We start from the raw sequence: 57,671 nt of genomic DNA, 5'->3' as shown, positions 1-57,671 counted from the left end.
GTGGCCACGTCGCTACCGGCCACCTGCTCGGGCATCAGGTCGATACCTACCGAGTTCAGCACGCGGCCGTAGGCCGACTGCGCCGCAGCGTACGAGGAGGCTTCCTGGAAGCGCGAGACCAGCGAGCGGGCCCGCGTGCGCAGCGTTTCCAGATCGCTGGTGAGCTGGTTGTTCGAACCGGCCCGCGCGACGCTGGCCAGGCGCTGGTCCACGCTCGCCGACTCCTGCGCCAGGTTGTGGTCGTACACGGCCAGCTTGTAGCGCTCCACCGAAACGCGCACCTGGGTGACCACCGCCATGCTCAGCGCCATGCGGCGGGCATCGTCCACTTCCATGCGCGCCTTGTTGGTGCGCTTGATCGCCGGGATACCGGCCAGGCGCACCAGGTTCATCGACATGCTGAGACCGCCCTGGGTCCAGTTTTCGTTGTACAGGTACTTGTTGGAGTCATACCCGATGCCGCCGAACAGGTTGAGGTTCGGGAACAGCGCGGTGATCTGCTTCTTCGCCTCGAGGGCATCGATGCGGGTCTTGTAGTCTTCCTCACGCAGTTCCGGGCGCTGTTCCAGCGCCATCTGCTCCAGCTGGTCGATGCTCGAGGGCAGCGGCGAGAGCGCGGCTTCGTTGGTATCGGCCAGGGTGAACTCGGTGTTCGGGGCCAGGTTCATCAGGGCGGCCAGTTCGCGCTTGGCGAACTCCATCTCCTGGCGCTTCTGGGTGACCAGGGCCATCGCATCGAGCAGCGCGCGCTGGTATTCCAGGCCTTCCACCGGCGGCAGGATGCCGGCGCGTTCGGCCTGGCGGGTCTTATCCAGGGCGGACTGGATGTTATCGGCCACGCTGGTGGCTTCACCCAGCAGGCGCTGCGCACCCAGTGCACGCCAGTACGCATCGCGCGTGTCCTGCACGATGTTCTGCAGCACCTTGCGGCGGCGCTCCTGGGTCACGTTCACGTCTTCCGCGGCCTGCTTCGCACGGAAGTAGCTCAGGCCAAAGTCCAGCACATCCCACGACAGCGTGGCATCGCCCAGCAGGTGCGCGCGCTCTTCGGAGGTGGAGGGGCGCAGCGAGACGATGCGGTCCTCGATACCGATGCTGGTGCCGCCGGAATCATTGCTGCGCCAGCGGTAGCCGGCATCGGCGGTGAGCTTGGGCAGCATGTCCAGCTTGCTCACATCGAGCAGGCCCTGCGACAGCGCCGTCTCCATCAGCTTCAGGCGGTAATCCAGGTTGTACTTCAGCGAGCGTGCCATGACGTCGGAAAGCGTCAGCGGGCCGTTCACCGGCTCCTGGCCCTTGTACATCGCCTGCGTGTCCTTCTGTACGCGCGTGGCGATCTCATCGTGGGTCAGCGGCTTGGGCTTCACGGCGCCGCAACCGGCGAGGAAGACCGCGAGGGCCACCGAGGCGGCCAGGGGAGCAAAACGCATCGTGGAACGCGACATGGCAGTGTTCATCGGCTGAAGGTGGGACATGGGTCGGAAAATCCTTTTGGCGCGCATTAGTGGCGTGGCTGTTCGGTGGGCACGGCGGCGATCGCGGGGTTATTCGCCTTCGCCATGGCCGCGAGTCGGGCCGTGAGCGAGGGCGCGCCGCCCGGGGTGCTCGCCGGCGGCGGCACGTGGATAGCCACGGGCACCTGCGGCGGTTCAATCGAGGCCTGCGGCGCCTTCTGCGCCACGTGCTTCGCGTGTTCCATTTCATGGGCGTGGTGTTTCTCGCGAGCGTGCTCGCGCTCCGCCTGCTTGCCCGGGGCGAACGGCGAGAAGTCATCCCACAGCGGGCTGTGGTCCGGCGCGAAGTCGTTCAGGCCCACGCGGCGCTCTGCATCGAGCTGCGCCAGCAGCTCCTGCGAGAACTCGACGCCATCGGGCAGCACGAACAGGCCCGGCTCCCAGTCCTGGCGAATATCACGCTGGGTGTGGTCGTAACCGATCGGCCAGATTTCATCGCCCTTCGCCTGGATCGGCGGCGTGGTGCCGTGGATCGTGATGGTGAGCGTGGCGGTGCTGGTATCGCCATCCGAATCGGTGATCGTGTAGACGAACACTTCGGTGAGCGTGCGCGAGGCATCCAGCGAGCTCACCTTCGGGTTGGCCACATCCAGCTTGTAGCTGTAGCTGCCATCCGCGTTGAGCACCAGGGTGCCGAACTCGCCCACGCTACCCGCGCCGATGCTGCCGGTATGGCCCGTGTTCTGCGACGAGACGGCCGTCACCGGACCGCCGCTGGCCGCGCCATCCGCACCGATGCGATCGGAGCCGACATACACATTGCCCGCGGCCGAGGTCTGCCCGCTGTCCTGCACGATGCTGGCCGTATCGTCATGCGCCACCGGCACATCGTTGGCGATATCGAGCACCAGCGTGCCGTTGGACACGGCGCCGCCGCGATCGGTGACGCTCAGCGCCACCGTATCCGTGCTATCCGCGCCGTTCTGGTGCAGGGCGTGATCCACGGTGTACGTGTAGGTGATGGTGCCGGCCGTCGGTACCGTGCCGTTGGTGGCCGTGGGCTGGAAGCCCGTGAGCACCAGCGTGCCGTCCGGCGTGTGGATCGTTACCGGGTTGCCGCTGGCGAGCTGGCCGAGCTGATCCGCCGTGATCGTGGTGCCACCGATGGTGACGCTGGCCAGGCCATCGTTCGCCGTGACGGTGAGCGTGCCGGTGGTGGTCTGGCTGCCATCGTGGTCGGCCAGGCCAGACTCGTGCACCGTGGCATGACCCGTCGCCGAACCGTTGCCATCCACCGCGCCGATCACCGGCGCGCCATCGGTGTGGCCGTGGATCGTGATGGTGAGCGTCGTGGTGCTGCGGTCGCCGTCGGCGTCGCTGATCGTGTACGTGTAGGTTTCGGTGAGCGTCTCACCGTCCTTCAGCGCATTGACCGTGGCGTTGGCGTTATCCACTGCGTAGCTGTAGCTGCCATCGGCGTTGAGGGTGAGCGTGCCGTACTGGCCCGCCACACCGCTGCCGACATGGCCGCTGACCGGGCCCGTGGCCGTACCGGCCTGCACGCCGGTCACCGGGGTGGCCGTGGCATCGGCGCCCACGCGGTCGGGCACATCGCCGTGCGTGCTGCCGCTGACGACATTGCCGGTGAGCGGCGCGCCGTCTTCGTTCACATCGCCGGTATCGGCATGCGCGGTGGGAGCGTCATTGATGATGTCCACGACCAACGTACCCGTGGAGGTACCGCCGCCGGCATCGAGCACGCTCAGCGCGATGGTGTCGACGCCGTTGGTGCCCGGGGCCTGGGTGTGCGGGCCATTGAGTACATAGGTGTACGACAGCGTGCCGCCGGTGGTGATGCCGTTGGTCACGTCGGGCGTGAAGCCGGTCAGCAGCAGCGTGCTGCCCTCGGCGGTGGTAATGCTCACCGGCGTGCCGGCGGACAGCGCCGCCAGATCCGCCGTGCTGAGCGTGGTGCCGCCCACGGTGATGCTGGTGAGGCCATCGGGTGCATCCACGCTGATCGTTTCCGAGACCGTGCGCGGCTGGCCTGCGGGGCCATCCGGGGTCAGGCCGGATTCCCACACGGTGGGATCGTTCGGCGCAATCGAGGGGTTGCCATCGGTGTGGCCATGGATCGTGATCGTCAGCGTGGTGGTGCTGGTATCGCCATCCGCATCGGTGATCGTGTACGTGTAGGTTTCGGTCAGCTGGTCGCCCGTCTTCAGGGCATTCACCGTCGCGTTGGCGTTATCCACCGCGTAGCTGTAGCTGCCATCGGCGTTAAGCGTGAGCGTGCCGTACTGGCCAGCCACGCCGGTACCCACATGGCCGGTGACCGCACCCGTGGCCGTACCCGCCTGCACGCCTGTCACCGGGCCGCCCGTGGCGGCGCCATCGGCACCAAGGCGGTCGGCGACGTCACCCGCGCCATGGCCCGTGCCGCCGATGACATTGCCGGTGACGGCGGCACCATCTTCATTCACGTCCGCCGTATCGGCGTGGGCCGTGGGCGTATCGTTCATGATGGTAACGAGCAGCGTGCCCGTCGCCTGGCCACCGCCGGCATCATCGACCACCAGGTCAATGCTGTCGGTGCTGTGGTCGCTGCCGGCCAGCTGGGGCTGCGTCGTATTGAGCGTGTAGATGTAGGTGAGCGTGCCCTTGGTCGGCACGCCGCCCACGGATTCGGTCACGTCGAAACCGGTGAGCAGCAGCGTGCTGCCGTCGGCCGTGGTGATCGGCTTCGGGTTCGTCGCGCTCAGTGCCGCCAGGTCGGCCGCCGTAAGCACCTGGCCACCCACGGTGATGCTGACCAGGCCATCGGGCGCGGTGATGTCGATCGTATCGGTGGCGCTCTTGCTTTCGCCCGAGGGGCCATCGGTGGTGAGGCCCGATTCGTACACCATGGTATCGCCGCCGGCGGCGTTCGTGCCGTTGCCATCGTGCGGGGCGATGGTGGCCGTGCCGTCGGTGTGGCCGTGGATCGTGATAGTCAGCGTCGTCGTGCTGGTGTCGCCATCCGCGTCCTTGATCGTGTAGTGATACGTCTCGGTCAGCGTCTCGCCATCCTTCAGCGCATTGACCTTGGCGTTGCCATCATCCAGTACGTAGGTGTAGCTGCCATCGCTGTTGAGCTTGAGCGTGCCGTACTGGCCATCGAGGCCGGTACCGACGGTGCCGGTGCCGGTGGTGCTGCCCGCCAGGTCGACCGTGACAGCCGAGACCGTCGCGCCATCGGCGCCCACGCGGTCGGCGACATCGCCGGTGGTCACCGGGCTGATCACGTTGCCAACCAGCGCGGTGCCGCTGTCTTCGGTCACGTCGCCCGTATCGGCGTGAGCCGTGGGCGCGTCGTCGACGATATCTACCGTGAACGTGGCCGCGGCGCTGTTCACGCCCTTGACGTCGGTCACGACGATCTGGAACGGATCGGACGTATCCGTACCCGCGTTGTTCGGAGCACGGCTGAGATCGTACCGGTAGGAGACATTCGCCACCGTCGCCACGCCGCCCACCGATGTGGTCGCCGTAAAGCCATTGATGGTGAGCTGGCCATACGGCGTGCCGAACGAGACCCATTCGCTGTGATTGCCGATATTCGCCAGGTCGGTAGACGTCAGCACATAGGTATGGCCATTCCAGCTGAAGGTGATGCTATCGATCCCGTCGCCCGCGCTCACGGTGATCGTGCCGCTGGTGGTGGCACCGCCCGTCATATCGACCAGGCCGGCCTCGTACACCGTTGCGTCGCCCGCGGCCGCACCATTGTTGTCCTTCGCCGTCACGGCCGGCGTGCCGTCGGTGTGGCCGTGGATCGTGACGGTGAGCGTGGTGGTGCTGGTATCGCCGTCCTTATCGGTGATGGTGTACGAGAAGGTGTCGGTGAGTGACTCACCATCCTTCAGCGCGTTGACCGTGGCGTTATCGTTGTTGACCGCGTACGTGTAGCTGCCGTCGGCCTTCAGCACCAGCGTGCCGTAGCTACCGGTGACGCCGGTACCCGCTACGTTGCCGCTGACCGGGCCCGTCGCCGTGCCGGTCGTGACGCCGGTCACGCTCACGTTCTTGTCCGCACCCTGGCGGTCGGCCACATCGCCGGCGCCCGGCGTGGTGCCGGTACCACCGATGACGTTACCCGTCGCGCCCGCGCCATCTTCATAGGCGTCCGCGGTATCGGCCTTCGCCGTCGGGGCGTCATCCATGATGGTGACGACAAGGTTGCCGGTGTTGGTGCTACCGCCCGCATCCTTCACCGAAAGGCCGATGGTATCCGTGCCATGGTCGCTGCCCGGCTGGTTGTATGCGGCGGAAAGCGTATAGGTGTAGGAGAGGGTCCCGGTGGTCGCGACACCGCCAACCCGCGTGCCGGCCACGAAATCCGTCAGGGTCAGCACGCCGTACGTCGTGGTGATCGTGATCGGCGTGCCCGAGCTGTGGAGCGCATCAAGCTGGGCCGCGGTAATCGTCTGGCCGCCGATGATGATGCTGTCCAGGCCATCCCTTGCGCTGATATCGATCGTATCCGAGGCGCTCTTGCTCTCGCCGTTTGGCCCATCCACGGTCAGGCCGGCTTCCCACACGGTGGAATCACCACCGAAGGTGTCCTTGCCGTTGGTGTCGTGCGGTGCGATGGACGGCTCGCCATCGGTGTGGCCGTTGATCGTGATCTTCAGCGTGGCCGTGCTGGTGTCGCCATCGGCATCGGTGATCGTGTACGTGAACGTATCGACCAGCGTCTTGCCGTCCTTCAGCGCATTCACCGCCGCGTTGGTGTTATCCACGTCGTAGGTGTAGCTGCCATCGCTGTTGAGCTTGAGCGTGCCGTACTGCCCGGCCAGCGGGCTGCCCACCGTGCCGGCCGTGTTGCCGGAGGTTTTGTTCGCGACCACGGCGGTCACCGGGTTGGCGTTGGCATCGGCGCCGATGCGGTCGCCCTGGCCGGTGCCACCCGTGCCGGTCACGACGTTGCCGGTGATCTGGGTGCCGTCTTCGTTGGCGCTGCCCGTATCGTTGTTCGCCGTCGGCGTGTCATCCACGATCTTCACCGTGATCGCGCCGGTATCGGTGAAGTTCTCGCTATCGGTCGTCGTGATCGTGATGACGTCGTTGCTGCTGGTGGCGCCCGGCTGGTTCACCCGGCCATCGAGTACGTAGTGGTACGTGAGCGTGGCGATACCGTTGGTAACGCTGTAGCCCGTGACCACCAGCGTGCCGTTGGGCGTATCCAGGGTGCGATCCGCCGGATCCAGCGTACCGATGGTCTGCAACTGGGCCAGCGTGAGCGTCAACGAGGTACCGCCGCTGCCACTGAGCGTGACGTGGTCAAGATCATTGACCAGCGCGAAGGTCTCGCTGCCGTTCACGCCCTGCGAGCCGCTGGTATCGGTCAGGCCTGATTCCTGCACCTGCGTGCTGCTGGAGATGGTGACGCTGATGACGCGCGTGGTGACCAGCGCGCTATCGGTGGACGCGGGGTCCGTATCGGCGTAGCCGTAATGATCGCCCGCGGCGCCCGTGTAATGGGTGTCGTTGTAGGCCTTGTCGGCATCCAGCGTGCCCTGGTCGGGGCGGCTGCCGTGGTTGCCGGCATCGTTCACGGTCAGCTGCACCTGGAACGTGCCGTTCCAGGCGGTGTTGTTGTCCGGGTTCACCGTGCTGGTGGGCAGCTTCACGCCGACGGTATTGAGCGCGGCCTCCACGTTCGTGATCGAACCGGTGAAGGTGATGCTGCGCCCATCGGCGCTCACGGTGTAGTCGGCGCCATTGTACGTGCCGTGGGCGTTGGCACCCGCGGCCACGCCATGCACCGTATTGACCAGGAACCCGGTCGGGAGCGTCACCGTGGCACTGATCGCGTCATCGCCCGCATCGGGATCCGAAAGCGTGATGTTCTTCAGCGTATACGTATTCGCCGTGCTCTCGGCCGCCGAATTGGCACCGGAGACGCCGATCACCGTGGGGTTGTTCACCGAGCTGGGGAACACTACGCGATCCGCCGAGGACACGTTCTGGCCCAGGCCGGTCGGCAGGGCCGCGTACGGATCGATGGCGTCGGTCGGCACCGCCGCCGTATCCGTGCCGTCGGCGTTGTTGTCCAGGCCACCGTTGGCGCCGCCCGTGAGGTTGCCGTTCGCATCGCGCAGGCGATCGTCGGCGATCACTTCCACGTGGTACGACTGGTCCGCGTTGGCCAGGTTGCCACCGATCGAGACCTGCAGGCCCGCCAGGTACGCGTTGATCTGGTCGCGCGTGCCGCGGATTACCAGCGCCGCATCGGTACCGTCGAACGCGCCATCCACGGTCGCGCCCGAGGTGCCGGCGTTGGACGAGCCCAGCACGATATCCGCGTACGCCGAGGCGGGCAGCGGCACGCCGTTGGCATCGGTGACGCGCACCGTCACCTGCATGAAGTCGGTTTCGCCAGTGGTGATGCCACCGTTGTCGGTGTAGTCCACATCGCTGACGACGAAGCCGCCCACCGGCGTGCTGCCGTTGAGGTACACCGTGCCGGTACCGGCGGTGACCGTCGGGGCATCGTTCACCGGATCGATCGTGATGGCGACCGAGATGGGCGCCGGGTTGTTCGACTGGCTGCCACTGCCGGTGTCGCTACCGATCTTCGAGCCGGTATCGTCAAAGGTCAGCGTGAGCGTCACGTCGCCCGCGGCCGCGCCGTTCTGGTCGTGGTTGGCGTCCTGGGCGCTCTTGTAGGTGAGCCCGGTGGTTCCGCTGTTGAGCAGCGCCTGGATATCGCTGGCCAGGCCGGTAAGCACCAGGTCGCCGGTGTTGTCACCGCTGATGGTCACGCCGTTCAGCGACGTCTGGGTGCCAGTACCACCGATGCCCAACGTGCCCTGGTCCACATGCAGCTTCACCGTCACCGGCGTATCGAACGCGGCCGATTCCGGATCACTGACGACGAAGCTGCCGCCGATATAGGTGGCCTGGTCTTCCTTCGTCGTGACCGCGGTCGGGCCGGTAAGCACGCCCGGCTCGTTCACGCTCGAGGCGCGCACGGTCACCGCGGCGGCGGAGATGTTGCCGTTCTTGACCGGCACCGTGGCGGTGTACCAGTCGTAGTCGGTGGTATCGACCGGGCTGGTCGCCGTACCCGTACCGGTACCCGCAGTGGTCGACTGGTTTTCCGTGCCGCCGTTGGCTCCACTGGTGAGGTTGCCGTTCGCATCGCGCAGGCGATCGTCGGCGATGACCTGCACCTGGTACTTCGCGTCACGGTCGGTGGAGAACGTGACGGTGAGGGCGGCCAGCGCGGCGTTGATCTGCGCGCGGGTACCGCTCAGTACCAGGTAATCGTGGTTGCCGTTCTTGTCCGCATCCACGCCGGCACCGGCGCCGTAGCCAATCATCACGTCGTTGTATTCGGCGGCCGAGAACGCGCTGCCATCGCTATGCAGCAGGCGCACGGTGACCTGGAGGTAATCGACCTCACCATCGCTGACCGTGGTCAGGTCGGGATCGGCCACGCTGAAGCCCGGCACCTGGTTGTTGGCAGCCTGCTGGCTATCCAGGTCGATCGTGCCGCTGGGCGCAGTGACGACCGGGGCATCGTTGGTCGGCGTCGTATAGATCCAGAACGCGTTGCCGGTCTGTTCCTTGTCACCATCGGAGATGGTGAAGCCAAACTTGTCGTCCGGCGTGTTATCCGTGCTCGTGTACGTGTGGCCGAGCGGCTCGGTGCCGTCGTTGAGGTAGTACACGTGGCCAGCGGCCACATCGGCCTGGGTGAACGACGAGCCCGCGCCAAGGATGTGGAACGTGACGCCGCCATCGGTGGAGAGCGCGATGCTGCCGTGCGCCGGGGCGCTGGTGATCGTGTACTGCACCTGCGTATCGGTGCTGTCCGGATCGTACGCCTGCAGCATGGCCGTGGTGATCTGTCCCCAGCCACCTTCCTTCACGGTCAGCGGTTCGTTGGCTGCAGCACCACCAATTTCGTTCGGCGAACCGTCCGCGGCCACCGGGTCGGCCTGAGTCGGATCCTTCGCGATCTGCGGTGCGTCGTTGACGTTGGTGATCTGGATACCAACGTTGCCGGTCGTCGCCGAGGCCTGGCCCCAGCGATCCACGGCCGATACGGTGAAATTCGTGTTGCGCACTTCCGAGCCGTCGCTAACGAAGCGCAGGCCGGTGGTCGCCGCATCGCCCGTGATGATCGATGCATCGAGCGTCTGGCCGACCTGGACATCCTTCCAGGTGGCGCCATGGTCGGTTGAATACTGCAGCTTGCCGCCCGTGGGCAGCGTGGTCACGATGAACCTCAGTGCATCGTTACCAATGGCATCGTTGTTGTATGCGTAGTTGGTGCTCGTGCCGTCCGGCAGGGTCTTCGAGTTCTCGAGGTAAGCCTGGCTGGTCGCATCATCCGGGTCGGTGATGGTGAGCTGGCCGGTGGTGATCATGGCGGTCTCGCCTTCACTGATCACCGTGTTCGAGGAACCGGATACCACCGGCGCGTCGTTCACCGGGTTGATATAGATATCGATCGACGGCGTCCATGTATCCGCCGTCGCCACGCCATTGGAGATCACGGTAAGGCCGGCCGAGACCGAGAAGTTCGCCACCAGGTGGAAGTTCTCGCCGCCATCGTGCTGGAAGCGCACATCACCGGCGTTGAGGTCGGCCTGGGTGAACGTACCGTACTGGGCAATGTCCACCCAGGTGCCGTTTACCAGCTTCTGCAAGGTACCGCCGCCTGTGGTGCCGTCATCGCGGGTGAAGCCAAGGAAGGTGTAGACCACCTGCGACGGTGGCACGCCATCGGAGGTGAAGCTCAGGCCCGGTGTTTTCGAGAAATCGGTCGGCTGGCCGTTGGTCGTGGTGCCGCTGAGTACGATGCTGCTGCCCTCGTCGACCGTGCCCTTGGAGGCGCCACTCGGGTTCAGGCCCGCGTAGCTCGAGTCGGAGGTGCTGATGACGTGGTTGGCCGGGTCGAAGTTACCGCCATTGCCGGCGGGCGTTTCAGCCAGGTGGATCGTGAAGGTGTAAGTTTTAAGGGTGTCCGTCTTCAGGCCACCGGTGTAATCACCACCCACCCGGGTGAACGTCGTGCCATCGGCGTTCCAGCGCAGTGCGGTGGTGTTGTCGATCACCTGGAAGGTGAAGCTGGTCGTCTCGCCCGCGGTCGCGCCGGAGGTCTGCACGTACTCGACCTTGCCCGCATTGATATCGGCCATGGTGAACACGGCGCCATCCTGCAGGCGCACGCCGTTCAGCAGCAGATACCCGTGCGTCAGCAGTGCCTGGTTCGTGACGAAGCTGATGTTGGCATCGGCCGAGTCGACGTCCGTAGCGCCGATCATCTGCGGCGTAAGCAGTACGGCATAGGCGCCGGTCTTGCCGTCGCCAGTCGCCGTGACGGTCGCATCGCGCGTGCTGGCGGCGATGAGTGCCGGGTCATCATCCACCGCCTGCACGTGCAACGTAACGGTGCCATTGGTCGATGCCGGCGTACCGGTGCCGCCACCCTGGTCGGTGACGCGCACGCCGAACGTATCCTGAGTTACGCCATCCACGCCGTCGTTGCTGTAGGTCAGCTTGTTGCGATCGGCGTAATCGAACTGCTGGCCCACCGTCACGGCGACGCCGTTGTAGTACAGCGTGCCGTGCGTGGGCAGCGAGGTAATCGTGATGGTGAGCGACGTATCCTGCGGATCGCCGCCGCTGCCGGCCACGATGTACTGGCCGACGTTGCCGGTATCCACGGCATTGGCCGGCTGGCCTTCGTACACGTTGCCATCGCCACCGATCGTCGGGGCCTGGTTCTCGGGCACGACATTCAGCGTGATATGCACGGTATCGGAGCTGGCCAGCGGGGTCGCGCCATCGTTCACGCGCGCGGTGAAACCATCCGCCGTGTCCTGGTCGGCGCCGGTGGCGGTGTGCACGTAGCGCACCTTGCCGTCGATCACATCCTGCTGGGTGAACACCGAGCCCACGCCCAAACGCGTGCCGCTAAGGGTCAGGTAGCCGTAGGTGGGAATCGCGGTGACGCTGTAGACGATCTGCGAGGGCGTCTGTGTACCCGCGGTTACTTCCGGATCGATCGCGACCAGGGTGTCCTTGGTGATGACGGTACCCGTACCGCCATCCACTTCGGCCACGTTCTGGGCGGCGTCGGCGACCGTCACCGGATCGTTCGACGGGGTGATGGTCACATCCAGCGATTTGCTGGCCGTGAGCGACGAAGCCGTGTCGGTCACGGTCACGTTGATGGTGGTCTTGGCGGCGGTGTTGCCCAGCTCCACATCGGCGGCCACGAACTGCAGCTGGTTCAGCCACGCGCTCGCATCGGCGGAGGTACCGGTGAAGGTGAACACGCCGTTGGTGAGCGTGCCCTTGCCGCTGGCATCCAGCAGCGAGCCCTTGCCCGCATCGGCAATAGATACCGATACCGAGACGGTGCCCGAATCGGTGATGGTCCAGCCAGTGAGCGTGGCGCGGTCCGCGCCGGTCGCGTTCAGCGGGCTGGGCTCAGACGCGGTGACGCTCTTGGCCGTGGTATCGACCGTAGGCGCTTCGAGCAGGCCGTCGTAGCTGAGCGCCAGGGTGCGCGCTTCGATGTGGCCGGTGCTGGCTTCCAGGGTCCAGTTGCCACCGCGGTCGGCCGCGCCGGTCTCGTCCGTGGACGAGGCGATATCGGCGTTGGTCAGCCTGGCCATCTCGGTGACCAGCGCGGTGTCCTTGCTGGACACGTCGCAGCCGTACAGCAGGATGTCGCCGTCCTTCGTCAGCGTGGAGCCCACGTCGCCCATCTGGCGGGCAAAGCTATCGATGTTGGCGGCCGTCACCGTATCGGTACCCAGCGAAATGGAATCGCTGGAACCGTGGCTGATGATGTGGATGGCGCTGATGTCGTGCTCGCCGCGCAGGGCGTTGGCCAGCTGCTCCATGCCCGAGGAGTTGTCGTCGATCACCACCACCTGGCTGCCCTTGGGCAGCTGGGCCACGAGCGATTGCCAGTTGGCAACGCTCTCGTCCACCACATACACCTCCTTCGGCTGCGCCTCGGCGGGTGCCGTGGCGGCCGGCGCAGGAGCGGCGGCGGGGGCCGGTGCCGGGGCGGCCTGCACGGCATGGCCGGGCTGGTCGGTGGCGGCACTGTGGAACTTGCCCGCATCGTGGGCCGCTTCCGCCGGATCGGCGTGGTGGGCGGCTTCCACGAGCGCCGCGCCGTCGTACATCTGGCGGGGCTCGAGCGCGTAACGGTGGGTACGCGGGCGGAAGGGGTTGTTCGACTTGGTCCCTGGCATGGTGCGCCTTGCTCTTTGCTGGCAATCACGGGCCGAACGACGCCATCCCGCGACTGGCTCAGTCGCAGGTGTGAAGGTTCGGTAGAAAAGCTGTGAACTAAGTCACAGAGTTTGGCGCGATCCTATGTATCAGCCATGTAACGGGGAAGGGGGTAACGCAGGAACTTATGTCACGCGTGGCGTGACCAACGTCCCCTCCAGCAAAGGCCGGGCTGCAAGACCGCGCCGCAGCGCGCTCTCAGTAGTTTTGCTTAAGGGGACTGCGCCGAAACGGCAGCTAGGAATTTTTCACCTTACGGGGCTGCCGCTTACGCGTGGGCACGTAACGGCCAGTTTCATGACCTGGCGCATGAATTCCCCCGCGGTGCCCGGCTTCAGCAGCACGCCGTCGAAGTTCACATTCGTGACGAACGTCGGGGCCGGCGCGGTGGCCGCGTACAGTAACACCGGCAGGTCGCGGTGTTGCTCCCTTACCGCGTGCAGCAGCCGCCAGCCATCGCCACCGGGGAAGTGCAGCTCGGTGACAACCAGCGCGGGCCGCTGCTGTTGCAGGGCCACGGCGGCAGCATGGCCATCGGCCGCGGCCACGCTATGGAAACCGTAGCCATCCAGCAGATCGCACAGGATGGCCCGGGTCGGGGCGTGTGGCTCCACCACCAGCACGACCCGGTCATCGCCGTCGATCTCGCCCGCGTCCTCGCCCGGGGGCAACTCAGGCTCCACATCGTTGGGGCTGGCTACGGGCAGCAACACGCCGAAGGTGAAGCGGCTACCGCCGCTGGGCACCGCTTCCACGTCCAGGTGCGAGCCCATGTGCTGCAGCAGCTGTTCAACGATCGCCAGGCCCAGGCCACTGCCATCGTGGCGCGCCGCGTTATCACCGCGCGCGAACGGCTGGCGCAGGGCTTCCAGCGCCTTCGGGTCCATGCCGATGCCGGTGTCCTCCACCACGAACGTAATACGCGCCCGCTCGGCACCGGCCTGCCCCACGCCGGCACGCAGCACCACGCTGCCGCCGTGGGTGAACTTGGCCGCGTTGCCAAGCAGGTTCATCAGCACCTGGCCCAGGCGACGGAAATCAGCCACCACCAGCGCCGGCAGGTGCTCGTCGAAGTGGGTGGTGAGGTGGTTACCGTGGCGCTCGGCCAGCAGGTCGGCGCGCTCGGCCACCTCATGCAGGAACGCATGCAGGTACCCCGGCGCAGGCTCCAGTTGCAGCCCGGTGAGCTCGCCGCGCGAGAACTCCAGCAACTCGTCGATCAAGGCCATCTGCTGGTGCACATGGCGCTCGATGATCCGCGGGTAATCGCGCGCGGCATCGCCGCCGCGCCACTTCCGCACGGCGGACATGATGGTGTTGAGCGGTGCGCGCAGGTCGTGGCCGACGTGGGCCAGCAGCATGCGGCGTGCGTGCAGCGCATCGCGCAGTTCGGTGGTGCGCACGTCCACCACCGCTTCAAGCCGGCGTGCATGCGCAATCAGCACGCGCATGCGCCAGCGCCACGCGCCCCACAGGGCCAGTAGCACCAGGCATGCGGCGCCCGCGTATGCCCACACGGTTTGCCACCACGGCGGCGCCACGGTGAACGTCAGCGTCAGCGGCGGTGAGGCCACGCGGCGGTTTACGTCAATCGCCTGCACTTCAAAGGTGTACTGGCCGGGCGGTAGCAACGCGTAGCGCACTTCATGCTGCGCCGTTTCCACCCAATCGCCATCCACGCCGGGCAGGCGGTAGCGGAAGCGCACGGGGTGGCCGGCGTTGTTGTTCGCCACGCCAAAATGCAGCACCAGCGCGGTGGCCTGCTGGAACGGCAACGTCGCTGCGGCCTCCACGCGCGTATCGCCGTACTGTGCATCCGCGATCACGGGCTGGATATTGCGCGGCGCCAGCAACTGGTCGGGATCGAGCACGTGGGTGAGGCCCACCGGCGCGCCAATCCACACCGTGCCGTCGGCATCGGCGAGGAAGGCACCGTGGTTGGTTTCATCCCACAGCAAGCCATCGCGCATGGTCAGGCGTGCCCAGGTGCCGTGGTCGAGCACATCCACGCCACTGCCACCGCCGGCCCACAGCCGGCCGCGCTGGTCCACGCGCAAAAAGTAGAACCGCGTGTCAGCGAGCAAGGCGTCGGCCACCGGCGCGGCGGCCAGCGTATCGGCATCGCTTACATCCGCGACCCAAAGGCCTGGCTGCAAGGCGCTGAGCCACAAGCGGCCATCCGGCGTCACCGCTACGTTCTCGTAGCCGCCGGCGGATTCACCGGGCTGCAGCGAGACGTGCGACCAGCGGTCCTCGCTCAGGCGGAACAGGCCGGCACTGCACGCCACCCACAGGCGGCCCTGGGTGTCTTCGGCTGCATCCGAACACATGGTCGAAGGGATGAGGTCCGGCGCGGCCCGCGTGGCCGTACTGCTCAGCGGATCGATCTGGTACAGGCCACCCAGCGTGTAGGCCCACAAGCGGCCCTGGTGATCCATCAGCGCGCCGCGGATGAGGTACGGCAGCGTGGTGACAATGCGCGTTTCGTGCTTTTGGGTGTCGTAGCGCGCGACGCGGCCATCGAACAGGAAGTACCAGATGGCGCCCTTGCCATCGGCGATCACGGCATGCGCTTGCGCGGGCGGTGGCAGCTCGATCGGTGCGCGGTGCGCGGCGTTGGCCTCGGGTGCGATCACTTCGGCGCCCGCTTCGGTCGCGACCCACAGCGCGTGCGCATCGCCACGCGCGATCGACCACACCAGGCTACCGCTCAGACCCTGTGCGGCGGTCCAGTCTTCCACGGCGTCGGCGCTGCTCCAGTAGTACACGCCGCGGCCGTAGGTGCCCATCCACACCATGCCGTCACGATCGGAGACCATCGACGAGATGCCCACGCCCGGCAGGCCGTTGTTCGTATCGAACAGCTGCCAGCGTGCACCATCCCAGCGGGCCAGGCCCACATCGGTGCGGGTCAGGATGCGCCCTGCCCGGTCCTCCACGATATCGATGCTGGAGGCCGCGACCTTCATGTGGCCATCGGGAATATCGTGTGCCACGAAGGCCGACGCGTTGGCCGGGAGGCGCAGCACGTGGGCAATGCCACGCGCCCATACCGAGCCATCGCGCGAGGCGAGCAAACCGAGCCACTTGTCGGCGGGCACGCCCTTGTCCTCGCCAAAGCGCGTGAGCACGCCATTGCGCAGGCGGCACAAGGCCGGCCCGCAGCCGAACCACGTGGTGCCGCTGTTGTGGATCACCGCGGCGATATCGCCGGGCGCCAGTACCTGGACATTGGCCAGCGGCTCGCTTACGTGCCACTCGCCTTTCGCGTCCTGCGTAAGCCGCAGCATGCGGTGTCCGCTCACCGCGAGCATGCCGCCTTCGCTATCGGCGGCCAGCGAACGGCCGCGATCCACCAGCAGGCGCTTGCCGTCGGGCGATACCCATTCAAAGCTGCCATCGGCCTTGCGGCGTTGCAGGCCCGCGCGCGAAGCCACCCACAGGTGGCCGGCCGGGTCTTCAGTCATGGCGACCACTTCGGAGGTCTGGAAACCACGCGACGGCCCAATCGCTTCGAAGCCCAGGCCATCGAAGCGGTAAAGGCCCTTCTCCGTGCCCACCCACAGGAAACCATCGTGGCCTTCGTACAGGCGCACCACGGAGAGGCTGGTCAGGCCGGTGCCCTGGTCGTAGATGGTGAGCGGGAGCTGCACCGTCGAGGCATGTACCTGCGCCGGTGGCAACAGCGCGGTAGCCGCGAAGGCCACACACGCCATGATGCTGCGCAAGGCGTTACGCACGCGCTGTCGTCGCATCGCGCGTCGCGTCCTCGGAAGCCGCCTTACGGTACTCACCGGGCGTCACGCCAAGGCGTTCCCTGAACGCCGTGGCAAAGTTCGCCGCGCTGCTGAAGCCAATCTCCAGGGCGATATCCTGCATTCCCAGCGTCGTGGTGGTCAGCAGCTCGCGGCTCTTGCGCAGGCGTTCTTCACGGATCCAGCCGAACACCGTGGTGCCCACGCGTTGGCGGAAGATGGCGGAGAGGCGCTTGTCGTAGGTGCCGACCGCTTCGGCGATCACATCCAGGCTTAGCGAATCAGCCAGGCGCTGGCCGATGTAACGCATGGCCGCGCGCAGGACCACTTCATCGCGGCCCATGGGCATGTCGTGCGGTGCGTCTTCCAGCGTGCCACGCCGGGTAAGGCGCAGGTGGATGCGCACACGCGCCAGCAGTTCGGCGGGGCTGCACGATTTGAGGATGTAATCGACCGCGCCCTGGCTTAAGCCAGCGAGGCGTTCTTCTTCGCTGGCGGCCGAAGTGAGGAACAGCACGGGCATATCGCGGCCGGGTTGCAGTTCCTGCAGCAAACGGCACAGAGTAAAACCATCCATGCCCGGCATACGCACATCGAGCAGGACAAGATCGGGCGACAGCACCTGGGCGCGCTGGTAGCCATGCGCGGCCGACGTGGCCAGGCTCACGCGGAAGGGCTCGGCCCTGAGCGCTTGCAGCAGGTCGCGGATGCCCTCGGGGGCATCATCAATCACCAGAATGTGTGGTTCCTGCGCCGCCACGTCCTTCCCCCTGTGAAGGCTACCGCCACTTCCGGTGGCGGACCAGGCGCGGAGTATACGGCCGTGTTGGGTATCATTTCCGCCAGGGCAAACGGCTTTGACGTTCTCGCAAAGCCGTCATCACACGGGGGGCACTACCATTTCTGCTAATCTTAAACGACGCAGCAGCGACGAGAAGCCCGTGCAAGGCATGGATTCGATTGACAATCTTGGCGACCTGTACCTGTTGGTGCAGGCCATCGAGGCCGGCGGATTCTCTGCTGCCGCCACCAAGCTTGGCACCACCCGCTCGCTCATCAGCCGGCGCATCCTGGCGCTGGAAGAGCGCCTTGGCGCCCGCCTGCTCCACCGCAATGCCCGCCAGTTTGGCGTGACTGCCACGGGCGAGCGTGTGTACCAGTACGCCGCAGCCATGTGCGAAGCCGCCCAGGCCGCCGAGCAGGCCGCACTCATTCCCGGCGAAGCGCAGCGGATGATCCGCATCGAAGCGCATGGGCTGTTGTCGCCGATGGTGGCGAGCCTGATGTCGGACTTCTCGGCTCTTAATCCACGGGCGCGCTTCTCGATGACCGTGGGTGCTGGCGATATGAACCGCCTGCTGCGCCAGCAGACCGACGTGATACTTAGCCTGCGCGAAACCTTGCCGGACAGCACCGATGTCGTAGCGCGCTCGCTAGGTGAGTTGCGCCGGGTGACGGTGGCGTCGCCCGATCTGTTGAAGCGCGTGGGTGTGCCCAAGCATCCGGGCGAACTCGATGATGATGATTGCCTGGCACTCGGTGCGGAAGCTTCCGGCTTCTGGCATTTCCGCGGCATGACTCCGCGGCGCCGCAACGTGCGCGTCGCATTCGCCGATGTGGCCGCACTGCTCGCCGCCGTCGAAGGCGGGCTAGGCGTCGCACAGCTTCCGCACTACCTGGTGGCCGACCATTTCCCTACCGGCAAACTCACCACGCTACTGGAAGCCTTCGAACCCGAACCCTTGCCGCTGCACGCGCTCACCGTCACCGGGCGCGTGGCCTCCGATGCGACGGTAAGCTTCGTACGCTTCATCCAAAGCCGCCTGTCCACACTCTCGTAGCGCCCCCTGTAGGAGCGCGCTTGCGCGCGATATCTTTTCGCTAAGTGCCGCAGGATCTGTGGCTCGTACACCGACCCCTCGCGCGCAAGCGCGCTCCTACGGAAAGCGCGGCATTCCGAGGACCTACCGCCGCCTTACGAGGCCAAGTCCCCCTGTTCAGCGAATTCCCAGCGCAGCAGCGAGTGGGCGCGAGAGATGCGCTCGGCGCCTTTGCGGATCATGGCGGCGACGGATTCAACGGCGAGCGCCGTGTCCTTCAGGTCGATCGCTTCGGCTTCGTGCAGATAATCGGCAAGGGTCTGGACTGAGCCGCGGGAGCAGTGAAGCCACTCAAGGGCCTGGTTGAACTGCTCGGTCGAGCTCATCGGCGGGGGCGGCAGTCACGCGTTGACGCCTGGCGCGCATGAATACATGCTGGCATCTAGCCCAGAGTTGAATCTAAAGCGATGGGCTGCCAAGCAGATGCATATGGAACGGATGATGCTTAAACAACAACTCCAGATCGCTGCCTTCTTGGCAGCAGCCTTACTGTCCAGCTCCGAGGCTAACGCCGACGGCGGACGACACGCATTTGCCAAGACCTGTGGCGGATCGACGATGGTGATTCATTGCAGCCCAAGCCGAGCAGAGTGCGACCGAAATGAGCTGGTAATTCGGCAAGGAAGGAACCCGCCACGGTCGTTACCGCTCCCGCACGGTCTTGAGAATTACGATCCCGTGGGCCTTGCCTGTGCAAGCACGCCAGATAGACACATGTACTTCGTAGTCGAGTACGGGGATGCCACGCATACCTGCGCCACATGCGAGTGGCACCACATCTATGACGCCGACGGCAAGATCCTGACGCGAAGCGATCCGGCGTTCGTTAACGATCCGTCCCTTCCTGGCGGGCAAAGTAGCCATCCAGATGCGAACGATTTCATAAGAGTTTCGAAACAGCTCAAGTTAACCGACACACCCATGGCGTACGGAAACTGAGAGCATCACAGGAGATGTAAATGACGGACCAAGATGATCTGTATGGCCAGCTGATTCAGCCTAAGGGGCCCGCTTACCGCGATAGCCAAGTGGATCAGCGTTATTCCCAGTCGCGATTCGAATCCGGCTTCAATCCAGACGCTGCGGCCGGACCCACGTCCGCCTACGGCGTGGGTCAGTTCGTGAAGAATACGGGGCATGCTTACGGAATTCCTGACGAGCAACGAGGCGACCTCACCCGGCAGGCCGAAGCGCTGGTCGCTTACTATCAAGATAATTCCTCTCGGGCCACCCGGCGCGGCGAAGGCGAAGAATACATTTACGCTTACCACCATGACGGTGCCCACGCGAGCCCCGAAGCACTCGCGCTTTCACGTGATCACATCATGCCTTTTGTCCCGGCCTTCGAACGCTTTGTAGAACGACACGAACAAGAACACGGGCGGCTCCCTCCAGATCCAGGCTTTCATGACCGCACCCATACGACACAAACTCAGCAGCAAGGGGCATCGAACGTCATTCGTCAGGGATCTCGCGGTCAGGATGTTGCCGATCTCCAAGCGCAGCTCTCGCAATTGGGATATCAAGACTCTCACCGGCAAGATCTCGTCACCGATGGACATTTCGGTCCGGGGACGCGGGCCGCAGTGGAGGCGTTCCAGCGAGACCATAGCCTCACTGCTGACGGTGTCGTTGGGGCCCGTACGCGTGACGCGGTTTCCGAAGCTCTTACACAGGCGGCAACGCCATCCCTGGACCAGCCGGCACACGCAGATCACGCACTGTATCTGCAGGTCCGCAACCACGTATATCGCTTAGACCAGGCGATGGGCCGCAATCCGGATGCGCATAGCGACAATCTCGCAGCGGGGCTGACGGTTGCGGCCAGGCAAGACGGATTGCTCAGAATCGACCAGATCGCCTTATCAGAAGACGGCTCTCGCTTGTGGGGTGCGCAGCGCCCGCCCGGTGTCCGTGATCATTTCTACGATCAGTTCACAAGCGTATCCACACAGGCAGCTATGACGCCCGTGGCTGAAACCAGCGCCCAGTGGCCTCAAGCGATGGAACGATTCGAGCAACGCCAGGTGCATCAACAAGCGCAACAGCAGGTCCAGGCCCAGGAACCAATTCAGCTTACCCAGTCGCCATCGCTTACGCGTTAGACATTCTAAGGCGTCGCCCTGCTTCGTCCGGGCGACGCCAAGTATGTCTGGCAGGTTGGGCGGGACCACGAAGTGGCTTAACGCCCCACCATCTTCATCAGATGCTCCGGATAACGATCACCCGTAATCGCGATATCCGCCGCAGCCACTTCAATGCGATCCAGGTCCGATGCGGTGAGTTCAATAGCCGCCGCGGCGACGTTCTCTTCCATGCGGTGCATCTTCGTCGTACCAGGAATCGGCACGATCCACGGCTTGCGCGATAGCAGCCAGGCCAGGGCGACCTGAGCGGGCGTGGCCTGCTTGTCGTTGGCGATGACCTTCAGCAGGCTCACCAGGGCTTCGTTGGCCTGCATGGCATCGGCGGTGAAGCGCGGGAGGATCTTGCGGAAGTCGCTGTCGTTGAGTTCGGTTTCCTTGCTCATGGCGCCGGTAAGGAAGCCCTTGCCCAGCGGACTATAGGCGACCAGGCCGATGCCCAGCTCTTCGCAGGCTTCGAGGATGCCGTTGGTCTCGGGGCCGCGCGTCCACAGCGAGTACTCGTTCTGCAGGGCGGTGACCGGCTGCACCTTGTGGGCGCGGCGGACGGTTTCAGCCGAAGGCTCCGACAAACCGAAGTGGCGAACCTTGCCCTCGGCGATCAGCTCCTTCACCGCGCCGGCCACCTCTTCGATCGGCACGTTCGGGTCGACGCGGTGCTGGTAGAGCAGATCGATGGTCTCGATGCCCAGGCGCTTGAGCGAGGCCTCGGCCACTTTCTTGATGTGTTCCGGGCGGCTGTTCAGGCCGTTCTGCTTGCCCGTGTCCGGATCGATATCGAAACCGAACTTGGTGGCGATCACCACCTCGTTGCGAATGGGCGCGAGGGCCTTGCCGACCACCACTTCATTGGTGAACGGGCCATAGACCTCGGCGGTATCGAAGAAGGTGACGCCGCGCTCGTAGGTGGCGCGGATGAGGGCGATGGCCTCGGCTTCCGGCGTTACCGTGCCGTAGCCGAAGTTCAGGCCCATGCAGCCAAAGCCGATGGCGGAGACTTCCAGGCCGCTGGTACCAAGGGTGCGCTTTTGCATGGTGTGTATCTCGGGTGGGATGGGGTCGACGATCAATCTAAGGCCAGACCCGCTAGTGAACTAGACGGGTAATTCCGCATGGGCTTATGAATAATCGATATGAATGGCTCGCCCCGGTGCTAGCATCCCTGGCACCCCTCTCCAGCCGCGGTACCGCCCCGATGCGCAAGGATATTCAGGACATCATGGCCTTCATTGCGGTGGCCCGGGAGCGCAGCTTCACCCGGGCGGCAGCCAAAATGGGCACGTCGCAGTCCGCGCTCAGCCACACCATCCGTGGGCTCGAGGCCCGGCTGGGCGTACGCCTGCTGACCCGCACCACGCGAAGTGTCGCCCCCACCGAGGCCGGCGAACGGCTCTTGCAGACAGTGGCCCCACGCCTCGACGAGATCGAGGCGGAAATGGACGCCTTGGGCGAATTGCGCGAGAAGCCCGCCGGCAGCCTGCGCATCACCACGGCAGAGCACGCCGCCAACACCATTATCTGGCCGGCCCTCGAACGCTTCCTCCCCCAATACCCGGATATCGCCGTGGAAGTGGCGGTGAATTACGGCCTGGTCGATATCGTGGCCGAGCGTTTCGATATCGGCATCCGCCTGGGCGAGCAGGTGGCCCGCGACATGATCGCCGTACCCATTGGCCCGGAAGTCCGAATGGCGGTGGTCGGCTCGCCGGTTTACTTCACCCGCCGGAAGAAACCGAAGACCCTGCAGGACCTCACCGACCACAACTGCATCAACCTGCGCCTGCCCACCCACGGCGGCCTGATGGTGTGGGATTTCGAGAAGGACGGGCGCGAGGTAAAAGTGCGGGTGGAAGGCCAGGTCACCGCCACGAGCGGCAGCCAGGTGCTGGATGCCGCCATGCGCGGGCTTGGCCTTGGCTGGGTGCCCGAAGATATGGTGCTGGGCCACGTCGCCGACGGCACGTTGATACGCGTGCTCGAAAAGTGGTGTAAACCGTTCCCCGGGTATCACCTGTATTACCCGAACCGCCGGCAAGGGGCCCCTGCCCTCACGGCGCTGGTGGAAGCATTGCGTTATCGCGGCTAAACCCGGAGGAGCGTCGACATGACTATCACCCTTACGTGCTTTGAAAAGTCGCCTGATGGCGGTAGGGGCCTGGCCCGCGATACGCGCGTGCGCTGGGCGCTCGAAGAGGTTGAGCAGCCTTATGAGGTGCGCGGTGTTTCGTTTCCGGCCATGAAGCAGGCGGAGCACCTGGCACGGCAACCGTTCGGGCAGATTCCGGTGTTTGAAGAAGGTGAGTTCACCCTGTTCGAATCGGGCGCGATCATCCTTCATCTCGCTGAGCGCTATGGCGGCCTGCTTCCGCCGGATGCGCACGCACGGTCACGCGCGATCATGTGGATGTTCGCGGCGCTTAACTCCGTGGAGAACCCGATCCTCGATTTGCAGACAGCGAAGTTTGCCGAGGGCGACAAGCCCTGGGCCGCGGAGCGCATGCCGCTCGTCGTCGATCGGATCAAACAACGGCTGGCCCTGCTACAGGATCACCTCGGCGATTCGGAATGGCTGGATGGCGAATTCAGCGCGGGCGACCTGGTGATGATTTCGGTTTTGCAGCGGGTCAAACCGTCTGGGATTCTCAACGAGTTTCCGAAGCTTGCCGCCTACGTCGCGCGTGGTGAAGCGCGGCCCGCGTACAAGCGGGCCTATGAGGCGCAATACGCTTACAACAACCCGGAGGCGACGGCTTAGGGCCGCCCTTCTGGGGCGTTTCACATGGCTACGTCGATATCGCCTGGCTTCCAGGTTCCATCGAAGGCCGCGGCTTGCGGCCCATAGATGCGGAAATAGGTAAACCATCCGCGGCCCGGAAGGGTCTGGATCCAGGGCTTGCCAGCATGTGCGCTGCTTTCCGGACCGAAGAACAGCTCGACGCTATCGCCACTCAGGTTGGCCAACTCGAACAACGAACGCAGTGCCGCCTTGTTCTGCGCGGTCTGGATTTGTGACCGGGTTTCCAGGTCATACACCGTCACGGACCAGAAGAGCTTGCCGGGCACGGGCAGAGGAACCGTGAGCCGGTAGTTCTTTCCACCATCTAGCAATGCGCCATTCGCGTCGCGTAATCCAAGCCAGTAGAGGGAGCCTGCATTCGCATCGCGGCGGAACATAGCCGGCGATGCGCCGATCGCCTGGTAGAACCATTTCTCGCGCGCTTCCAGGTCAAGGTATTCACCCGCATTGAAGTCGCCATCCTCGAAGCGCAGGCTGGCCCACTCCCATTGGCGATCGGGCCACACCTGCCGATCCGGCCGGCGGTCGAAGAACGACTGTATGCGCATCTGCGCGTTGGCTTCGGTGGCGGCCTTCTGCAGGATGCCGGCCATACGCTTGTCGGGAGCGAACGGCTTTCCCTTCTGAATCCCCAGCGCGGACAGGTTGCCGTATTCGGCGCGGTAGCCCTCGTAAGGCGGTTCCTTCTGGATCGTATCGTCGAGTACCCGCCAGAACATCTCGTTGGTTTCGAATGAAGCCGGCGTGGTGTCCTGCTGTTTGCCGGTGGCGTCGATCCAGCGCGGCTCCTTCCATGGGGTATCGGGCTTCAGCGGATACACCTTGATGGTCGTGAGCCTTGCCTTGGCGCCAGCCACATCGCCATTCACAGGTAATGAGCGGACACCGACAATCTGCCGGTTGCTGCTCGCCTGGTGTACGTAATACCCATCGCGGGGTAATTCGCCGCGGTACCCCGGCGGCACCAGGAGGTGCTTCCCGCCCTTCCCGGCATCCGGCCCCGGTACCCCCATATCGGCAACCCAGCGCTGGTTGATGTCCATCGCACAGACGATTAATGGTCCCGGCGGCAGATCGATCACCAGTGGGCCAATGGCCAGGTCCAGCAGGATGGGCCCGTAGGGCGTATCGGAGTTGGCGGTATACACCAGCTGTTCCGGGCCGCAATCGAGCGTGGCGAATACCTCGTTGGGTACCACGCCGATCTGCTCGTTGCCCTTGATGATGGCGGCGCCTGAGACGGTGGAATAAAAGAACTTATACGCCTGGATGGCGCGGTTAAGATCGGCGGCGTCATACGCCTGGGTGACATCCGCATCCCGCCTGGCGTTATCCGACATGGCACAGCCCTCCGAGTGGTCGGGCCAGTGGAGCACCGATCACCCAGGCGGGCGTCCGAATTTCCATGGGCCGCGGCACCGTAGAATTACCGTGCCACCACGCCACCGCCGCTCTGAATGGGGGAAACCACGCATGCCATGGCTGATCACCAAATACCTCATTACCGCCGCCGTGGTCGTCGCCGTCTCGGAGTTCGCCAAGCGCAGTGACCGCCTTGGGGCGCTTATCGCTTCGCTACCTTTGGTCACGCTGTTAGCCCTGACCTGGCTCTACATCGAGAAGCAGCCCGCAGAGAAAATCGCCAACCACGCCTGGTACACGTTCTGGTACGTGGTCCCGACGCTCCCCATGTTCCTGGCATTCCCGTGGCTATTCGGGCGATTTGGCTTCTGGCCGGCGCTGGCACTCAGCGCTGTGATTACCGTGGTGTGCTTCGCGTTGTTTGCGTGGGCTGTGAAGCCGTGGGGTATTCGGCTGATCTGAAGCTCGCGCTTCGTCCCGGTCACCCCAAGACCCGCGCCGCCCTGCCGCGCCCACGGGTAGACTCGCCCGACATGAACGCAACCGCCCGCCCTACGACGGCAGGCGCCCGGGCCCAGGGCACGGCGCTTTCCGCCAGGATCCTACCCGCCCTGTGGGCGGCGTTCTGGCTGCTGATGATTTGCGCCTCGCTGCAGGACGCCATGCGCAACCCGCGGATCCGCTGGTGGGAGCCGGTGCTTTGGGAGGGGAGCTCGGCCCTGGTCGCGACGGGCTGGATGCTCCTGGCCGTAAAAGTCAGGGCGCGCTATGCGATCTACCTTGATCGCCCCCTGGCCTGGTTCGGGCATTACCTGCGCTGGCTGCCGCTGGCCGCGGTGACCTTCGTGACGGCCGTGTACGCGATACGGCATGGCGTGTATGCCCTGGCCGGCCGCCCGTATGAGCACGCTGGCTGGGCTTTTATCTTCGTGTACGAAACCGTGAAGCTGATCCTGTTCACCGGGCTTTGGCTCGGCATCCTGTTTGGCGTCGATACGCACGGCCAGTGGCAGCAGCAACGCAACCGCCTGTTACAGACGCAACGCGCGCTGGCTGAAGCACAACTCGCGCACCTCCAGGGCCAGTTGCGGCCACACTTCCTGTTTAACGCGCTGAATACGGTATCCGCGTTGATGCACACGGACGTGGAACGTGCCGACCGGCTGGTGGCACGGCTTGGCGATCTGTTACGAATCAGCCTGCGTAGCGGTGGGAGCGAAATGACCCCGCTCGCCGAAGAACTCCGCACACTGGCGTTATATACCGATGTGATGCGTGAGCGGTTCCGCGATCGGGTCACGCTGGAATGGCACGCCAATCCTGAACTTGATGCTGCCCCGGTTCCCGCGCTGCTGTTACAGCCGCTGGTCGAGAACGTCTTCAAGCACGCCGTGGAACGCACGCTCACGCCCGTGCATGTTGTGATCAGCACGCAGCGCGAAGGCGATGTCCTGGTGCTCACCGTGCGCAATACCGGCTCATCGCTTCCACCATCGTTCGATGAAGGCGTGGGCCTGCGCAACGGCCGCGAGCGGCTCGGCATTATTTACGGCGGGGCGGCATCCATGGTCATCCGCAACGAGGCCGACGGCGTAACCGCCATCGTCACCCTGCCACGGGATCGCGCCGCATGATCCGTGCCGTGATCGCCGATGATGAGGCCCCAGCCCGCGAGAAGCTGGCGAAGTGGCTAGCAGAACAGCCCGACGTCGAACTGCTCGGCGCAGCGGAAGATGGACTCTCGGCCGCTCGCGACATCGAACAACACCAGCCTGACGTGGCCTTTCTCGATGTACAGATGCCGACGCTCTCGGGGCTGGAGGTCGCCGCGCAGCTCGATCCTGCCAGCGCACCGCTGATCGTGTTCGTCACCGCCTTTGACGAGCATGCGGTAAAGGCGTTCGACCTCAATGCCATCGACTACCTGTTAAAACCCTACGATCGGGACCGTTTCGCGCGGAGCCTGCAGCGCGTTCGTGAGCGGCTTCAGTCGCATGAGTCAGGTGCTCCGGCTGTCGCCGTAGGCCGGGAGAGTGTCGCCAACTGCGAGCGCCTGCTCGTCCCCGATAGGGAACGCTTGCAGCTCATCGATGCCGCCGCCATCGAATGGATCCAGGCCGACGACAACTACATCCACGTGCACACGGCCTCGAAAAGCTACCTGCTACGCCGGACATTGCAGGACCTGCTCGCCCAGTTGGGCAACCAGCGCTTCGTGCGTGTCCATAAATCCGCCGCGGTAAGCCTCGCCGCCATCGGCTCCCTTTCGCCCCTGTTCAAGGGCGACTACGAGATCCAGCTGCGCAACGGCCGCACCCTGCGGCTTAGCCGACGCTATCGCGACGAGCTGTTCGCCCGGATGGGCCGCTAGCGTCCGCTTTACCCCAGCCACCGCCCGCTTACCCCGAAACCGATGCACACCATCGCGGCAGCACCCAGGCTGATGTCTCCAATGACCTGGGAGGCCTTCGGCCATGCTTTCGAACGATGCGGTGCAGGAACGCTACGACTTCCTGGATTGGCTACGCGTTATCGCCATCTTCGTGCTGTTCTTCTTCCACACAGGGATGATCTTCGTGGGCTGGGGCTGGCACATCGTCAATGACCAGACGATCCCGGCGCTGGAATGGTCCATGGATATCGCCCACCGCTTGCGCATGCCGCTGTTATTCGTGATCGCCGGCGCGGGTATGTGGTTCGCGTTGCAGCGACGCACGCCCGGCAGGTTCCTCCAGGAGCGCACGCAAAAGCTGGTGCTGCCGCTGATCATCGGCATGTTCCTGATCGTGCCGCCGCAGATCTACTTCGAACGCGTGCTGCATGGTGACTGGCTGGGGAGCTTCCTCGGCTTCTACATGGCACGGGTGCTCCAGTTCCACGCCTACCCGTCGGGCGATTTCAGCTGGCACCACCTGTGGTTCATCGCCTATCTCTACGTGTACGTGCTGCTTCTGCTTCCGGCGATGCTCTGGTGGAAGCGGGCCTGCACGCGCGTGGCGCCAGGTGTGTGGATCTTCCTGCTGGGCATGCCGCTCGGTATCAACGAGACGTTACTGAAGGCGGCCTTCCCCGAAGCGCATAACCTGGTCAGCGACTGGTACATCTTCAATCACTACCTGCTGCTCACCATCTATGGGTATGTGCTGGCCTCCATGCCCGGCGCATGGAAGTGGCTCGGCGACATGCGCCGCTGGTCGCTCGGTCTGGGCGTCGCCACGATCGTCTTCCTTATCTGGGGCCTCACTCACGGCGTGATCCCCCACGATTCCGCGGCCGACCACGTAGGCGCGAACCTCTTCACCTGGCTGTGGATGATGGTGTTCCTGGGTTACGGCTACCGCTACCTCGCCTTCGTAAACCCGCTACTGCGCTGGGCCCGTGATGCGAGCTACCCGATCTACATCCTGCACCAGACGGTGATCGTGGCGATCGGCTACGTCGTGATCCACCTCGCGTGGAGCCCGTGGGTGAAGTACGCGGTGATCGTGGCGCTGAGCATGGGCACCTGTGTGCTTCTTTATCAGGTAGTGGTGCGCCGCTCGAACCTGCTCCGGCTCGCCTTTGGCATGAAGACGTCGCCGAACACGCGTGCGCCGCACGCGACCATGGGCCTGCGCCCAGCGCGCGACGATGTGAATTAGCTCCCGCTTCGCGGGCACATCAAGCCACCCGCGGCAGCTGCCAGTGAAACTGCACCGCCGCCATGCGCACCACAAAGCACACTAGGCAGCCCAATGCCGTTGCTACGGCGGGCGGCCAGTTCAACCGCCGGCATACCACGACCACCGCGGCGCCCAGCAGCGCCGCGGTGGCGTAGATATCCGCCATCAGGATCAACGGCGTCCGGGTGAGCAGCAGGTCGCGAATCACGCCACCACCGCAGCCGGTGACCGCGCCCATGAGGATCGCGTTGAGCGGGGTAATCGCGTAATCGATTGCCTTCTCCGCGCCCGTCGCGGCGAAGATGGCGAGACCGGCGGCATCCAGGGTGATCAGCAGCATGGGCGGTGCCGCGGCCACCGGCGCGTGGAACGCGAAGGTAAGTAGCCCCGCGGCGAAGGCGAGCAGCGGGTAGCGCCAGTCGCGGATGGCATTCGGCGGCGTGGCACCGATCAGCACGTCGCGGACCACGCCGCCACCCAGCGCCACGATGAAGGACAGCACCAGCACGCCGAGCAGATCAAGGCCCGCCTGAATCGCCGCACTGGCGCCTTCGATCGCAAAGACCACCGTTCCGGCGAGGTCCCCGGCGAGGACGACGTGTTTGCGAACCATGGCTACCCCTTGTGCTCCCATGGCGTAAGTCTAAGCCACCCTAGACCAAAGCCGACTTTGACCTGACGCAAATCCATGGCACCCTCTCGCCCGCGCGGGTATCGCTCCATGACGGCCGCCCGGCCCGGCGATAGCCCTGGGGGACAATCGATGGATGAGGCAGTGAAGCCCGGCGGGGAGCCGGCGGCACGTGGGTCTGTGCTGGCCCGTGAAAACACCATTGCCGGGCCGCGGTTCAACCGCTGGCTGGTGCCCCCGGCGGCGCTGGCCATCCACCTGTGCATCGGCATGGCCTACGGGTTCTCGGTGTTCTGGTTGCCCATGACCAAGCTGGTGACCGAGGCCAACCCGGCGTTGTGTGCCCAGCTCGGCTTCTTTGACCAGCTGTTCTCCTCCGGCTGTAACTGGACGGTGCCGGCGGTGAACCACATCTTCGAAACCTTCATCGCCATGCTGGGTATCTCGGCGGCGATCTGGGGTGCCTGGCTGGAACATGCCGGCCCGCGCAAGGCCGGCTTCATCGCCGCGCTGTGCTGGGGTGGCGGCCTGGTGGTCGGCGGTATCGGCGTGGCCATCCACCAGCTATGGCTGGTGTACCTTGGCGCCGGCGTGCTCGGTGGCATAGGCCAGGGCCTGGGTTACATCACCCCGGTCTCGACGCTCATCAAGTGGTTCCCCGATCGGCGTGGCCTTGCGACAGGCTTTGCGATCATGGGTTATGGCGGTGGTGCGCTGATTGGTGCACCGATTGCCGTGGCGCTCATGCAGAAGTTCTCGCACGATGGCGTGCCGGGTGTATCCACCACCCTCATCGTGATGGGCGTGATTTACCTGGTGGCGATGACCGCGGGTGCGTTCGGCTTCCGCGTGCCGCCTTCGGGTTGGCGCCCGCTGGGCTGGACCCCGCCGGCTGAGGCCACGAACAAACTGATTACCCACCGCCATGTGCACCTCAATCGCGCCTGGAAGACCCCGCAGTTCTGGCTGATCTGGGTGGTGCTGTGCATGAACGTCACGGCCGGCATCGGCGTGCTGTCCATGGCCAGCCCCATGTTCCAGGATGTGTTCGGCGGGAAGCTGCTGGGTTTGGATGCGTCCGTTGAGTTGAGCGCGGAGCAGAAGGCGGCCATTGCCGCTTCTGCCGCGGGGCTCGTCGGCCTCATCAGCCTGTTCAACAGCCTGGGCCGCATCTTCTGGGCCTCCATGTCGGATTTCATGGGGCGCAAGACCACGTACTTCGTGTTCTTCGCACTCGGCATCGTGCTGTATTGCGCGTTGCCCTCGTTGGGCCATGCCGGCCTGGCGGCCATGTTCGTCCTGGCGGTGTGCGTCATCCTCTCCATGTATGGCGGTGGCTTCGCCACGGTGCCGGCGTACCTGTCGGATCTGTTCGGCACGCAGATGGTCGGCGCCATCCATGGCCGCCTGCTCACCGCATGGTCGGTGGCGGGTGTCGCCGGCCCGTTCCTTATCGCCGCCGTGCGCCAGGCCCAGCTCGATGCCGGCGTCGCCAAGAACCTCGTCTACGACCGCACGCTCTACATCCTGGCCATCCTCCTGCTGGTCGGCATGATCTGCAACCTGCTGGTGAAGCCGGTGAAGGAAAGCGACCTGATGACCGAAGCCGAACTCGCGCACGAAAAATCGTTGCAGCGCGAAACGGCCGCTGTTTCGGCACGGGCGCAGGACGCCGCACGCGGTTCGTTCGGCGTGGTGGGTGTCGTGGCGTGGGCGCTGGTGGGGATTCCGTTCCTGATTGGTGTTTGGATTGCTGTCGGTAAGGCGGCGGCGTTGTTCTAGCGGGCCGCTTTTTGTAGGAGCGCGCTTGCGCGCGATCCACGGCGCTTCGAGCACCCATCGCGTGCAAGCACGCTCCTACAGGTCCCTAAGCCATACTCCGCTGCTGCCAAATGCGCCTTCCATCGAACAGTCGCGTCGCCAGGCACATCAGTACGCTCGATACGCCGAACAGATAAATTCCCGGCTCGAGCTGCATGGCCAGTTCTGCGCCCAGGGAACTGGCGATCGCAGCGCAACTTATCATCAACACTTCAAGGTACGTCCAGCGCGCAGCACCCTCAAGCACGCGGAGTATCCCCATCCGCTGCGGGCGCAAGCCATCCACATCGAAGTCATCCGCCCACAGCAGCCAACCCAGGCCCAGGCACCGAAACACGGGAAGCACGAGCGTTGCGGCGAACAGCATGCCTGCGACATCCCACGCACCGCGGTGCCAGAGCGCCTTTATCCCTTCGTACAACGTGACATCTGAGGTGAGATGGCCTGGCCTCGCATAGCCAGCAAACGGCAGGAACAAGCATGTCCCGAAGCTGATCACCCCGACCACGAACAGCAGCCAGCTCGCCTCGATATCGCCGCCCCACCACGCTTGTAAGCGCCCACCACAGTGGGGGCACACGGCGGTGTCGCTACCATCCATGCCCACCACGGTGGAACCGCAGCCGCGGCACATCACGGCATCCAGGTCGTGGCCCGTCGGGATACCAGCAAGGGTACGCCACTCAGGCAGCGCCAGCTCGTCGTGGCCGCCGGCCGGGGATAACCGCGCACCGTGAATCACCAACGCGCCGCAACGGTGGCAATGCGCCGCCTCCTCAGCACCCAGTGCGGGCCGCCGATACACCGCGTCGCAACGCGGGCACACGATGATGCGGGAGGAGAGGTACATGGCAGGTCACCGGCCCAGGCTGCCCACGAAGCTCGCAGCGCCCTTATCGATGCCCGTTTTCGAGGCGGTCAGCGGCCCGAACGATGCCTTGAAGTTCATGGCATTCGGGTACTGCTTGTCGACGTAGGCCTTCAGCAGCTTGCCGCTGGACGCATCGAACACTTCTACGGCGTAGCTCACCGAGCCCATGAACATGCCTTCGCCGCCGGTCATCGATTTCACGGCATTGATCGGTCCGCCGCCCATATCCATCTTGGTGAAGGTGCTCAGGAAGCGCGTCGTACGCTGCGCGCCGGTCAGGGTCACGCGGATGCGCAAGGTATCGGTACGCGGCAGCGAAACCAGCTCGTAGCGTTCCTTCAGGCGGCTCACGAACTGGCCATCCATGTACAGCGCGAGCTCACCTTTTTCCGCTTCCGTCACCTTGCCGAACTGCGCATCGGCGCCGCGGTAGACCACCACCGGATCCATCATGAACGACTGGTAGGCGTTCCAGTCCACATCGCTCGCATACGTGTACAGGGCGTGGGGGCCCTTCGCTTCCGCGTTTGGCCGCAGGTAGCCCGAGGATTCAATATCGTGATACGCGACCGGCTTGGTGCTGTGGGCACAGCCGGTGAGCAAGGCGGTGGATAACGCGAAGCAGGCAACAAAGGGAACGTGGGGACGCATGGTCTTTCCTGGTCGTCGAGGGGAATGGCGGAAGGCCGGTTCGACGACATCGTAGGAAAGAGTTTTTAGGAATTTTTTAGCGCCACCGGGAACGTGACCGCCACACGAAGGCCACCGTGCCGCCCTGCCCGGCTGGCTTCCGCCGTAGCGCCGTGCAGCGCCGCAATACCGGCGACGAGCGACAGACCGATACCGCTGCCTTGGGTAACGGTCCCAGGCGCGCGGTAAAAGCGATCAAAAATCGCCTTAAAGTCGGCATCGGGTACGCCGGGGCCATCATCGGTGACGATGAGCTCGGCCTGCTGGTCATTCGCCGCGGAAGCGCCACGGCAGGTGACCGTGACCTGCCCGCCCACGTTGCCGTGCCGTATGGCGTTATCGACGAGGTTACGGATGAGGATCCCCACCTCGTCCACATCGCAGCGGATGAGGCAGGCATCGCCCTCAAGGTTCAGGCGGATGTTCCGCTCGGCCGCCTGCACGCGGAACTCGCTGAGCACATGGCGTGAGAGCTCCAGCAGATCCGCCGGCACCATGCCGCTCGAATGAAGCCCGGCATCCAGCCGCGCAAGGTCAAGCAACTGCTCGGCCAGGCGGTGGGTGCGGTGCGAGACATCGAGCAGGCGCTCCAGCGCGTGGTCTTTCTCCTGCAGCGTGCCTGCCGCCAGCGCCACCTCGGCCTGCACGTGCAAGGCGGCCAATGGCGTGCGCAGTTCATGCGCCGCATCGGCGATGAACTGCCGCTCGGCACGCATGGCGGTGTCGACCCGGCCAAGCAAGGCGTTGAACGCCGTGATGAGCGGGCGCAGCTCGGTAGGCACCTGGTGCACCGGCAGTGGCGTTGAGTCGTAAGGATCACGCTGCGCCAGCCCTGCGGAGATCGCGCGTAACGGACGTAATGCCGCCATCAGCGTGAGCCAGGTCAGCAGGCCGACGAGGCCGAGTTCCACGGTGTTGAGCACCATCGCCGTAAGGGTGCTTGCGGGCTCGGAGGACGCCATGCCTCCAGGCTGCGTTGCCACCGGTGCTGGCGGAATAGCTTCGGCTGGAAGGACACCCACCAGCTTCTCGCCGAGCGTATGCAATCCCGTACGCCATGCGTTGCTCTGCCCCTCAGTGAGGTAAGAGACAAACATCATGATCGAGATCGCCCACGCGAAGACGATCACCAGCCCCAATGCTGCGAGCATCCGCCACTGCAGGGATTTCATGGTGCCTCCCCCGTCGTGTAACCCTGGCCGTGCACGGTGCGGATCACGCCTTCGCCCAGCTTCTTGCGCAGCTGGTGGATAAACACTGAAACGGTGTTGCTACCCACGGCCGCGGTATCGCCATACACCGCCCGCTCCAGCTCCTCGCGGCTCACCACCCTCCCCGCGCGTTTGAACAGCGAAAGCAGCAACTGGTACTCGTGCGCACTCAGGGCAACGGGCTTGCCGGCCTGGCTCACCACGCGCCTGAGCGGATCCAGGGTGATATCGCCCTGGGTCAACTGGCCGACCACCTGCCCCTCGGCCCGGCGGATCACTGCCCGCAGGCGCGCCAGTAACTCGCCCAGCTGGAACGGCTTCACCAGGTAATCATCGGCACCCGCATCCAGGCCCTGGATCCGGTCGCTCAACTGGCCGCGGGCCGTGAGGACGATCACCGGCGTGGCATCGAACCGATCGCGCAGGAACCGCAGCACATCCAACCCCGAGCCCTTGGGCAAGCCGATATCGAGCAAAACCGCCGTATACGCGTGATCCACCAGGGCAGTACGGGCCGCCGGCGCATCCCCCGCATGGTCCACGGACCACTGCTGCTGGCGGATGCCATCACAAATGGCCCGGGCGAGCATGGCGTCGTCTTCGACTAGAAGCAGGTTCACAGGAGGGCTCTTGGCGGGCGAGTCCTCTAGCTTGCGGTAGGGGGATTAGGTTTTCATTAACGGCTTGCCGGGCGCACTACCAATTCCACCGCACCCCCACCTTCCCATCCCACGCCCTAAACCCCCGGCTACCAAAACCCTTCTGGTAGCCGAGGTTCGCGTAGAACGAGGTATTGGCATCAAGCTGCCAGGTGCCGCCGCCGTTGAGTTGCCACCAGCTGCCCTTGATATCGCCATCGAAGGGGACATCGCCGTTCTCAGAAGAAAACGAGGTGGTGGGGTTGCCCTTGAACTCCTTCCACACATTCAGGCGTAGCCAGCCGGTGAGCAGCCGGTGCGTGCCATCGCGGGTGGGTTCGAGTGTCCATGTGTTGGCCCAGCGGAAGCCGAGGCGGCCGACCAGGGATTCTGCATCGCTGAAGCGTACGCTCGCCGCAGCATCCGATGCGCGGCCGTTGTCCACGCGTTGATACACCACCTGTACCTGCGGCTCGAACACTTGCGAGTCATCGTGGAAGGGGTAACCGCCTTCCAGTGATGCCGCCCAACCGAAAGCCCTGTTGTGCAATGCCAGCCGCTCGTTCGAGGTGGCGCTCCATTGCGACCAGGTGCCCTGCGCCACCGCATCCAGGTACGCGCCTTCGGCCCAGTAGTGCGTCCAGTACAGCCCCAGCTGTTGTCCGCGCACGACATCGTCGCCAGCGTTGCTGCCGTCGTAATCGGTGACGTCGCTGCGAATGCGGCCCGTGCCGAGGTACACGCCTGCGTGGTCGCGCTGGGCGTTCTCGTGCTCTTCCGCGTAGATATCCGTGCCGGCCTGGATGGCCATGGTGTTGTAGTCGTACTTGGGGCTGCCGTCGTAGATGCCATCGCGCGCACCTCGTACATTGCCGTCCTCGCCCAGCACCCGCACCCAAAAGGCATTGAGGTAACTGTTGCCGCGCAGGTCGCTGCGCTCACGCAGTTGCTCCTGCTCGCCAACGCGCTCATGCAGGTTGCCGAGCGTGGTCCAGCCAAAGCGCAACGCCATCGCCGGCAGCGCGGTGTACAGCGATACCTCGGGCCGGTAGACCGGCGCGACCGGAACCGGCGTGCCGTTGCCCTCCGGCTCGATCGGGCCCGGCACCTCCGGTGAGGGCGGCAAGGGCGTCGGTGCCGGCGGGTCGCCGCCATCGGGCGGTGGGGTCGGCCCCGGCGGCGGCGCGGGCGGCGGTGGATCCGGAGGCGTTGGCGGCCCCGGTGGTCCCGGCGGCGTGGGCGGCGTGGGCTCACAACCGGGCGCGTTCGCATCGCGGCAGGGCACCGTGTTGCGCAGGAACCAGTCGTTCTCCGTGCCCGCAGACGCGCCACCGCGATGCAGGGTGTATTCGTAAGGACCGGCCACCACCGATGACGCGAGCGCGAATGCTTCGGGCGCGGTCGTGCCACCGTTCGCGACCTGCACCACCAGAATGCCGTTGCCGGTCGTCTCGGCACCCGGTCCATCGGTATTCGTCACCCGGATCCGGGTCGCGCCGGTGGCGGCGCCGCCGTCGACGATCAGGCGATCCGTCGGTGAGCTGTCGTCGCCAAGGTAGGTGTTCAAACCCAGCGTGCCGCTGCCCGCCCACGCCCGTGTGTAAAGGGTCTTGTGCACACCGGCATCCGGTGCGGTGAATTGCACCAGGCCATCGTTCGTCACCGTATCGGACACCACGGAACTGGCGGGAATCGTCCACGCACTGCTGCCATCGATGGTCACGTTGGTGGCATAGAACGCCTTGCCGATCCACGTGGATTGATTGGCCAGCGCGACGTTGGCCTGGCTGGCTGCATCGGCCTCGACCAGCCCCTGCGCCTGTGAGCCCGTGAGGCGCAGGTTGATCACCGTGGGCACGCCGTAATTCGCGTTGTTGCCTTCGGCGGCAAGCAGCCACGTACCGCCTTGTGCCACTGCCCCGCCGGACAAATTCACATCGAGTGGGCCGGCTCCACCGATCGCGACGCCGTCGGCAGTGAGCTGGCCACCGTCGATCGTCAACGCATTCGTCCACTGGCCACGCGTCCAGTTCGTGGACCACACGCCATACGCACCGCCCGTCGCCGCAATCGTCGAGCCGCTGAACGACATACTGGTGGGAAAGGTGGCGGGCTGGGTGGGCGGAACGCCCGCGTAGCCGTACAGATACAGCGCGGCGGTGCCGCCATCGGCACGCACGGTAGAGCCGGATACGTTGTACTGGCTGCTGGTATAGCCTTCCAGGCCAATGGACCCTGCGCCGCGTGCATTTATCGTGGCGCCAGTCAGCTTCATCGTGCTTAACAGCGCCGTATTCGAACCCACGTAGGCGCCGTAGCTGCCCTCCGCGTTCGCGTTCACGGTAAGGCCCGTGGCATCGATGCTCCCCGCCTGGTTCAACAAGCCCGCGCGCCACGACGGTACGGTGACACTGCCGAAGATGCCGTTAACCAGCGAGCCGGAAGTGAGCCGCCACGACTGGCCGTTTCGGCCCGCGGGTGCGTTGATGTCGATCACGCTGTTGCCGGTCAGGACCGCCGTCGTGCCTTGCTGGGTCCATACACCGAGCGCCGCCGCCGGGCCGGTCACCGTCAACGCATCGAGCCGCGCCGTCCCACCATTCATCACCACCGCGCCGGTGCCACCGACGCCCGACGCCGCCAGGAAGTTGAAACTGAGTCCCGATACGGACGCCGCCATGCTCGACCCATCCACGCTCATGCCGACACTGGATGCCGCGTTGAACGTGAAGCGGATCGGCTGTGCAGCGGTAAGCGCGCCACCGTTGAACAGGTAAATGCCGAGCGATCCCAGCCCGCTCATCGTGATCGGCAGGCTGCCGTTGACGCTGATCGCCGAACCCGCACCGGACGCGCCAAGCCCCACCTGTGTGGTCGCACCGGTAGTGAAGAGCGTGTTCGCACCACGGATATCGATCGTGCCGCCTGCATCGGCAATCATGCCGTTACCCGCGGCGCTCGCGCCGGAGTAGAACGGGTCGCTGAAGTTCGAACTCGAGACGGTGACGCTGCCGCGCGAGACCACGGCGTAACCGCCTGCCAGCGAAGAGACGTTGCCTGCCGCCAGGGCGATGACGCTTCCGGCGGTATTCGCCCATAGCGCGGCACCCCGGTTGGTGATGATGTTGACCCCGCTGTTCACCGTGATCGTGCCGCCATCGGCGAACAGGGCGTTGCCGTTATCGGTGTAGAGGCGGATAGCCCCAGGGCTCGGTCCCTGGCCCATCGCGATCACCAGCTGGCCGCCGGTCACGGCGGTCGAATTGGCCGTGGATGTGCCACCGCTGCGCAGGTCGACCGTGGTGTTGCCTACCATGGTCGTCGTGCCCGACGTCACGCTGATGGGGCCAGCCACCGTCCCCGGCCCCACCTGTTGGGCGAGAGCGCAGGGTGCACCGCCCGTCGCCCCCACCAGCAAGGTGGCCGCGGCAACGCGGAACCGGGAGCGGATCGGGGCGAGCGCTGGGCGCATGACGCGACACTCCACGGAGGCTCCATGGACTATCGCCTTCCCACCCCACCACAGACAGTGTGGTTCCACGCAGCATGCGTTGCGTAGAGTTTCGTAGGGAAATGCGGCAAATCAGAACGCGATGTTCAACGACACCCGTGCGCCCTGATCCTTGCTTCCCCCACCAAACTGGCCCAGATAGCTCATGTCCAGGCTGCCGCTGCGGCTTATCGGCATGTGCAGCCCGAGTTCGGCGATCCCCGTGCGGCGAGCGATGGGCACGCCTGCGATATCGAAGGCATCCCCGCCACCGCTCACAAAGCGCTGCGTCACCACCGGCGTGCGATCACCCCACGCCTGCTGGTAGCCAAGGCGGGTGATGGCGCTGATACCGGCCTGGCTATCCAGCTGCCACAGCGCACGAACACCAAGGGTCGCGGTGTTCAGGCTCGTGCTCTGGCGGGAAGCGGCCAGTGCTTCATCACCACCGGTCTCCTGGTAGTGATCGTTATCCAGGTGCGCGCGGGCAACGTTCACGTACGGCTCGAGCGTGTTGGCGCCGAGGCCGATGCGATATCCCGCTTCCACGAAGCCCTGCACCAGCGTGGCGTGGTAACGCGCACTGAGCGCGTCGCGCTGGTCATCAAGCGTGACACCGCGGTGCGTATCGATCGCAAGGCGCGAACCGATCACACCCGCATGGAGAACAAAGGCATCAAGCTCGGTGCCCGCGTAGATCCCCAGATGGGTGGACGTGGTATGCGCATTACCCGCCGCACCTGCCGCACGGGTCGAAGCCTGGCCGCGGCCCAGCACCACGCCCAGCGATGTATTGCCTGGCAGCTGCGCATCGCTACCCACCAGCAAGCCGCTGCCATTGGATTGCACGCGCGCCGCATTGCCATCCCCACCGATATCGCCCCAGTGGCCCCACGTGCTGGCCCACACCGTGCCGTGCGTGGTCGCTGCCTCGGGGCCGGTGCCTTCACCGTTGAGGTGCTGGTTCACGGCATCGCGTACGTAGCGGCTGTCCTGCAAGGCGGCGCTTTGCACGCTGGCGTGGATCTCGCCGGACACGGCGTTGAACAGCTGGCGTGCACCGACCGTGTCCTGCTGCAACGCGTACTGATACAGCGCGCCCGCGCCCTGGCTTTCCAGCGCCGCGCCCGCATTGCGTTCGTTGAAGGTCTGGCCGACATCGGGGAAGGCCACCGCGTTACGCGCCAGCGTGAGATACACATCCGTGGCGTCGTAGCTCAGCTCCGGCGCAAGGAACGCCAGGGTATTGCTCGCCCCGGCGAACTGCCCGCTCACCCCACCCTGCGCACTGAGGATGGTGTACTTCCGCCCTACCGCCCAATCGCCGTCGGCCGATAGCACCGCCACCGCACCGCCGCCAAGCGTCGCCTTGCCGGCGACGGCAAGGCTATCGCTCTGGCCGCTTTCGTTGGCGTTGACGATGTAGCGCGAACCTTCCGCAAGCGTCAGGTCGCCACCAAAACCGAGGGTAGCGATGCTGGCATCGCCGCCCGGTGACAGGCTCGCACCGTTCGCGATGGTGGCGCTACCCACGGTGCCCGTGCCCACCAGGGCCGTGCCGCTGGCAAGGTTCACGCTGCCGCCCAGGCGGCCATCCACCTGCAGCGTACCGGTCGTAACGTCGGTGCTGCCGGTGAACGCGCTGCTGTCGCCCGTGAGGGTCAGCGTGCCTTCGATCTGCTGGGTCAGCGTGCCCGCACCACTCAGCGCGCCCGCGTAGGCAAGGCTATCGGACCGGTTGAAGACAAGGTTCGCGCCGCTGGCGATGTTCGTGTTGCCGAGGAGCGTGCCCGTCGTGCCACCGGTGCCTACCTGCAGCGTACCGGCCTGGATATCCGTACCACCGGTGTAGGTTTCATTCGCGGCGAACACCAGGGTGCCTGCACCGGTCTTCACCACATCACCCGGGCTGGTACCGTCGGCGATCACACCCGTGAGCGTCGTGGTGTTACCCGCTGCCACGTTAAACGTGGGGTCGCCGCTTAGCGTGATCGCGTTGGCGAAGGTGGTGGCGGCCGCACCAAAGTCCAGGCCCGTGCCGGCACCCATGGCCAGCGCGCCGGTACCGATGGCGCTGTTGTTCGCCAGGCCAAGCGTGCCTGCAAGCAGGGTGGTGCCACCGCTATAGGTGTTTTCACCGTTGAGCAGGTAGGTGCCCGTTGACGCGATAGCGAGACCGCCCGTGCCGCCAATGATGCCGTCATACGCACCCGATGCCGCGCTGATGGTCAGCGTCTGCGCGCCGAGCGCGACCGTACCGTCACCGCTGAGGTTGCTCACGCTCGCGCCGGCGTTCGTGCCGGCGATATCGAACGTGCCCGCACGGTTCACAACAGACGACGCGCCGATGCTGCCGTTACCGGTGAGCGCCAGCGTCGCGCCCTGGGCAATCGTGGTCGCGCCGGTGTAATCGCTGATGCCGGAGAGCTGCTCCGTTCCCGCGGCCACCGTGAGCCCGCCGCTGCCGTGGAGGCTGCCACTGAAGGCGCCCTGGGCGGCAGTAAGGGTCAGCGTGTTCGCACCCAGTTGCACGGCGCCGCTGCCCGATAGCGTATGAATGAAGGGGCTTGCCGCCGTGCTGATGTCGAGGGTGCCGTTCGCCTGGATATCACGGGCGTTCGCCAGGCCACCGTTGCCTTGCAGGATCAGGTAGCCATCGGCGTTGATGGTGACCGCACCGGTGTACGCGTTGGCCACCGTAAGAATGAGGGCTTGGGCAGCCACCTGGCCTGATCCCTCGACGATAAGCGTACCGCCGCCAAGGATCGAACCGGAGATGGTGAAAGCGCCCACGTTCTCCATATTGATGGTGGTCGTGCCCTCGTTGATCAACGCGACGTCGCCCAACGTTCCTCCGCTAAAACCTGGATTGGAGTTGGCCCACACCATCAGGCTGGCATCACTACGCACGTCAATGGCGCCGTTGACCACGGAAGTGGGAAGCAAGCTCAGGAAGTTGCTTCCACCGGTCAGCAGCAGCGCATCGCCATTCGTGCCGTCGCCACCGTCCCCGGAGCTGTTGCCCGTGTCGATGCCGCCCAGCCCACCCACGCCACCGCTGAGGGTGCCGCGGAGAAAGATGTTGAGACCGGCCCCTTCAATGCCGTTGCCGCCACCGCCGCCGCCACCGCCCACGGCATAGGTCCCTGCGCCGCCGTTACCGCCGCGGCCGCCGGTGACGGTCCCGTTGATGGTCAGGCTTGCGTCGGTCGCGAGGATGCCGTCGCCGCCACCCCCTCCGCCCGCATTGATCGACCCATCCGTCCCCCCACCGTTGCCACCGTTGCCGCCGGTCACGTTGCCGTTGAAGGTGACGCTATTGGAATAAGGGCTCGAATCGGGTACGTACACGGCCGCACCGCCTCCGCCGCCTCCGCCGCTGTACTGCCCACCGGTGGCACCGCTCGCGCCATCGCCGCCATTACCGCCGGTGGTATCCCACAGCGTCGTATCGATACCCGTCTGGCCAGACACAAGGCTTAAACCCACACTACCGCCGGCGCCGCCCGCCATCACGCTGCCGCCACCCCCAAAGATCAATCCATCGGCGCCCGCGCCACCTGCACCGCCCACGCCGACCTGGGCCGCGCCAGTCGCCGAGTTGCCGCCCGCGCCACCGCCACCACCGGCGCCACCGCTGCCGGGCGCAGTACCCCCGGTGGACTGGGCCAGCGCGCCGGCGGACATCAGCGGCCCGAGCAACATGGCGGTGGCCAGTGCCATGGCAAGGCGGTGCGGCCGCGTGGCGGGGCCGCGACGCGGAAACGAGGTGCAAATACGGCTCATAGCTGGATTCCCTGTAGAGCCGCCAGCCTACGGTCTATACTCCGGCCCGGGGATCCCCGAATTCAGGGGTACGAGGATCGTCTGGGGCACGGAAGTGAACGTATCCAATCGTATGGGCCTGCATCCCGCCTTGGTTGTGGATGATGATGCGGCCACACAGCAGCGCCTGGCCCAGCTACTCGCCAGCCACGCCGGCACCGATTCCACCATCGCCTTCGCGAGCAGCGTGGACGAGGCGTTGCAGCAGCTCAGCCAGAGCTACCCCGCCCTTGCCCTGGTCGATATCGGCCTGCCCGGTGCCAGCGGCATCGAGCTCGTGGCGTGGCTGCATGAGCAGCGGCCGCAAACCCTTACGGTAGTCGTCTCCGCCTACGGCGATGCCGCGACCGTGGTGAAAGCCTTGCAGGCCGGTGCCGTGGGTTACCTGCTGAAGGAGCGCGATGACGAGGAGCTGGACCTGGCCTTGCGCAGCATCCAGCACGGCGGCGCGCCGATCGATCCCTCGGTAGCCCGGCATATCCTCGCCTTGGTGGTGAACAAGGCCGCCGACACGCCTGATGCAACGCCCAACGCCGACGCCGCGCTCACCCCACGCGAAACCGAGATCCTGCAGCTGGTCGAACGCGGCATGGGCAACCGCGATATCGCCGAGCACACCGGCCTGTCGCGGCACACGATCGAGGGCTACACCAAGGCCATCTATCGCAAGCTGGCGGTGCGCTCGCGCACGGCGGCGATCTTTGAGGCGCGATCGCGCGGGTTGTTGTGCTGACCGTGCGCGCCAGCCGCTGGCTAGGCATGCTTGCCGCGCTGCTGCTCGGTACGTGCATGGCCACCGCCGCCGTTGCACAGGAAAGCCGCCGCGACGTGCTGACCCTGGTCAACGCCGACGCCGTGCAGGCCAGCACCACCTCCACCGCCCCGCCGGCGGAGGGCTGGCAACCGGTCAGCCTCATGGATTACTGGGACCAGCGTTGGCCGCAACACGATGGCGTGGTCTGGTACCGCCTGCGCTGGCACCAGGACAACGACGCCACACCCATCGGCCTGCTGGTGAGCTACGCGTGCATGGCGCAGGCGGTGTATGTCAACGGCAGCCTTGTCTACGCGGATGGAAACCTCACCGAGCCGCTATCGCGCAGCTGGATCCGCCCGCATTACTTCCTGGTCGATAAACCGCTGCTACGCCAGGGCGATAACGAGATCTGGATTCGCGTCTCAGGTATTGCCGCGTACCAGCCCGGGCTGGGTGAGGTAAGCGTCGGGCCGCCACGCGCCGTGCAGGCGCTGTACCGCGAAGCGCTGTTCTGGCGTTACGGGCTGCACCTCTTCAGCCAGGCGATCGATGCGGTGTTCTGCGGCCTGTTCCTCATCCTGTGGCTGCTACGCCGCAAGGACACCGCGTTCGGCTGGTACGCCCTCACCTCCCTGATCTCGCTGTTCTACAACGCCAACTTCATCGCCGACAGCACCTGGCCTTTCGCCAGTACCGATGCGTGGCAGTCGTTCATCCTTGCGGCCTACGTCGCCAATGCGAGCGTGTACTGCGTGTTCCTCCTGCGGTTCTGCGAACGGCGCTGGCGGCGTACCGAGTACGCACTGCTTGCCGTGGCGTTGTTGCAGATCGTGTGGGCCATCGCCTCGCCGCACACGGCCGGCGTGTATCGCGGCGCCGGCTTCGTGGTCGGCAGCATCATCAACCTGGCGGCGACGATGTGGTTCATCGGTTTCGCCATCCGCGGGCACCGCCGCGACCACCGGGTGCTCGCTGCCTGCCTGGTGATTCCGTGCGCCGCCGGCGTGCACGATTTCCTCGCGCTGTTTGGCATTACGCACAGCGATAACTACCTGCTCGCGCTCACCGCACCGCTCTCGCTGATCGGCATGGGTTTCGCGCTGGCCTTCCGCTTCGCGGCCGCCATGCGCCGCGTGGAAGGCTTCAACGCCGAGCTCCGCTACGAAGTGGAAGAAGCCACGGCGAAACTGCGCGCCACCCTGTCCCGTGAGCACCAGCTCAGCCTTTCGCACACGCGCACCAACGAGCGGCTCAACCTGGTTCGCGATATCCACGATGGCTTTGGCGGCAGCCTGCTGAACACCATCACCGTGCTGGAGCAGTCGCCACACTCGGAAGAACAACAGCACGCCGTGGCCGCGCTGAAGGAGCTACGCGACGATCTGCGCCTGGTGATCGATACCTCCGCGCATGACACCGAAACGGACCTGATGGGCCTGCTTGCGCCATTGCGGCACCGCTGGAGCAACCGGCTGGAGATCGCCGGCATGGATAGCCGGTGGACGCTGCACGGGATCGAGGGCACGCGCCCCCCGCCCAGCCATGCACTGGATCTGCTTCGCTTCCTGCAGGAGGCACTCACCAATGTCATCAAGCACAGCGCGGCATCGCACGTGGAAATCCGCGTGGAGTGCGGCGCGGGAGGGCGGTTGCTTGTCGGCGTTCGCGACGATGGCCGCGGGTTTGAGTACAACGACCCGATGCTCCGCCGTGGTGCCGGCCTGAACAGCTTGCGCAGCCGCGCCATACGCCTCGGCGGCGACCTGAGGGTGGAGAGCCGGCTTGGGCGCGGTGCATGGATGGGGTTGGTAGCCACCGTGACGGGGTGGGAACACCGCCCGACGAACGAGCATGCTCCTTCGCAGGACGCGACCGCAGGGACCACCATCACGCCCGCGTGACAGCGGTCACCGAAGGGCTGGCATTACTTGCCGCCAGTCACGTCCAAAAAAGTGCCGGTAACAAACGAAGCCTCAGCACCCGACAGCCATAGGATCGCCCGTGCGACTTCGTCAGGCTCGCCCCCGCGGCCCATCGGTATGGAATCCTTCACCCGGTCCACCCTGCCCGGCTCGCCGCCGCTGGCGTGCATCTCGGTGTAGATATGCCCTGGGCGCACGCAGTTCACGCGGATGCCCTCGCGGGCGAGCTCTTTAGCAAGGCCCGTGGTGAAGGTTTCCAGTGCGCCTTTGGATGCGGCGTAATCCACGTATTCGTTCGGGCTGCCCAGGCGCGCGGCCGCCGATGACACGTTGACGATCGAGCCGCCATGGCCATCGTGGCGATGCGACATCCGCTTGATCGCCTGCTGTGCGCAAAGCATCGGGCCGATGGCGTTCACGGCAAACACGCGCTGCATGCGATCGAACGCGAGATCCTCCAGACGGGATTGCAGGGAAAGAATCCCCGCATTGTTCACCAACGCATCGAGCCGGCCGAACGTCGCGTCGATCGCATCGAACAACGCGGCGACCTGCGCGGGATCCGAGACATCGGTACGCACCGCCAGGCCTCGCCTTCCCGCCGCCTCGACATCCGCCACCACCGATGCGGCAGCCGCCTCGTCGGAAACGTAGCTCAAGGCCACGTCATAACCCTGGGCAGCCGCCAGGCGCGCGGTGGCAGCACCGATGCCACGGCTACCACCGGTAATGAGGATGAGGGGGGCCTGGTTGGGGGGCGTCATGCGTCAGTGGCCTTCAGTGGTGTGAGATCGGCACGATTTTCTCACGAAGCACCTTGTACTCGGCATCCACGACATCCTGGTTCGGATCGTGCCCGGCATGTTCCAGCAACACGAAGCCCTTGGCCGGTGCCCGGATGCTATCGAAGTACTTCTTTGCCAGTTCCGGCGGCGCCAGCATGTCGTGCGCGCCTTCAATCAGGTACACGGGCATGGCGAAGTCGGTACCCAGCTTGGGCAGGTCCACCTGGGAGAGCATGCCATCACCATGCATGCCGACGAAGTTGAGGAAGGAGTAATCCTCCCCTGCTTCGTAATCGGCTTCAGCCTTGGGTGTGGTGTATTCGGGAGCCTTGCCCCAGTTCGCGGGCGGCGGGGTGGTTACCTTCGCTTCATACTTGCGGATGATCCGGCGCACCTTGCCGAAGCTGCGTGGGTCGGTCCACGGCGGGGGACCCACCTGCTTAAGCACGGCCAGGGACGCCTCGTCGTTCTCCCGCGTGGCGATCGCCATCAGGCCCTTGTAACTGGCGGAAAGCGCCTCGACCGAGTTCACCACCTGCGAGGTGCCGACGTAGGCGTAGTAGAGATCCGGCTGCGCCATGGCCATGTGCACGGCCAGGATCGAACCCCACGAGCTGCCCCACAGGATAACCTTGCGTTTACCGAAGCGCCTGGCGAGATAAGCGGCCAGTTCGTTGCCATCCTGGGTCATGCGTTCAATAGTCAGCTTCTCGCCTTCCGCCGGCGGGCTGCGGCCGTAGGTCATGCCGGCACCGCGCTGGTCCCACTGCACCACGATGAAGTCGCGCTCGCCAGCGCTGTAGACGCTATCGGAGATCGCGCTAAGCGGGTTACCGGGGCCCCCGCTGATGAAGAACAACACAGGACTGGCGCAGCTATCGCCCTTGGCGGTAACCCATTGTTCGATGCCGCCGATCGTGACGAAGCCGGACTCATCGACCTTGCCAGGCTTGCCCTTGCACGCGGGCGACAAGGTCACGTTAGCCGACGAAGCCGATGCCTTGGTTTCATCGGCGCGTGCCGCCGGGTTCCATACTGCCGCAGCCAGCACAAACGCCAGCATCGAAAGACGAATCATGAGTTCCCCTGTGGTGGCGTGCTGCCGGGGAAAACATAGCAGTTCGATGGAACCGCGCACAGCCGTGACGTGTGGCACCCGTCATCAGCCATACGCTCGCGAAGCAGACGGATGAGCGACCGTCCACATCGGTTTCGGTAGTCCTATACCTTCGGTTGGGAAAGGGACGTTCCAGCGCTTGAAACAAGCGATACGTCCATTTTTCCAATGTGTTTGCTACAAGAAGGCCCCTTGCTGCGCTCGCAACAATCTCATCGCACCGACCCTCCCCGACGATGAGATGACCCATGACGAACAACGTGCTTTCGCAGTCCGCTTACAGCGCCGTGATTAATCTGCCGGCCGACAAGATCGATATCGCCGAGTGGCTGTTCAGCCTGCCCAGCGATGAATACAAGCGTTGCTGCCCGCCCGACCACATCGCCGCCGGCGCCACCTGGACCGATGATGGCCGCCGCATGTCGATCAACGTGGAACAGATCGGTAAGGGCCTCGTGATCCAGCAGTACGTGGCCGAAGTCGCCGAGCCGAACCACTGCAAGATGGTCTCGCTTTCCGAGGTGTTTGCGCCGCAAGGCCGCAGCCGCGTGCAGGTGATCTGGGATCTCTCGGTCGAGCCAATCGATGACAAGAGCTGCAAGTACACCAATGCGGTGGTGTCTTCCGCGCCGGAAGAATACCTGGCATGGCTGAAGGAACACGGCATGACCATTGAAGAAGCCGCCGCGGCACGCCAGGCTGCATCCAGCGATCACAACAGCCGTGAAACGCCGTTGTTCGCTGCAAGCATCGAGCGGCGTGCGCGCGCTAACGGCGCGAAGTAAATTCGTGCGCCACCGCGGCTTGCCGTGGTGACGCATTCCCGGCTTCGCGCGATCTCAGGTGGCCTTCGGCATCGCGCCGAGAAACCGCTCCACCATCGCCACCAGCATCGGATCCACCGCAAGCGTGTAATGGGTCGCACCCGGCACGATGCCGAGCTCGCTTGCGGGGCGCAGGGAGCCATCGAGCCCGGCATCGCGCTGCCCGCCACCCAAGGCCTTCCAGAACTCCACCATGTGTTCGGGGCGGATGGCGTCGGCGTCGGCATAGACCAGCTGAGTGCGTGCGTGAAGCTTCGCGACGTCGGCGCTCCAGTCGAAGGGGCGTTCGGTCATGTCGCCTACCTTCGTGAACAGGTTCGTCCAGTCGACATCGGGGTAGGTTTTGCCTAGCGGCGATGCCTTGACGCCGGGGCCGATTGACGTGGCGTTGGCCTTGAGTTGCTTGAAGGCGGTTACTGCCTCGGGATAGAAGCCGTCCTGCTTCATCGCGGACGAGACGAGCACGAGGCGGTCGACGACCTCGGGGTGGCGGATCGCCGTTTGCAGCGCAACGCTTGAGCCTAGCGAGTAGCCCATGACATCGGCCTTGCCGAGCTTCAGGTGGGTGATCAGCGCAGCGATGTCGTCGGCCATGGTTTCGCTGCGCAGCGGCCTGGCCGTGTCGGGCGTGCGCCCGTGCGCCTGCAGATGCGGAGCGATGACTTTACGGCCTTTGGCCAGTGCGGCCAGGTTGCTGCCGAAGCTATCCGGATCGATGCCGCCATGCAGGAGGATGAGCGGCTTGCCGCTGCCATGCACGGTGTAGAAGATGTGCTGGCCGTTGACGTCGGCGAACTGGCCGCTCGAACCCGGCGTATGCGAAGCGCCAGCCTTCTCCTTCGCGTCGACGGGAAGCACCGCCGCCATCGCGGCCGCCGTCATGGCCGTCTTCAGGAAATCACGTCGGAACATCTCGTCCTCCCCTGGCGCCGGGCGGGCGCACCGGCGTGATCGACTATATCGCCGATACACCGGCCGCCGCAGCGTGGTTACGACTGGCTTTCGAGCAGCTCGTCCAGCTGCGCGAACTGCTCGGGCAGGCCTTCGGCCGAACCGACGATGGCTTCGTCGCGGGCCGCTTCCGAGGGGTAAAGCTCGTGCAGCGTCACGAACGTCTTGCCCGCGCGCTCTTCGAACGTCACCGTGGTCAGCGCACCCTGGTCGCTTTCCTCGTTCGTCCACACCATGCGCTGGTTCGGCGTCACATCCTGGTACGTGCCGAAGAACGCCATCGGCTGATCGAAGCTCGGGTGGCGGAAGACGAGGCGGTACGTGCCGCCAGTGCGGATATCCATCTCGCACGAGACGATGGACATGCCGGCCGACTTCGGCACCCACCAGCTCTTGAACAGATCGGGTGTGCTCCACGCCTTGAAGACAAGGTGCACGGGGGCATCGAAGGTCCGCGTGACGACGAGTTCGCGGTCGCCCTTGCGCTCCACCGAGGTGGCATTCCGGCTGGCGGAGTTACTTACGCTTGCGTTGGACATGGGTTTTCTCCTCGCGCTTGAGTTGTTCGACGAGCTCATCCAGCGCGTCGAACCGTGCGCTCCAGAGCTGGCGGTGTTGCTCGATCCAGGCGGCCTCTTCTTCCAGCCGGCGTTCGCCGAGCTTGCAGGTTCGTACACGCCCGACCTTCTCCGTGGTAACCAGGCCGGCGGCTTCCAGGATGCTCACGTGCTTCTTCATGCCGGTAAGGGTCATGCGAAACCGTTGGGCAAGGTCGGTCACCGAGGCATCGGCATTCCCCAGTTGCTCCAGCACGCCGCGCCGGGTGACATCCGAGAGCGCGGCGAAGGTCTGGTCGAGGCGGGCTTGATACTGAACCATGTGGTTCACTGTAGGCCGGCTATCGGGGATTTGCAAGGGGTGGGGCCAGGGGCGCGAGGTGCACCCCGTTAGCCCGCTCAGGCGCCTTCCGCAGGCTCGTCGAGGCCGCCCAGGGTGGCCGTGGCGATGGCCGATGCGGTGATGGCGCCGGGGAAACCGACGTAGAACGCCAGATGGGTAATGAGCCCGGAGAGTTCGCGCTTGGTCACCCCGTTCTCGATCGCACGACGAAGATGCGCGGGCAATTCGTTCGCGTGACCACCGGCGATGAGCACCGCGACGGTGGCGAGGGAGCGATCGCGCTTGGCAAGGTCGGTATCCGGCCACACCGTCGAGAACAACGGTGCTTCGACAAAGCCGGTGAGCTTCGGGGTGAAGGCGCGTGCTGCTTCACGCGGGCTGCTGAAATCAATCGTCGACATGGTGTTCGCCTCAAGCCTGGCTGATGAATTTGTGGGTGAGGTAATACTCGATCCCTTCGGCGCCGCCTTCCGAACCGTGGCCGCTATCCTTCATGCCGCCAAACGGTAGTTCGGTGGCGATGATCCGGTATTGGTTGATCCCGATCATGCCCGCGTCGAGGCCATCGCCCACATCGATAGCGGTGCGCGCATCTCGGGTGAAAGCATATGCGGACAGGCCATACGGGAGGCGATTGGCTTCCTCCAACCCATCTTTCAACGTATCGAACGGACGCAGGATGGCGATCGGACCGAACGGTTCTTCCTGCATGACGCGGGCATCCATCGGCACATCGGCCAGCACGGTCGGCTCGAAGAAGAAGCCTGGGCCGGAAACGCGCTTGCCGCCAACGAGGACCTTTGCACCGCGCTCCACCGCATCGGCGACAAGCTGTTCCATCTTCTCGAGCTGCCGTGCGTTCGCGAGCGGCCCCACCTGGGTGCCTTCGACCAGCCCGTTACCTACTTTGAGCTTGCGGGCGGCATCGACGAAGTAGCGGGTGAACACTTCGTACGCCTCGCGCTGGATAAGAAAGCGCGTGGACGAGATGCACACCTGGCCGGTGCCACGGAAGCGATTAGCCACGCCACCCACAGCCGCGGCTTCGATGTCCGCATCATTGAAGACCAATACCGGACCGTGGCCGCCGAGTTCGAGGGTAATGGGTTTGACGCCTTCCGCCGCGCGCGCCGAGAGCAAGCGGCCAATGGGGACCGAACCGGTGAAGGTCACCTTGCGGATGACGGGCGAGGCAATGAGCTGCTTCGAGACCATATCGGGCAGGCCGAAGACCACCTGCAGAACACCCCGCGGCAAACCGGCATCATCGAGCGCACGGGCGAGGGCTAACGCGGTACCGGGCGATTCTTCACCAGGCTTGATGATCACCGGGCAACCGGCAGCGAGTGCGGCGGCGAGCTTGCGTGCCGGCGTGATCGCCGGGAAGTTCCACGGGGTGAACGCGGCGACGGGGCCAATGGCCTGGCGCTTCACCAACTGTTGGACACCAGGGCGGTTGGCCGGCACTACCCTGCCGTCGATACGGCGCGCTTCCTCGGCGAACCATTCGAAGTACTCACCGGCGCGGTCCACTTCATCCAACGCCTCGTTGAGCGGCTTGCCCTCTTCCAGGGTGAGCGTGCGGGCGATCTGCGTGGCGCGGGCCCTGATCAGGTTGCCGGCGCGGCGCAGGATGGTGGCGCGGACATCCGGGAAGGTGTTGCGCCACGTGGTCGCAACGGCATCGGCGGTGGCCAGCGCGCGGTCCAGGTCGGCCGCCGTGGCCAGCGGCACACGGCCGAGCACGCTGCCATCGGCGGGATTGATCACGGGCGCCGTGTCGCGGTCACCGGCCGGCAGCCACTCGCCACCGATGAAGAGATAGAGGGGATCGTAGGTCACGTTCATGGGCTTTTCCTCGGGAAGCAGGGCATCTGCGTCATGGGGAAAAAGGCTAAGGGCCGCCCTTCTGGTTGATAATCCGTCCATTGCCGTCAACGGCTTTGCGCGGAGTGCATAGATGCAGTCGGAGCGATTCGCTGAGTTCCTTGGCGTGTTTGCCGATGTGGCCCGCGAAGGCAGCTTCTCCGGTGCCGCGCGCCGCCGTGGCGTGCAGCCTTCCTCCGTATCGCGGCAGATCGACATGCTCGAGGCGCAGGTGGGCACGCCGCTTTTCCTGCGCTCCAGGCGCCTGCTGACGCTTACCGATGCCGGTGAAGCGCTCCTTGTACGTGCACGGCGCATTTTGGATGAGCTTGCCGATGCGCAGCAGGAGATCGCATCGATCGGCGGTGATATCGGCGGCGTGTTTCGGCTTGCGTGTTTCCCGACGTTCGGCAAGCGCTATGTCGTACCAGTAATGGCGGCGCTATCGGCACGCTACCCGGCGCTGCGATTCGAGTTGGATTTGACTGAGCGGCTGGCCGATCCGGTCGCCGAGCGGCTGGACCTGGTCATCCGCATTGGCGACCTGGCCGATAGCGCGCTGATCGCCACGCGGCTGGCGACACAGCAGCGGATCCTTTGTGCGCATCCGGGGTTCTTTGGGAAGCACGCTTATCCGAAGACCCGCGACGACCTGGCCGACCTTTGCCTGATCGACAAGATGCATGGCGCAGATCTTTTAGGTTGGAGCGATCTGCTTGGGCACCCCGTGGGGCACGCAGGCAAGCGCGCCGGGTTTGCGTGTGATGACTTCGAGGCGATGCGGCTGGCCGCGCTTGGGGGACTGGGCGTCGCTTATCTTCCCGACTGGGTCGTGGGGCCGGATGTGAATGCCGGTGATCTGATCGAGGTCACACTGGGCGATAACCGGCCGCGGGTTGAGACGGGGATCTTTGCGTTGCGGGCGTTGGCCAAGCCGTCGGCGACCGTTCGATTGGTTCTGGATGAACTCAAGGCATCGATCGGTTCGCCACCGTGCTGGGCGGTAGGCGCCGGGTGAACTGCTGCTCGGTCATCGTCGCGCCCCACTGCGCGCCTTCCCACTCTTTGGTGAGCGTGAAGCCGAAGGACTCGTAGAGGCGGCGCGCGGCATCCAATCCCTTGAAGGTCCACAACTGCGTCGCGGGGAAGCCGGCTTCGTCGCAGAATGCCATCGCCTCGCTCATCAGCCGGCGCCCTGCCCCGCTGCCGCGGCAGCCATCATCCAGGATGAACCAGCGCAGGTGGCTTTCGCCGTTGCCGAGGTCTTCGCCATCAATGGCGATGGAGCCGACGATCCGCTCGTTCTTCACCGCGAGCCACAGCTTGTTCGCCGGCCGCTCTAGGCGGCCGATGAACTCGGAGATACCCGTGGCGACCTTGCGTTCGAAGAACTCGCCGAGGCCCCACTGCCGGGAGTAGAACGCCGCGTGCATTTCGGCCACACGGCCCACCGCGCCGGGGCGATAGCCGGAAACGATCTCGACCGTGTTTTCCGGGGCATCGTGCGGCTCGTCGCGGCAGGCCGCGAGCGCCCAGGCGTAGGCGGAGAGACCTTGTGCCACTGCATCGCGCTGCGACGGATTCAGGTGAGCCAGCGCCATGGTGACGCGCTTCTTGCCGTAGGCGTGGATCGCGGCGACGGTGCGCTTGCCCTTGCGGGTGAGCAGCAGTTGCTTGGATCGGCCATCGTCCGCGCTGGCGACTTCCTCGATCTCCCCCGCTTCCACGAGTTTCCCGATGAGGCGACTGACGCTGGATTTCTCCAGGAACAGCACATTCACCAGGGCCGCCGCGGTCGTTGCGCCACGTCCGTCGATCTCCAGCAGCGCATGCACCGCCGACGCGGAATAGTTCGTGGCGGCCAGCGTGGTTTGCAGGAAGCCGAGCTCGCGAACCATGGCACGGGACGCGGCGCGGATCTCTTCGACAAGGGCCTGATCGGGCTGCATGGCGCATTTCCTATATGGTTGTATCATACAACCATATGATTCGAGCCGACGCAAGAGCCGGCGCGCGATAGTTTTTCTTTGCCCCGCCCGAACAAAATCTCGTTTGCCGCCGCTCCGCCCGGCTGGAAACAATGCCGTATTCATTCACTGCATTGGGTACACGGGTATGGAACAGCAATTCGTTGGCAGGAAACTGCTGGTGGTCGGTGGCACGAGTGGCATGGGCCTGGCCACGGCGCGCATGGTGGCGGCGCAGGGAGGCTCCGTGGTCATCCTGGGCCAGCGGGCTGATAAGGCCGAGTCGGCGCTGCGTGAGCTATCAGCGCTCGGCAATGCCGCCGCGGTCATCGCCGATCTGGCGAGCGATGCGGGGCTGGCTTCCGCGCTGGAAGCGATCGACGCGCAGCACGGCGACATCGATCTTCTGGTCAATGCGGCCGGCGTGTTCGCGCCCAAGCCGTTCCTTGAGCACACCGATACCGACTATGAGCGCTACATGCAGCTCAACAAAGCCACCTTCTTCATCACGCAGAGGGTAGCTGCGAACCTGGTGGCACGCGGCAAGCCCGGCGCCATCGTGAATATCGGCTCGATGTGGGCCCGGCAGGCCATTGCCGCCACGCCGTCATCCGCTTATTCCATGGCCAAGGCCGGGCTGCACGCGCTGACCCAGCACGCCGCCATGGAGCTTGCGCCGAAGGGGATTCGCGTCAACGCCGTCGCGCCAGCCGTCGTCGTGACACCGATCTACGAAGGTTTCATCCCGAAGGACCAGGTGCACGAAGCGTTGCAGGGCTTCAATGCGTTCCACCCGATCGGGCGCGTCGGTACGCCGCAGGATGTCGCTGACGTGGTGACGTTCCTGCTCTCGGAACGCGCATCCTGGGTCACGGGTGCCATCTGGGATGTGGATGGCGGTGTGATGGCTGGCCGCAACTGATGTAACGGGCGAGGCGATGCGTTATCGCGTCGCCTCGCGATGCAGCCACTCGCGGAAGGCAACCAGCTTCGGTAGCGAAGCACTCTCCGCGCGATACACCACGTAATAAGCCAACGGCGAGGCAAACTCGACCGTGGGGCACAACCGGATGAGGCGACCACTCGCCACGTCATCGCTGGCCATGACGCTGCGCGCCAGCGCAACGCCCTGCCCGTCGATCGCCGCCTGAAGGACGGCGGCGGAGTTGTTGATTTGCAGGCCGCGCGTCACGTCGGCGCCTTTCACACCCGCCTGCTCAAACCACGCGCCCCACGAAGGAAAGCCGGCGTGGGTATCGACGGAGAGATCGTGGATCAGGGTCGCGGCGGCGAGATCCGCGGCCGTGATCGAACCACCGTGGGATTCCAGCCAGCGCGGCGAGCACACCGGGTAAACCCGTTCGTCCATGAGCTTCTCAGCGACAAGGCCGGGCCAGTTGCCGCGGCCGTAACGTACCCCGATGTCGATGCCTTGCTCGGCGAAATCCGCCAGCCTGTGGCTCGTATCCAGGCGCACATCCGTATCGGGGCACTCGTCACGAAAACGCTCCAACCGAGGAAGCAGCCACTTCGCCGCAAATGCGGGGCTGATGGTCACCATCAGGACACTGCCGCCGGCCCCTTCGCGCAATCGGCTAAGACCGATCGTCAGCCGATCGAAGCCGGCCCGGATATCAGGCAGCGCGCGCTCAGCGGCCTCGGTGGGTACCAGGCGCAGCTTGCCCTTCGGGCTGCGGTGAAAAAGCGGTACGCCCAGCCATTCCTCCAGGCCACGAACGAGCTGCCCGACGGCCGCCGGCGTGACATGGAGCTCCGCAGCGGCAGCGGCAAAGCTCTGCAGCCTGGCGGCGGCTTCGAACGCGCGGAGGGCGTTGAGGTAGACGGGGGCCTTCATGCGGTTCGCTCCGTTCGGGTTTCGTTTCCGCGCTCACGCAGTTCCCGCAGGTACCGACGCAACAACCCCGCCCGTCGCGGCCGGAAGGTGATCGTCGTGGGCTCTACCTTCCGGATACGGCCCATGACGAACATGCGGAAGCCATCGCGCAGGCAGCAACGCGCCAGCAGTACGAGGGTCTGTTCCAGATAAACCACGGCCAGTGGCCAGATCGTTCGCTGCGTGGCCTTGCCGTCGCGGTCGGTGTAGTCGATAAGCAGCGCCCGTTCTTCCCAGCATGCCTCACGAATGGTGTCGATATCCGGCAGCGGCGCGTAGCGCTGGTCGAACCGGCGTACGTGGGAGATGGCGTGGACCATGTGTTCCTGTGTCTTCGAAGGCAGCGTGGCGGCGACCTTCGCCAGCACGGATTCCGCGGCCTCGGCGAGGGCCGGGTCGCCCATGTGGCGTACTTCGGCCATGCCCAGCGCGATGGCTTCGATCTCCATGCGGGTAAAGCCTTGCGGGCGCAGGATGCCGTCGTTGATCAGGGTGTAGCCGTAGCCCCGCTCGGAGTCGATCTCCGCGCCACCCGCGCGCAGTACCTCGATATCCCGGTAAACCGAGCGCAGGGAGACCTCAGCCGAAGACGCCAGCTGCTGCGCCGTGACCGGCGGCGGCAGGCTGCGCAGCAAATGCAGCAGGCGGAACAGGCGATCAGAACGGGCCATTTCAGCTGACAGGAACTGGCAGGAGGGGTTCGTATCTTAAGCGCTCACTCCGCTGATCGCCCAAGAGGCCCTACCGATGTCCCTCCAGACCGTCACCCACCTCAACTTCCGCGGCCAGGCCCGCGACGCCCTCGCCTTCTACCAGCAGGTACTGGATGGGCAGCTCACCGCGGTGACCTACGCCCAGGCGGGCCAGGGTGACAAGGCGGCCGATCCGTCGCATGTGATGTGGGGCCAGGTCATCACAGAATCCGGCTTCCGTGTCATGGCGTACGACGTGCAAGCCGCCCTGCCCTGGAACCCGGGCGAGAACGCGTTCTTCGTGTCACTGCGTTGCGATAGCGAGGCCGAAGCGTTCGCGCTTTGGGAGGCGCTTGGCGCCGGTGGCACCGTACTGGAACCGATGGCACCGGCACCGTGGTCGCCGCAGTACGGCAAGTTGCAGGATCGGTTTGGGGTGATCTGGTTGATTGATGTGGCGGTGGTGCGCGGTTGATCCGCGCCGATCTCATCCGCACGCCCATGGCCTCGTCTTAGCGAGTAGCCGTCATACGCTGCAGGCCATCAGCCCTGCTTACGACCGGCACGTATCCCAGCTCGTTACGTGCTTTCGCGATATCCAGCGTGAACTCCTTCCCGATCATCCGCAGCATCTGCCGTGTCACGGGCGGTTTGCCTTTCAGCCGGAAAGTGCGCCAGAGGGTTTCGAGCACGGTGGCGGCGAACCATGCGACCGGAAATGGTGCCGACTTGGTAATCGGTGGCATGCCGCGCGTGGCAAGCAGGTCGTTTACCACCTGCGCGAACGGAATATCGTCGCCGTCGGTGATGAAGTACGACTGGCCGCCGCGTCCTTTTTCAGCCGCGAGCAGCATGCCTTCGACGACGTTGTCGACATAGCTCGTGGAGACCCGGTGCTTGCCGCCATCGGGTAGCGCGAACTGGCCGGATTCAACCAGCGGCAACATCTCATCGAGCATGGGCATGCCCGGGCCCCAGATCATGGGTGGGTTGATCACTACCGTACGCAGCTGTGGCGCATTGGCTTGCAACACCAGGCGTTCGGCTTGGGCCTTGGTGGCGGTGTAGGGTGCCCAGCGAGGCTCCTGCAGTGGGACGGTCTCGTTGATGTGGGACAGCGGCTCGGGCTTGCCCATGACCGAGCCGGAGGCACCGGCCGCCACGAATGTTGCCACGTGCGCCGCAACGGCTGCCCGCAGGAGCGTGGCCGTGCCCACGACGTTCGCTTCGTGGAACGTCTCGTAGGCATCCCATTCGGTGAAGTGGGCCGCAGCGTGGAACACCGTGTCGCAGTCCTTCATGCCGGCCTCGATGGCCGTTTGGTCCGCCAGGCCGCCCAAGCAAGGCGTGGCGCCCAACCTGGCCACGGCATCGGCCGAGCGCTTGCTGCGTGCCAGTGCCGTGACGGCCACGCCATCGGCCCGCAGCCGCTTGATCAACGCACCGCCCAGAAACCCCGAACCACCGGTGATAAATGCATGCTTCATGGTATAGCGCCGCTATAGTGAGGACCTGACTATAGCACTGCTATACTCCGGCAACGCAAGAGGGTTCCGGATGTCCGCCAAAGAAAAAATCCTTTCCGCCGCCATCGGCCTGCTTGAGCAGCAGGGCGTCGATGGCCTGACCACCCGCGCGGTCTGCGATGCGGCTGGCGTCACGGCCCCTACCCTGTATCACCACTTCGGCGACAAGAACGGCCTGGTCCGCGCCGTCGTCGGCGAGGGCGTCACCGCGTTCATGGCGATGAAGCGGGCGCAGCGGGTCACGAACGATCCGCTGGCCGACCTGCGCCGTGGCTGGGATGCGTGGATCGGCTTCGGCCTGGAACGGCCTACCTTGTTCCGGCTGATGATCGAGGCAGCACGCAGCGACCCTACCCTCGCGCAGGAATCCTTCGAGCACATGAAGGAGACGGTCGTGCGGCTGGAAGCGGCTAACGGACTGAGCGTGGAACTCAGCGTTGCCGTGCAGGCCGTGTGGGCGGCTGCTTCGGGTATGCAGGCGCTGTTTCTGCAGGGGCTGGAACCGGTGAAGATTCGCGCGACGTCACGGTTTCTGTTCAAGGCGGTGGCGGCCGCGCTTACCGCCCCATCCGGTAACTAGGCCGAGCGCGCGGCGCGGCGTCATCGTGCTGGGTAGCGTCACGCACTTGAGGTCGTCGCATGCGCGCGGCCGCCCCGCCCGGGCCACCGCCCTACGGCTTCGATAGCTTGGACTGGAACAGCGTGATCGCTTCCTTCAGGGCAGCGGCATGTGCCTGGGCCTGATGGGTCGCCTGGGCGCATTGCGGTACCACCTTCTTCGCCGCGGGCTGGCATTCGCCCAGGAAGTCGTAGTGGGTAACACCTTCGAGGCGCTGCTCCTTCGCTCCCGGAATGAACAGCGCCACCACATCGGCATTGGTGGCCGGGGGTGCGACCGTGTCGGCGGTGCCTACGACGATCGATACCGG

General features: G+C 65.1%; 42 protein-coding genes (2 of these 42 cut by a window edge). 16 read left to right on the top strand and 26 right to left on the bottom strand.

The window, feature by feature from the left end:
• The 4 genes from ABIE56_RS15985 to ABIE56_RS15970 form a co-directional block, all read right to left on the bottom strand.
• Positions 1-1,475, bottom strand: the 5' portion of a protein-coding gene (locus ABIE56_RS15985) for a TolC family protein (RefSeq protein WP_429244782.1). Its footprint begins 445 nt before the window's first position; only the first 1,475 of its 1,920 coding nucleotides appear in the window; it begins with the start codon at positions 1,473-1,475; the stop codon falls past the left edge of the window.
• Positions 1,476-1,501: 26 nt separating this feature from the next.
• Positions 1,502-12,724 carry a VCBS domain-containing protein gene (locus tag ABIE56_RS15980; protein WP_429244781.1) on the bottom strand — a complete coding sequence of 3,741 codons (11,223 nt, stop codon included), beginning with the start codon at positions 12,722-12,724 and terminating at the stop codon, positions 1,502-1,504.
• Between the two features lie 288 nt (positions 12,725-13,012).
• Positions 13,013-16,519 carry a two-component regulator propeller domain-containing protein gene (locus ABIE56_RS15975; RefSeq protein WP_429244780.1) on the bottom strand — a complete coding sequence of 1,169 codons (3,507 nt, stop codon included), beginning with the start codon at positions 16,517-16,519 and terminating at the stop codon, positions 13,013-13,015.
• Positions 16,497-17,252, bottom strand: a complete 756-nt coding sequence (locus tag ABIE56_RS15970) for a response regulator (RefSeq protein WP_429244779.1) — start codon at positions 17,250-17,252, stop codon at positions 16,497-16,499. Before ABIE56_RS15970 ends, ABIE56_RS15975 begins: the two co-directional genes overlap by 23 nt.
• Before the next feature lie 217 nt (positions 17,253-17,469).
• On the opposite strand from ABIE56_RS15970, the gene ABIE56_RS15965 reads away from it, so the two are divergent.
• Complete coding sequence (locus ABIE56_RS15965; RefSeq protein WP_429244778.1) at positions 17,470-18,360, top strand: LysR substrate-binding domain-containing protein; 891 nt, start codon at positions 17,470-17,472, stop codon at positions 18,358-18,360.
• Positions 18,361-18,494: 134 nt separating this feature from the next.
• Here the strand turns inward: ABIE56_RS15965 and ABIE56_RS15960 are convergent, their stop codons facing one another.
• Positions 18,495-18,725: a hypothetical protein gene (locus tag ABIE56_RS15960; RefSeq protein WP_429244777.1), complete on the bottom strand. Its 231-nt coding sequence runs from the start codon at positions 18,723-18,725 to the stop codon at positions 18,495-18,497.
• Between the two features lie 633 nt (positions 18,726-19,358).
• Between ABIE56_RS15960 and ABIE56_RS15955 the strand changes: the two genes are divergently transcribed.
• Positions 19,359-20,504, top strand: a complete 1,146-nt coding sequence (locus tag ABIE56_RS15955; protein WP_429244776.1) for an XVIPCD domain-containing protein — start codon at positions 19,359-19,361, stop codon at positions 20,502-20,504.
• 77 nt (positions 20,505-20,581) lie between these two features.
• Here the strand turns inward: ABIE56_RS15955 and ABIE56_RS15950 are convergent, their stop codons facing one another.
• Complete coding sequence (locus ABIE56_RS15950; RefSeq protein WP_429244775.1) at positions 20,582-21,577, bottom strand: aldo/keto reductase; 996 nt, start codon at positions 21,575-21,577, stop codon at positions 20,582-20,584.
• Positions 21,578-21,738: 161 nt separating this feature from the next.
• Between ABIE56_RS15950 and ABIE56_RS15945 the strand changes: the two genes are divergently transcribed.
• Positions 21,739-22,629 carry a LysR family transcriptional regulator gene (locus ABIE56_RS15945; protein WP_429244774.1) on the top strand — a complete coding sequence of 297 codons (891 nt, stop codon included), beginning with the start codon at positions 21,739-21,741 and terminating at the stop codon, positions 22,627-22,629.
• An 18-nt stretch (positions 22,630-22,647) separates the two neighbouring features.
• Positions 22,648-23,298 (top strand): glutathione S-transferase family protein, encoded by a 651-nt coding sequence (locus ABIE56_RS15940; RefSeq protein WP_429244773.1) that lies wholly within the window; start codon positions 22,648-22,650, stop codon positions 23,296-23,298.
• A gap of 20 nt (positions 23,299-23,318) precedes the next feature.
• Here the strand turns inward: ABIE56_RS15940 and ABIE56_RS15935 are convergent, their stop codons facing one another.
• Positions 23,319-24,680 (bottom strand): DUF1254 domain-containing protein, encoded by a 1,362-nt coding sequence (locus ABIE56_RS15935; RefSeq protein WP_429244772.1) that lies wholly within the window; start codon positions 24,678-24,680, stop codon positions 23,319-23,321.
• Between the two features lie 133 nt (positions 24,681-24,813).
• On the opposite strand from ABIE56_RS15935, the gene ABIE56_RS15930 reads away from it, so the two are divergent.
• The 4 genes from ABIE56_RS15930 (at position 24,814) to ABIE56_RS15915 (ending at position 28,343) form a co-directional block, all read left to right on the top strand.
• Positions 24,814-25,164: a DUF3147 family protein gene (locus ABIE56_RS15930; RefSeq protein ID WP_429244771.1), complete on the top strand. Its 351-nt coding sequence runs from the start codon at positions 24,814-24,816 to the stop codon at positions 25,162-25,164.
• Between the two features lie 71 nt (positions 25,165-25,235).
• Positions 25,236-26,336, top strand: a complete 1,101-nt coding sequence (locus tag ABIE56_RS15925) for a sensor histidine kinase (RefSeq protein WP_429244770.1) — start codon at positions 25,236-25,238, stop codon at positions 26,334-26,336.
• A complete protein-coding gene (locus tag ABIE56_RS15920) occupies positions 26,333-27,073 on the top strand; it encodes a LytR/AlgR family response regulator transcription factor (protein ID WP_429244769.1) in 741 nt (246 codons plus the stop codon). The genes ABIE56_RS15925 and ABIE56_RS15920 overlap by 4 nt, the downstream gene beginning before the upstream one ends.
• Positions 27,074-27,176: 103 nt before the next feature.
• Positions 27,177-28,343 carry an acyltransferase family protein gene (locus ABIE56_RS15915; RefSeq protein ID WP_429244768.1) on the top strand — a complete coding sequence of 389 codons (1,167 nt, stop codon included), beginning with the start codon at positions 27,177-27,179 and terminating at the stop codon, positions 28,341-28,343.
• Between the two features lie 19 nt (positions 28,344-28,362).
• Here ABIE56_RS15915 and ABIE56_RS15910 read toward each other — a convergent pair whose 3' ends face one another.
• Positions 28,363-28,977 carry a trimeric intracellular cation channel family protein gene (locus tag ABIE56_RS15910; protein WP_429244767.1) on the bottom strand — a complete coding sequence of 205 codons (615 nt, stop codon included), beginning with the start codon at positions 28,975-28,977 and terminating at the stop codon, positions 28,363-28,365.
• A gap of 150 nt (positions 28,978-29,127) precedes the next feature.
• Here ABIE56_RS15910 and ABIE56_RS15905 point away from each other — a divergent pair, with 150 nt between their 5' ends.
• Positions 29,128-30,777 (top strand): OFA family MFS transporter, encoded by a 1,650-nt coding sequence (locus ABIE56_RS15905; RefSeq protein ID WP_429244789.1) that lies wholly within the window; start codon positions 29,128-29,130, stop codon positions 30,775-30,777.
• Between the two features lie 85 nt (positions 30,778-30,862).
• Here the strand turns inward: ABIE56_RS15905 and ABIE56_RS15900 are convergent, their stop codons facing one another.
• The 6 genes from ABIE56_RS15900 to ABIE56_RS15875 all read right to left on the bottom strand — a co-directional run bounded on the left by ABIE56_RS15900 (position 30,863) and on the right by ABIE56_RS15875 (position 41,502).
• On the bottom strand, positions 30,863-31,666 hold the full coding sequence (locus ABIE56_RS15900) for a paraquat-inducible protein A (protein ID WP_429244766.1): 804 nt from the start codon (positions 31,664-31,666) through the stop codon (positions 30,863-30,865).
• A 6-nt stretch (positions 31,667-31,672) separates the two neighbouring features.
• Positions 31,673-32,338: a DUF3313 domain-containing protein gene (locus ABIE56_RS15895; RefSeq protein ID WP_429244765.1), complete on the bottom strand. Its 666-nt coding sequence runs from the start codon at positions 32,336-32,338 to the stop codon at positions 31,673-31,675.
• 65 nt (positions 32,339-32,403) lie between these two features.
• Entirely contained in the window at positions 32,404-33,549 is a 1,146-nt protein-coding gene (locus ABIE56_RS15890) for an ATP-binding protein (protein ID WP_429244764.1), read from the bottom strand.
• Positions 33,546-34,208, bottom strand: a complete 663-nt coding sequence (locus tag ABIE56_RS15885) for a response regulator transcription factor (RefSeq protein ID WP_429244763.1) — start codon at positions 34,206-34,208, stop codon at positions 33,546-33,548. The genes ABIE56_RS15890 and ABIE56_RS15885 overlap by 4 nt, the downstream gene beginning before the upstream one ends.
• A 76-nt stretch (positions 34,209-34,284) precedes the next feature.
• Entirely contained in the window at positions 34,285-37,698 is a 3,414-nt protein-coding gene (locus ABIE56_RS15880; protein WP_429244762.1) for an autotransporter outer membrane beta-barrel domain-containing protein, read from the bottom strand.
• A 111-nt stretch (positions 37,699-37,809) separates the two neighbouring features.
• Positions 37,810-41,502 (bottom strand): autotransporter domain-containing protein, encoded by a 3,693-nt coding sequence (locus ABIE56_RS15875; RefSeq protein WP_429244761.1) that lies wholly within the window; start codon positions 41,500-41,502, stop codon positions 37,810-37,812.
• A 94-nt stretch (positions 41,503-41,596) separates the two neighbouring features.
• Here ABIE56_RS15875 and ABIE56_RS15870 point away from each other — a divergent pair, with 94 nt between their 5' ends.
• Positions 41,597-42,274 (top strand): response regulator transcription factor, encoded by a 678-nt coding sequence (locus ABIE56_RS15870; RefSeq protein WP_429244760.1) that lies wholly within the window; start codon positions 41,597-41,599, stop codon positions 42,272-42,274.
• Positions 42,268-44,199 (top strand): ATP-binding protein, encoded by a 1,932-nt coding sequence (locus ABIE56_RS15865; RefSeq protein WP_429244759.1) that lies wholly within the window; start codon positions 42,268-42,270, stop codon positions 44,197-44,199. The genes ABIE56_RS15870 and ABIE56_RS15865 overlap by 7 nt, the downstream gene beginning before the upstream one ends.
• Positions 44,200-44,222: 23 nt before the next feature.
• Here ABIE56_RS15865 and ABIE56_RS15860 read toward each other — a convergent pair whose 3' ends face one another.
• The gene (locus ABIE56_RS15860; protein ID WP_429244758.1) at positions 44,223-44,984 is read right to left on the bottom strand and encodes a glucose 1-dehydrogenase; all 762 of its coding nucleotides are present in this window, start codon (positions 44,982-44,984) and stop codon (positions 44,223-44,225) included.
• Between the two features lie 13 nt (positions 44,985-44,997).
• Complete coding sequence (locus ABIE56_RS15855; protein ID WP_429244757.1) at positions 44,998-46,083, bottom strand: alpha/beta fold hydrolase; 1,086 nt, start codon at positions 46,081-46,083, stop codon at positions 44,998-45,000.
• 287 nt (positions 46,084-46,370) lie between these two features.
• On the opposite strand from ABIE56_RS15855, the gene ABIE56_RS15850 reads away from it, so the two are divergent.
• Entirely contained in the window at positions 46,371-46,907 is a 537-nt protein-coding gene (locus ABIE56_RS15850) for a hypothetical protein (protein ID WP_429244756.1), read from the top strand.
• Between the two features lie 54 nt (positions 46,908-46,961).
• Here ABIE56_RS15850 and ABIE56_RS15845 read toward each other — a convergent pair whose 3' ends face one another.
• The 5 genes from ABIE56_RS15845 to ABIE56_RS15825 form a co-directional block, all read right to left on the bottom strand.
• Entirely contained in the window at positions 46,962-47,858 is an 897-nt protein-coding gene (locus ABIE56_RS15845) for an alpha/beta fold hydrolase (RefSeq protein WP_429244755.1), read from the bottom strand.
• Between the two features lie 77 nt (positions 47,859-47,935).
• Positions 47,936-48,436, bottom strand: a complete 501-nt coding sequence (locus ABIE56_RS15840; protein ID WP_429244754.1) for an SRPBCC family protein — start codon at positions 48,434-48,436, stop codon at positions 47,936-47,938.
• Complete coding sequence (locus tag ABIE56_RS15835) at positions 48,414-48,776, bottom strand: ArsR/SmtB family transcription factor (protein WP_429244753.1); 363 nt, start codon at positions 48,774-48,776, stop codon at positions 48,414-48,416. The genes ABIE56_RS15840 and ABIE56_RS15835 overlap by 23 nt, the downstream gene beginning before the upstream one ends.
• A gap of 77 nt (positions 48,777-48,853) precedes the next feature.
• Positions 48,854-49,198 (bottom strand): carboxymuconolactone decarboxylase family protein, encoded by a 345-nt coding sequence (locus ABIE56_RS15830; RefSeq protein WP_429244752.1) that lies wholly within the window; start codon positions 49,196-49,198, stop codon positions 48,854-48,856.
• Between the two features lie 10 nt (positions 49,199-49,208).
• Positions 49,209-50,645 carry an NAD-dependent succinate-semialdehyde dehydrogenase gene (locus ABIE56_RS15825; protein WP_429244751.1) on the bottom strand — a complete coding sequence of 479 codons (1,437 nt, stop codon included), beginning with the start codon at positions 50,643-50,645 and terminating at the stop codon, positions 49,209-49,211.
• A gap of 112 nt (positions 50,646-50,757) precedes the next feature.
• On the opposite strand from ABIE56_RS15825, the gene ABIE56_RS15820 reads away from it, so the two are divergent.
• Positions 50,758-51,681: a LysR family transcriptional regulator gene (locus tag ABIE56_RS15820; protein WP_429244750.1), complete on the top strand. Its 924-nt coding sequence runs from the start codon at positions 50,758-50,760 to the stop codon at positions 51,679-51,681.
• Here the strand turns inward: ABIE56_RS15820 and ABIE56_RS15815 are convergent.
• Entirely contained in the window at positions 51,632-52,612 is a 981-nt protein-coding gene (locus ABIE56_RS15815) for a bifunctional helix-turn-helix transcriptional regulator/GNAT family N-acetyltransferase (protein WP_429244749.1), read from the bottom strand. The genes ABIE56_RS15820 and ABIE56_RS15815 overlap by 50 nt on opposite strands.
• Before the next feature lie 166 nt (positions 52,613-52,778).
• Between ABIE56_RS15815 and ABIE56_RS15810 the strand changes: the two genes are divergently transcribed.
• Entirely contained in the window at positions 52,779-53,552 is a 774-nt protein-coding gene (locus ABIE56_RS15810) for an SDR family NAD(P)-dependent oxidoreductase (RefSeq protein ID WP_429244748.1), read from the top strand.
• Positions 53,553-53,573: 21 nt separating this feature from the next.
• Here the strand turns inward: ABIE56_RS15810 and gcvA are convergent, their stop codons facing one another.
• Both gcvA and ABIE56_RS15800 read right to left on the bottom strand, forming a co-directional pair.
• Positions 53,574-54,485, bottom strand: a complete 912-nt coding sequence (gene gcvA, locus ABIE56_RS15805; RefSeq protein WP_429244747.1) for a transcriptional regulator GcvA — start codon at positions 54,483-54,485, stop codon at positions 53,574-53,576.
• On the bottom strand, positions 54,482-55,195 hold the full coding sequence (locus ABIE56_RS15800) for a helix-turn-helix transcriptional regulator (protein WP_429244746.1): 714 nt from the start codon (positions 55,193-55,195) through the stop codon (positions 54,482-54,484). The genes gcvA and ABIE56_RS15800 overlap by 4 nt, the downstream gene beginning before the upstream one ends.
• Positions 55,196-55,271: 76 nt before the next feature.
• Between ABIE56_RS15800 and ABIE56_RS15795 the strand changes: the two genes are divergently transcribed.
• Entirely contained in the window at positions 55,272-55,691 is a 420-nt protein-coding gene (locus tag ABIE56_RS15795; RefSeq protein ID WP_429244745.1) for a VOC family protein, read from the top strand.
• A 37-nt stretch (positions 55,692-55,728) separates the two neighbouring features.
• Here ABIE56_RS15795 and ABIE56_RS15790 read toward each other — a convergent pair whose 3' ends face one another.
• A complete protein-coding gene (locus ABIE56_RS15790; protein ID WP_429244744.1) occupies positions 55,729-56,703 on the bottom strand; it encodes an NAD-dependent epimerase/dehydratase family protein in 975 nt (324 codons plus the stop codon).
• 70 nt (positions 56,704-56,773) lie between these two features.
• Between ABIE56_RS15790 and ABIE56_RS15785 the strand changes: the two genes are divergently transcribed.
• Complete coding sequence (locus tag ABIE56_RS15785) at positions 56,774-57,322, top strand: TetR/AcrR family transcriptional regulator (RefSeq protein WP_429244743.1); 549 nt, start codon at positions 56,774-56,776, stop codon at positions 57,320-57,322.
• Positions 57,323-57,413: 91 nt separating this feature from the next.
• On the opposite strand, the gene ABIE56_RS15780 is transcribed toward ABIE56_RS15785, so the two are convergent.
• A protein-coding gene (locus tag ABIE56_RS15780) for an alpha/beta hydrolase family protein (RefSeq protein ID WP_429244742.1) crosses the window boundary here: on the bottom strand, positions 57,414-57,671 show its final stretch. It continues 822 nt past the right edge of the window; only the last 258 of its 1,080 coding nucleotides appear in the window; its start codon lies off the right edge, out of view — the gene reads right to left on this strand; it ends in the stop codon at positions 57,414-57,416.

It is taken from the genome of Luteibacter sp. 621, assembly GCF_050435445.1.
Classification (GTDB): Bacteria; Pseudomonadota; Gammaproteobacteria; order Xanthomonadales; family Rhodanobacteraceae; genus Luteibacter.
Note: the sequence above shows the minus strand (reverse complement) of the source record. Positions and strands in the feature narration are given on the sequence as shown.

Coding starts and splice junctions, on each gene's coding strand:
- ABIE56_RS15980 (WP_429244781.1), bottom strand. CDS start 12,724: ATGCCAGGGACCAAGTCGAACAACCCCTTCCGCCCGCGTACCCACCGT.
- ABIE56_RS15975 (WP_429244780.1), bottom strand. CDS start 16,519: ATGCGACGACAGCGCGTGCGTAACGCCTTGCGCAGCATCATGGCGTGT.
- ABIE56_RS15965 (WP_429244778.1), top strand. CDS start 17,470: ATGGATTCGATTGACAATCTTGGCGACCTGTACCTGTTGGTGCAGGCC.
- ABIE56_RS15960 (WP_429244777.1), bottom strand. CDS start 18,725: ATGAGCTCGACCGAGCAGTTCAACCAGGCCCTTGAGTGGCTTCACTGC.
- ABIE56_RS15955 (WP_429244776.1), top strand. CDS start 19,359: ATGACGGACCAAGATGATCTGTATGGCCAGCTGATTCAGCCTAAGGGG.
- ABIE56_RS15950 (WP_429244775.1), bottom strand. CDS start 21,577: ATGCAAAAGCGCACCCTTGGTACCAGCGGCCTGGAAGTCTCCGCCATC.
- ABIE56_RS15945 (WP_429244774.1), top strand. CDS start 21,739: ATGCGCAAGGATATTCAGGACATCATGGCCTTCATTGCGGTGGCCCGG.
- ABIE56_RS15940 (WP_429244773.1), top strand. CDS start 22,648: ATGACTATCACCCTTACGTGCTTTGAAAAGTCGCCTGATGGCGGTAGG.
- ABIE56_RS15935 (WP_429244772.1), bottom strand. CDS start 24,680: ATGTCGGATAACGCCAGGCGGGATGCGGATGTCACCCAGGCGTATGAC.
- ABIE56_RS15930 (WP_429244771.1), top strand. CDS start 24,814: ATGCCATGGCTGATCACCAAATACCTCATTACCGCCGCCGTGGTCGTC.
- ABIE56_RS15925 (WP_429244770.1), top strand. CDS start 25,236: ATGAACGCAACCGCCCGCCCTACGACGGCAGGCGCCCGGGCCCAGGGC.
- ABIE56_RS15920 (WP_429244769.1), top strand. CDS start 26,333: ATGATCCGTGCCGTGATCGCCGATGATGAGGCCCCAGCCCGCGAGAAG.
- ABIE56_RS15915 (WP_429244768.1), top strand. CDS start 27,177: ATGCTTTCGAACGATGCGGTGCAGGAACGCTACGACTTCCTGGATTGG.
- ABIE56_RS15910 (WP_429244767.1), bottom strand. CDS start 28,977: ATGGTTCGCAAACACGTCGTCCTCGCCGGGGACCTCGCCGGAACGGTG.
- ABIE56_RS15905 (WP_429244789.1), top strand. CDS start 29,128: ATGGATGAGGCAGTGAAGCCCGGCGGGGAGCCGGCGGCACGTGGGTCT.
- ABIE56_RS15900 (WP_429244766.1), bottom strand. CDS start 31,666: ATGTACCTCTCCTCCCGCATCATCGTGTGCCCGCGTTGCGACGCGGTG.
- ABIE56_RS15895 (WP_429244765.1), bottom strand. CDS start 32,338: ATGCGTCCCCACGTTCCCTTTGTTGCCTGCTTCGCGTTATCCACCGCC.
- ABIE56_RS15890 (WP_429244764.1), bottom strand. CDS start 33,549: ATGAAATCCCTGCAGTGGCGGATGCTCGCAGCATTGGGGCTGGTGATC.
- ABIE56_RS15880 (WP_429244762.1), bottom strand. CDS start 37,698: ATGCGCCCAGCGCTCGCCCCGATCCGCTCCCGGTTCCGCGTTGCCGCG.
- ABIE56_RS15875 (WP_429244761.1), bottom strand. CDS start 41,502: ATGAGCCGTATTTGCACCTCGTTTCCGCGTCGCGGCCCCGCCACGCGG.
- ABIE56_RS15860 (WP_429244758.1), bottom strand. CDS start 44,984: ATGACGCCCCCCAACCAGGCCCCCCTCATCCTCATTACCGGTGGTAGC.
- ABIE56_RS15855 (WP_429244757.1), bottom strand. CDS start 46,083: ATGATTCGTCTTTCGATGCTGGCGTTTGTGCTGGCTGCGGCAGTATGG.
- ABIE56_RS15850 (WP_429244756.1), top strand. CDS start 46,371: ATGACGAACAACGTGCTTTCGCAGTCCGCTTACAGCGCCGTGATTAAT.
- ABIE56_RS15845 (WP_429244755.1), bottom strand. CDS start 47,858: ATGTTCCGACGTGATTTCCTGAAGACGGCCATGACGGCGGCCGCGATG.
- ABIE56_RS15840 (WP_429244754.1), bottom strand. CDS start 48,436: ATGTCCAACGCAAGCGTAAGTAACTCCGCCAGCCGGAATGCCACCTCG.
- ABIE56_RS15835 (WP_429244753.1), bottom strand. CDS start 48,776: ATGGTTCAGTATCAAGCCCGCCTCGACCAGACCTTCGCCGCGCTCTCG.
- ABIE56_RS15830 (WP_429244752.1), bottom strand. CDS start 49,198: ATGTCGACGATTGATTTCAGCAGCCCGCGTGAAGCAGCACGCGCCTTC.
- ABIE56_RS15825 (WP_429244751.1), bottom strand. CDS start 50,645: ATGAACGTGACCTACGATCCCCTCTATCTCTTCATCGGTGGCGAGTGG.
- ABIE56_RS15820 (WP_429244750.1), top strand. CDS start 50,758: ATGCAGTCGGAGCGATTCGCTGAGTTCCTTGGCGTGTTTGCCGATGTG.
- ABIE56_RS15815 (WP_429244749.1), bottom strand. CDS start 52,612: ATGCAGCCCGATCAGGCCCTTGTCGAAGAGATCCGCGCCGCGTCCCGT.
- ABIE56_RS15810 (WP_429244748.1), top strand. CDS start 52,779: ATGGAACAGCAATTCGTTGGCAGGAAACTGCTGGTGGTCGGTGGCACG.
- gcvA (WP_429244747.1), bottom strand. CDS start 54,485: ATGAAGGCCCCCGTCTACCTCAACGCCCTCCGCGCGTTCGAAGCCGCC.
- ABIE56_RS15800 (WP_429244746.1), bottom strand. CDS start 55,195: ATGGCCCGTTCTGATCGCCTGTTCCGCCTGCTGCATTTGCTGCGCAGC.
- ABIE56_RS15795 (WP_429244745.1), top strand. CDS start 55,272: ATGTCCCTCCAGACCGTCACCCACCTCAACTTCCGCGGCCAGGCCCGC.
- ABIE56_RS15790 (WP_429244744.1), bottom strand. CDS start 56,703: ATGAAGCATGCATTTATCACCGGTGGTTCGGGGTTTCTGGGCGGTGCG.
- ABIE56_RS15785 (WP_429244743.1), top strand. CDS start 56,774: ATGTCCGCCAAAGAAAAAATCCTTTCCGCCGCCATCGGCCTGCTTGAG.